The organism is Abyssicoccus albus (genome assembly GCF_003815035.1).
In the GTDB taxonomy this organism is placed as follows: domain Bacteria; phylum Bacillota; class Bacilli; order Staphylococcales; family Abyssicoccaceae; genus Abyssicoccus; species Abyssicoccus albus.
Window position 1 is genome coordinate 1 of sequence record NZ_RKRK01000005.1, and the last position, 57671, is coordinate 57671.

General features: G+C 34.0%; 64 protein-coding genes and 1 pseudogene (1 of these 65 running past the window's edge). 14 read left to right on the plus strand and 51 right to left on the minus strand.

Annotation, left to right across the window (positions count from 1 at the left end):
* Window positions 1–1102: 1102 nt before the first annotated feature.
* From EDD62_RS07740 to EDD62_RS07795, 12 genes are all read right to left on the minus strand, one after another.
* Window positions 1103–1951: a metal ABC transporter permease gene (locus EDD62_RS07740; protein WP_123808367.1), complete on the minus strand. Its 849-nt coding sequence runs from the start codon at window positions 1949–1951 to the stop codon at window positions 1103–1105.
* On the minus strand, window positions 1948–2823 hold the full coding sequence (locus EDD62_RS07745) for a metal ABC transporter permease (protein WP_123808370.1): 876 nt from the start codon (window positions 2821–2823) through the stop codon (window positions 1948–1950). The genes EDD62_RS07740 and EDD62_RS07745 overlap by 4 nt, the downstream gene beginning before the upstream one ends.
* Window positions 2811–3545, minus strand: a complete 735-nt coding sequence (locus EDD62_RS07750; RefSeq protein WP_123808372.1) for a metal ABC transporter ATP-binding protein — start codon at window positions 3543–3545, stop codon at window positions 2811–2813. The genes EDD62_RS07745 and EDD62_RS07750 overlap by 13 nt, the downstream gene beginning before the upstream one ends.
* Before the next feature lie 11 nt (window positions 3546–3556).
* Entirely contained in the window at window positions 3557–4486 is a 930-nt protein-coding gene (locus tag EDD62_RS07755; RefSeq protein ID WP_123808374.1) for a metal ABC transporter solute-binding protein, Zn/Mn family, read from the minus strand.
* A 420-nt stretch (window positions 4487–4906) separates the two neighbouring features.
* Window positions 4907–5584, minus strand: coding sequence for a KinB-signaling pathway activation protein (locus EDD62_RS07760; RefSeq protein ID WP_123808377.1), 678 nt, complete (start codon window positions 5582–5584; stop codon window positions 4907–4909).
* Between the two features lie 2 nt (window positions 5585–5586).
* Complete coding sequence (locus EDD62_RS07765; RefSeq protein WP_123808380.1) at window positions 5587–6657, minus strand: Mrp/NBP35 family ATP-binding protein; 1071 nt, start codon at window positions 6655–6657, stop codon at window positions 5587–5589.
* A gap of 62 nt (window positions 6658–6719) precedes the next feature.
* On the minus strand, window positions 6720–8111 hold the full coding sequence (locus tag EDD62_RS07770; RefSeq protein WP_170152810.1) for an MDR family MFS transporter: 1392 nt from the start codon (window positions 8109–8111) through the stop codon (window positions 6720–6722).
* 119 nt (window positions 8112–8230) lie between these two features.
* On the minus strand, window positions 8231–9136 hold the full coding sequence (ypfJ, locus tag EDD62_RS07775) for a KPN_02809 family neutral zinc metallopeptidase (protein WP_123808383.1): 906 nt from the start codon (window positions 9134–9136) through the stop codon (window positions 8231–8233).
* An 18-nt stretch (window positions 9137–9154) separates the two neighbouring features.
* Window positions 9155–9400 (minus strand): hypothetical protein, encoded by a 246-nt coding sequence (locus EDD62_RS07780; RefSeq protein ID WP_123808386.1) that lies wholly within the window; start codon window positions 9398–9400, stop codon window positions 9155–9157.
* Window positions 9401–9411: 11 nt separating this feature from the next.
* Window positions 9412–10212 (minus strand): pyrroline-5-carboxylate reductase, encoded by an 801-nt coding sequence (proC, locus tag EDD62_RS07785; RefSeq protein WP_123808389.1) that lies wholly within the window; start codon window positions 10210–10212, stop codon window positions 9412–9414.
* Between the two features lie 169 nt (window positions 10213–10381).
* A complete protein-coding gene (gene trhA / locus EDD62_RS07790; RefSeq protein ID WP_123808391.1) occupies window positions 10382–11053 on the minus strand; it encodes a PAQR family membrane homeostasis protein TrhA in 672 nt (223 codons plus the stop codon).
* Between the two features lie 44 nt (window positions 11054–11097).
* Entirely contained in the window at window positions 11098–12285 is a 1188-nt protein-coding gene (locus EDD62_RS07795; RefSeq protein ID WP_249037361.1) for a UTP--glucose-1-phosphate uridylyltransferase, read from the minus strand.
* A 238-nt stretch (window positions 12286–12523) separates the two neighbouring features.
* Here EDD62_RS07795 and EDD62_RS07800 point away from each other — a divergent pair, with 238 nt between their 5' ends.
* Entirely contained in the window at window positions 12524–12703 is a 180-nt protein-coding gene (locus EDD62_RS07800) for a hypothetical protein (protein WP_077140868.1), read from the plus strand.
* A 313-nt stretch (window positions 12704–13016) separates the two neighbouring features.
* Window positions 13017–13406 (plus strand): VOC family protein, encoded by a 390-nt coding sequence (locus tag EDD62_RS07805; RefSeq protein WP_123808396.1) that lies wholly within the window; start codon window positions 13017–13019, stop codon window positions 13404–13406.
* Here the strand turns inward: EDD62_RS07805 and EDD62_RS07810 are convergent.
* The 5 genes from EDD62_RS07810 to EDD62_RS07830 all read right to left on the minus strand — a co-directional run bounded on the left by EDD62_RS07810 (window position 13375) and on the right by EDD62_RS07830 (window position 17767).
* Window positions 13375–13857: an NUDIX hydrolase gene (locus EDD62_RS07810; protein WP_123808399.1), complete on the minus strand. Its 483-nt coding sequence runs from the start codon at window positions 13855–13857 to the stop codon at window positions 13375–13377. The genes EDD62_RS07805 and EDD62_RS07810 overlap by 32 nt on opposite strands.
* Before the next feature lie 43 nt (window positions 13858–13900).
* The gene (locus tag EDD62_RS07815; RefSeq protein WP_123808402.1) at window positions 13901–15067 is read right to left on the minus strand and encodes a glycosyltransferase family 4 protein; all 1167 of its coding nucleotides are present in this window, start codon (window positions 15065–15067) and stop codon (window positions 13901–13903) included.
* The gene (locus tag EDD62_RS07820; protein WP_123808404.1) at window positions 15067–16215 is read right to left on the minus strand and encodes an NAD-dependent epimerase/dehydratase family protein; all 1149 of its coding nucleotides are present in this window, start codon (window positions 16213–16215) and stop codon (window positions 15067–15069) included. The genes EDD62_RS07815 and EDD62_RS07820 overlap by 1 nt, the downstream gene beginning before the upstream one ends.
* A gap of 196 nt (window positions 16216–16411) precedes the next feature.
* Window positions 16412–16561 (minus strand): 50S ribosomal protein L33, encoded by a 150-nt coding sequence (gene rpmG / locus EDD62_RS07825; protein WP_077140873.1) that lies wholly within the window; start codon window positions 16559–16561, stop codon window positions 16412–16414.
* 39 nt (window positions 16562–16600) lie between these two features.
* The gene (locus EDD62_RS07830; protein WP_123808407.1) at window positions 16601–17767 is read right to left on the minus strand and encodes a GTP-binding protein; all 1167 of its coding nucleotides are present in this window, start codon (window positions 17765–17767) and stop codon (window positions 16601–16603) included.
* Window positions 17768–17968: 201 nt separating this feature from the next.
* Here EDD62_RS07830 and EDD62_RS07835 point away from each other — a divergent pair, with 201 nt between their 5' ends.
* The 4 genes from EDD62_RS07835 (at window position 17969) to EDD62_RS07850 (ending at window position 22472) form a co-directional block, all read left to right on the plus strand.
* On the plus strand, window positions 17969–19000 hold the full coding sequence (locus EDD62_RS07835; RefSeq protein WP_123808409.1) for a metal ABC transporter solute-binding protein, Zn/Mn family: 1032 nt from the start codon (window positions 17969–17971) through the stop codon (window positions 18998–19000).
* Between the two features lie 142 nt (window positions 19001–19142).
* Window positions 19143–19832, plus strand: coding sequence for a response regulator transcription factor (locus EDD62_RS07840; protein ID WP_331463357.1), 690 nt, complete (start codon window positions 19143–19145; stop codon window positions 19830–19832).
* The gene (locus EDD62_RS07845) at window positions 19829–21241 is read left to right on the plus strand and encodes a HAMP domain-containing sensor histidine kinase (protein ID WP_123808414.1); all 1413 of its coding nucleotides are present in this window, start codon (window positions 19829–19831) and stop codon (window positions 21239–21241) included. Before EDD62_RS07840 ends, EDD62_RS07845 begins: the two co-directional genes overlap by 4 nt.
* Entirely contained in the window at window positions 21234–22472 is a 1239-nt protein-coding gene (locus tag EDD62_RS07850; RefSeq protein WP_123808417.1) for a S1C family serine protease, read from the plus strand. The genes EDD62_RS07845 and EDD62_RS07850 overlap by 8 nt, the downstream gene beginning before the upstream one ends.
* Window positions 22473–22569: 97 nt before the next feature.
* Here EDD62_RS07850 and EDD62_RS07855 read toward each other — a convergent pair whose 3' ends face one another.
* The 4 genes from EDD62_RS07855 to EDD62_RS07870 all read right to left on the minus strand — a co-directional run bounded on the left by EDD62_RS07855 (window position 22570) and on the right by EDD62_RS07870 (window position 26744).
* A complete protein-coding gene (locus EDD62_RS07855; protein ID WP_211329123.1) occupies window positions 22570–23448 on the minus strand; it encodes a DNA-3-methyladenine glycosylase family protein in 879 nt (292 codons plus the stop codon).
* A gap of 1 nt (window position 23449) precedes the next feature.
* Window positions 23450–24025, minus strand: a complete 576-nt coding sequence (locus EDD62_RS07860; protein ID WP_170152811.1) for a histidine phosphatase family protein — start codon at window positions 24023–24025, stop codon at window positions 23450–23452.
* 73 nt (window positions 24026–24098) lie between these two features.
* A complete protein-coding gene (locus tag EDD62_RS07865) occupies window positions 24099–25172 on the minus strand; it encodes an NAD/NADP-dependent octopine/nopaline dehydrogenase family protein (protein WP_123808422.1) in 1074 nt (357 codons plus the stop codon).
* A 63-nt stretch (window positions 25173–25235) separates the two neighbouring features.
* The gene (locus EDD62_RS07870) at window positions 25236–26744 is read right to left on the minus strand and encodes an amidohydrolase (RefSeq protein WP_123808425.1); all 1509 of its coding nucleotides are present in this window, start codon (window positions 26742–26744) and stop codon (window positions 25236–25238) included.
* 26 nt (window positions 26745–26770) lie between these two features.
* On the opposite strand from EDD62_RS07870, the gene EDD62_RS07875 reads away from it, so the two are divergent.
* Window positions 26771–27226: a methylated-DNA--[protein]-cysteine S-methyltransferase gene (locus EDD62_RS07875; RefSeq protein WP_123808427.1), complete on the plus strand. Its 456-nt coding sequence runs from the start codon at window positions 26771–26773 to the stop codon at window positions 27224–27226.
* A gap of 84 nt (window positions 27227–27310) precedes the next feature.
* Here EDD62_RS07875 and EDD62_RS07880 read toward each other — a convergent pair whose 3' ends face one another.
* The 14 genes and pseudogenes from EDD62_RS07880 to EDD62_RS09360 form a co-directional block, all read right to left on the minus strand.
* Window positions 27311–28834, minus strand: coding sequence for a BCCT family transporter (locus EDD62_RS07880; protein ID WP_123808430.1), 1524 nt, complete (start codon window positions 28832–28834; stop codon window positions 27311–27313).
* Window positions 28835–28942: 108 nt separating this feature from the next.
* A complete protein-coding gene (locus tag EDD62_RS07885) occupies window positions 28943–30445 on the minus strand; it encodes an SLC13 family permease (RefSeq protein ID WP_123808433.1) in 1503 nt (500 codons plus the stop codon).
* Between the two features lie 147 nt (window positions 30446–30592).
* Entirely contained in the window at window positions 30593–30862 is a 270-nt protein-coding gene (locus tag EDD62_RS07890) for a hypothetical protein (protein ID WP_123808436.1), read from the minus strand.
* 11 nt (window positions 30863–30873) lie between these two features.
* On the minus strand, window positions 30874–31824 hold the full coding sequence (locus tag EDD62_RS07895) for a DUF4003 family protein (RefSeq protein ID WP_123808438.1): 951 nt from the start codon (window positions 31822–31824) through the stop codon (window positions 30874–30876).
* 18 nt (window positions 31825–31842) lie between these two features.
* On the minus strand, window positions 31843–32262 hold the full coding sequence (locus tag EDD62_RS07900) for a MarR family winged helix-turn-helix transcriptional regulator (RefSeq protein WP_123808441.1): 420 nt from the start codon (window positions 32260–32262) through the stop codon (window positions 31843–31845).
* Window positions 32263–32331: 69 nt separating this feature from the next.
* Window positions 32332–32559 (minus strand): hypothetical protein, encoded by a 228-nt coding sequence (locus tag EDD62_RS07905; protein ID WP_148086846.1) that lies wholly within the window; start codon window positions 32557–32559, stop codon window positions 32332–32334.
* The gene (locus EDD62_RS09400; protein WP_282957928.1) at window positions 32559–32693 is read right to left on the minus strand and encodes a hypothetical protein; all 135 of its coding nucleotides are present in this window, start codon (window positions 32691–32693) and stop codon (window positions 32559–32561) included. Before EDD62_RS09400 ends, EDD62_RS07905 begins: the two co-directional genes overlap by 1 nt.
* A 158-nt stretch (window positions 32694–32851) precedes the next feature.
* Window positions 32852–34048, minus strand: a complete 1197-nt coding sequence (locus tag EDD62_RS07910) for a Bcr/CflA family efflux MFS transporter (RefSeq protein WP_123808447.1) — start codon at window positions 34046–34048, stop codon at window positions 32852–32854.
* Window positions 34049–34167: 119 nt separating this feature from the next.
* Entirely contained in the window at window positions 34168–34695 is a 528-nt protein-coding gene (locus EDD62_RS07915; RefSeq protein WP_077140889.1) for a YceI family protein, read from the minus strand.
* Window positions 34696–34737: 42 nt separating this feature from the next.
* Complete coding sequence (locus EDD62_RS07920) at window positions 34738–35508, minus strand: VOC family protein (RefSeq protein WP_123808450.1); 771 nt, start codon at window positions 35506–35508, stop codon at window positions 34738–34740.
* Window positions 35509–35660: 152 nt separating this feature from the next.
* The gene (locus EDD62_RS07925; protein WP_077140891.1) at window positions 35661–36131 is read right to left on the minus strand and encodes an S-ribosylhomocysteine lyase; all 471 of its coding nucleotides are present in this window, start codon (window positions 36129–36131) and stop codon (window positions 35661–35663) included.
* Between the two features lie 69 nt (window positions 36132–36200).
* Window positions 36201–37343, minus strand: a complete 1143-nt coding sequence (locus EDD62_RS07930) for a bifunctional cystathionine gamma-lyase/homocysteine desulfhydrase (protein WP_123808452.1) — start codon at window positions 37341–37343, stop codon at window positions 36201–36203.
* A 14-nt stretch (window positions 37344–37357) separates the two neighbouring features.
* The gene (locus EDD62_RS09355; RefSeq protein ID WP_249037362.1) at window positions 37358–38281 is read right to left on the minus strand and encodes a PLP-dependent cysteine synthase family protein; all 924 of its coding nucleotides are present in this window, start codon (window positions 38279–38281) and stop codon (window positions 37358–37360) included.
* 123 nt (window positions 38282–38404) lie between these two features.
* Window positions 38405–38869 (minus strand): annotated as a pseudogene (locus EDD62_RS09360) (class I SAM-dependent methyltransferase); the annotation flags it as partial.
* Between the two features lie 227 nt (window positions 38870–39096).
* Between EDD62_RS09360 and EDD62_RS07940 the strand changes: the two are divergent.
* Complete coding sequence (locus tag EDD62_RS07940; protein WP_123808457.1) at window positions 39097–40389, plus strand: Na+/H+ antiporter NhaC family protein; 1293 nt, start codon at window positions 39097–39099, stop codon at window positions 40387–40389.
* Between the two features lie 103 nt (window positions 40390–40492).
* Here the strand turns inward: EDD62_RS07940 and EDD62_RS07945 are convergent, their stop codons facing one another.
* The 5 genes from EDD62_RS07945 to EDD62_RS07965 all read right to left on the minus strand — a co-directional run bounded on the left by EDD62_RS07945 (window position 40493) and on the right by EDD62_RS07965 (window position 42969).
* Entirely contained in the window at window positions 40493–40894 is a 402-nt protein-coding gene (locus EDD62_RS07945; protein WP_123808460.1) for a hypothetical protein, read from the minus strand.
* Complete coding sequence (locus EDD62_RS07950; protein ID WP_123808463.1) at window positions 40895–41320, minus strand: VanZ family protein; 426 nt, start codon at window positions 41318–41320, stop codon at window positions 40895–40897.
* A gap of 131 nt (window positions 41321–41451) precedes the next feature.
* Complete coding sequence (locus tag EDD62_RS07955) at window positions 41452–41817, minus strand: DUF423 domain-containing protein (protein WP_123808466.1); 366 nt, start codon at window positions 41815–41817, stop codon at window positions 41452–41454.
* A gap of 124 nt (window positions 41818–41941) precedes the next feature.
* On the minus strand, window positions 41942–42319 hold the full coding sequence (locus tag EDD62_RS07960; RefSeq protein WP_123808469.1) for a DUF5327 family protein: 378 nt from the start codon (window positions 42317–42319) through the stop codon (window positions 41942–41944).
* Window positions 42319–42969 carry a uracil-DNA glycosylase gene (locus EDD62_RS07965; RefSeq protein WP_123808471.1) on the minus strand — a complete coding sequence of 217 codons (651 nt, stop codon included), beginning with the start codon at window positions 42967–42969 and terminating at the stop codon, window positions 42319–42321. The genes EDD62_RS07960 and EDD62_RS07965 overlap by 1 nt, the downstream gene beginning before the upstream one ends.
* Before the next feature lie 111 nt (window positions 42970–43080).
* Here EDD62_RS07965 and thiD point away from each other — a divergent pair, with 111 nt between their 5' ends.
* The 4 genes from thiD to folE2 are packed head-to-tail and all read left to right on the plus strand — an operon-like array spanning window position 43081 to window position 45835.
* A complete protein-coding gene (gene thiD, locus EDD62_RS07970; RefSeq protein ID WP_123808474.1) occupies window positions 43081–43911 on the plus strand; it encodes a bifunctional hydroxymethylpyrimidine kinase/phosphomethylpyrimidine kinase in 831 nt (276 codons plus the stop codon).
* A 2-nt stretch (window positions 43912–43913) separates the two neighbouring features.
* Window positions 43914–44267, plus strand: coding sequence for a DUF1806 family protein (locus tag EDD62_RS07975; protein WP_123808561.1), 354 nt, complete (start codon window positions 43914–43916; stop codon window positions 44265–44267).
* 11 nt (window positions 44268–44278) lie between these two features.
* Window positions 44279–44938 carry a bacillithiol biosynthesis deacetylase BshB2 gene (gene bshB2, locus EDD62_RS07980; RefSeq protein WP_123808477.1) on the plus strand — a complete coding sequence of 220 codons (660 nt, stop codon included), beginning with the start codon at window positions 44279–44281 and terminating at the stop codon, window positions 44936–44938.
* Between the two features lie 12 nt (window positions 44939–44950).
* Window positions 44951–45835: a GTP cyclohydrolase FolE2 gene (gene folE2 / locus EDD62_RS07985; RefSeq protein WP_123808479.1), complete on the plus strand. Its 885-nt coding sequence runs from the start codon at window positions 44951–44953 to the stop codon at window positions 45833–45835.
* A gap of 65 nt (window positions 45836–45900) precedes the next feature.
* On the opposite strand, the gene EDD62_RS07990 is transcribed toward folE2, so the two are convergent.
* Both EDD62_RS07990 and tadA read right to left on the minus strand, forming a co-directional pair.
* Window positions 45901–46788 carry a Cof-type HAD-IIB family hydrolase gene (locus EDD62_RS07990; RefSeq protein WP_123808482.1) on the minus strand — a complete coding sequence of 296 codons (888 nt, stop codon included), beginning with the start codon at window positions 46786–46788 and terminating at the stop codon, window positions 45901–45903.
* 109 nt (window positions 46789–46897) lie between these two features.
* Complete coding sequence (gene tadA, locus EDD62_RS07995) at window positions 46898–47377, minus strand: tRNA adenosine(34) deaminase TadA (RefSeq protein WP_123808485.1); 480 nt, start codon at window positions 47375–47377, stop codon at window positions 46898–46900.
* Between the two features lie 69 nt (window positions 47378–47446).
* On the opposite strand from tadA, the gene EDD62_RS08000 reads away from it, so the two are divergent.
* Window positions 47447–48106: a deoxynucleoside kinase gene (locus EDD62_RS08000; protein ID WP_123808488.1), complete on the plus strand. Its 660-nt coding sequence runs from the start codon at window positions 47447–47449 to the stop codon at window positions 48104–48106.
* 20 nt (window positions 48107–48126) lie between these two features.
* On the opposite strand, the gene EDD62_RS08005 is transcribed toward EDD62_RS08000, so the two are convergent.
* Window positions 48127–48816: an HAD family hydrolase gene (locus EDD62_RS08005; protein ID WP_123808491.1), complete on the minus strand. Its 690-nt coding sequence runs from the start codon at window positions 48814–48816 to the stop codon at window positions 48127–48129.
* The gene (locus EDD62_RS08010) at window positions 48816–49880 is read right to left on the minus strand and encodes a branched-chain amino acid aminotransferase (RefSeq protein WP_123808494.1); all 1065 of its coding nucleotides are present in this window, start codon (window positions 49878–49880) and stop codon (window positions 48816–48818) included. The genes EDD62_RS08005 and EDD62_RS08010 overlap by 1 nt, the downstream gene beginning before the upstream one ends.
* Window positions 49881–50015: 135 nt before the next feature.
* Here EDD62_RS08010 and EDD62_RS08015 point away from each other — a divergent pair, with 135 nt between their 5' ends.
* On the plus strand, window positions 50016–50849 hold the full coding sequence (locus EDD62_RS08015) for an alpha/beta fold hydrolase (RefSeq protein WP_123808496.1): 834 nt from the start codon (window positions 50016–50018) through the stop codon (window positions 50847–50849).
* An 11-nt stretch (window positions 50850–50860) separates the two neighbouring features.
* Here EDD62_RS08015 and EDD62_RS08020 read toward each other — a convergent pair whose 3' ends face one another.
* The 7 genes in view from EDD62_RS08020 to EDD62_RS08050 are tightly spaced (at most 59 nt apart) and all read right to left on the minus strand, a layout consistent with a single transcriptional unit that may run on beyond the window.
* The gene (locus EDD62_RS08020; protein WP_123808499.1) at window positions 50861–51850 is read right to left on the minus strand and encodes a PHP domain-containing protein; all 990 of its coding nucleotides are present in this window, start codon (window positions 51848–51850) and stop codon (window positions 50861–50863) included.
* Between the two features lie 4 nt (window positions 51851–51854).
* Window positions 51855–52622, minus strand: a complete 768-nt coding sequence (locus EDD62_RS08025; protein WP_123808501.1) for a DeoR/GlpR family DNA-binding transcription regulator — start codon at window positions 52620–52622, stop codon at window positions 51855–51857.
* Window positions 52623–52639: 17 nt separating this feature from the next.
* Entirely contained in the window at window positions 52640–53974 is a 1335-nt protein-coding gene (locus EDD62_RS08030) for an MATE family efflux transporter (protein ID WP_123808503.1), read from the minus strand.
* Entirely contained in the window at window positions 53958–54797 is an 840-nt protein-coding gene (locus EDD62_RS08035) for a metallophosphoesterase family protein (RefSeq protein WP_123808505.1), read from the minus strand. The genes EDD62_RS08030 and EDD62_RS08035 overlap by 17 nt, the downstream gene beginning before the upstream one ends.
* A gap of 10 nt (window positions 54798–54807) precedes the next feature.
* Window positions 54808–55701, minus strand: a complete 894-nt coding sequence (locus EDD62_RS08040; protein WP_123808507.1) for a carbohydrate ABC transporter permease — start codon at window positions 55699–55701, stop codon at window positions 54808–54810.
* A gap of 59 nt (window positions 55702–55760) precedes the next feature.
* Window positions 55761–57461 (minus strand): extracellular solute-binding protein, encoded by a 1701-nt coding sequence (locus EDD62_RS08045; protein WP_123808509.1) that lies wholly within the window; start codon window positions 57459–57461, stop codon window positions 55761–55763.
* Between the two features lie 11 nt (window positions 57462–57472).
* On the minus strand, window positions 57473–57671 hold the final stretch of the coding sequence (locus EDD62_RS08050) for an ABC transporter permease (RefSeq protein WP_414731070.1). Its footprint extends 743 nt past the window's final position; the window shows 199 of its 942 coding nt (coding positions 744–942); its start codon lies off the right edge, out of view — the gene reads right to left on this strand; the stop codon is at window positions 57473–57475.

The window sequence follows — 57671 nt, forward strand, 5'->3', positions numbered from 1 at the left end:
AACGTTGACTTTCTTGATTTAGTTTTCAATGTTCTATTTTGTCTCACAAGAATTAATTATACAGAAATCAAAATTGTTTTTCAAGTGTTAATTTTAATTTTTTATAATTATTTTTGGTCGTATATTGTATCGTTCATTCTTTTCGACCGCTCTTTTGTGAGTGCATAAATTATTTTACACGATATCGCCATTGTCTTCAAGACCTAATTTACATTTAATTAATATTTTAAAAATGCAATGTCTCGCCTCAAATTTGCGACCTAATTAATATATCAAATCTTAACATTGTGGTCAACACTATTTTATAATTATATTTAAAATCGGCTTGAACATAAACGTTCTGCTCAAACAAAATGAGCAACGATCACTATCAAATATAATCATTACTCATTTTATATTTACAAACTAACTAGATACCTATACATATTCTAACATGTTTAAAATAATGCTACTATTATCAACTGAAGTATTAATACTTGTACATGTTATTGCTCATTTTGTAAATCAAATGTGTGGAGTCTATGCCTGATGCAGAGTTCTTTGAATTCGAAGATTCTCAAGATTCTTCTACTTATCACTTTGAACTAATATTATTTTTTATTAACACCAACGCCAATGGCTTACACTTTTACAAGTACTTCTGTTAAATCTATCGTAGGATTCGCCAATTGTTTAAATTTAACTTAGTCTATTTGATTGCTCACTCTGACAAAAGCGTCCAAGGACCTGAGCGCAGTCTCCTATATTCATATTGACTTCTTTTCATTGACCACCTTTAAAATTACGACGAATGCTCTTTGTTGTACATTCGACAATCGATTAGTTTGTTTTTCCTGCCTATCAATCCCATGGGAGTCGTTTCCATCAGAGACACCCCTCATAACCGATGCTTATGAATAAGCGATTTCACATGCTCTGCATGTTTCCTTTATAGCAGGTGTATTCAACCGAGCCGTTCTGCATCTATTTCGACATTTTTCCTTGCGACCACCAAGGTCGAAAAAGACTTTAACATAATCTTTTTTTAGGACCCATTATATTCCTCGTCTAAATCACACCGAATACATACGTGGCACCCCCTGATATTAGTGATCGCTTTTAATTAAAATATGCTTTTTTTCTTCGTTTTATCATAATAAGTAGTCAAGAATACGAAGAAGAACACCATTGTGGATACTGTGGCCACGCTGCCTGAAATAGAAAGGTTAGCATAGTACCCAATCAGACAACCCACGATACTGTTGAATGCTGAGATGCCTAATGACATGAAAATCATGTGCGAGAGCCGCTTAACCAACAGATAGCTGGTGGCGGCCGGTGCAACGAAGAAACTGATAACGAGGATGGAACCGACCGCATCAAAGGCTGTCACTGCTGTCACTGAGACAAGCGACATCAAGATGTAATAGATCAGTGATGTGCTAAATCCCGCCACTGTTGCATATACCGGATCGAAACTGGTCAGTTTAAGTTCTTTGTAGAAAATAGTGATGAACATTAGATTGATGATTAATGTGATGATGAGTTGTACCAGTGCGTAAGGCAGACTTATACCCAAGATGTCCACCCGATTCAACGGTGCAAACAACACCTGTCCCATCAGGACAACATCAATATCTATATGAGTATCATCCGCGTATCTGGACACCAATATAACAGCCAATGCAAATAAAGCGGTAAATACAACACCGATTGCCGCATCCACCTTCATCAAGCGTGTCGAAATCACTACCTCGATTAGATAGACAGTGACGAGACCTATGACGGTCGCTCCTATGATCAAAAGCGGTGAACGTAAATCCTGGGTGATGAAGAAGGCGACGACGATACCAAGCAAAATCGTATGGCTGATGGCATCGGTCGTCATACTGCTGTTCTTAAGGACGAGGAATACACCGAGCAGACTCGTTGAAAGTGCGGTCACGAGCAAGACCATAAGAACTTCAATCATGTGAGACCTCCTAACTTCTTCATCCTGCTTCGCCGTCTGGCGATACCTTTTGGTGAAAATAGGATGGAAATGATAACAAAAACACTGAGGGATAGTATGATGGCAGGCCCTGTCGCGATGCCGGTAAAGGCGGTCGAAACATAAGTACCGATAAATGCTGAAGCTCCGCCGACTGCGGCGGCAATCGCTAACACAACCCCAAAGCGTTTCGACCATAGCTGCCCGACTACAGCCGGTGCGATGAGGATGTTGACGATGAGTATGGCCCCCACTGCCTTCAACCCTACCGCAATCAGTCCGATGGTCATGAACAGCACTAGCATGTTCATATTTTTAGTGTTGATACCGATGGTTCTTGCATATATGGAATCAAACACGAAAATCTTCAGCTGTTCATAAAAAGCAAAAAATATCATAAGACTGATGACCGACATTATTATGATCAAGTAGATATCACTCTTCAGCATATAAGCCGCTTGGCCAAAGATGAAATCATCAATGCCCTGGGTTCCGCTGAAATTCGGGTTTCCCTGGATATAACTCTTTAGAGCCATACCCAGTCCGAAAAATCCGGACAGCACTATCGCCAAGGCGCTATCCATCGTAATTTTTGTACTGTCCGTCACCTTCTGTATGACCAAGAAAGCAAGGACACCCATGAGTATCGCCCCCGCCACCAATACGTATGTTTCCATAACATTGAACAGCATGAAGGCAAGCACGACGCCAGGGAAAGTCGCATGTCCGATTGCGTCACCAATCAGGCTTTGCCCCTTTATGACGCTCACTGAACCGATGATTGCACTCGCGACGGTCAATACAACCGTACCAAATGCAACGACCAGAAATGTATAACTTGTCAAGACATCCATGGTTCCACACTCTTTTCATAATATGCGTCATCGATATGTGCTTTTGTCCATACCTCATCTATCAGCCCGGCTGCGATGACCTCTTTATTCAAAATGATGACGTTATCGAAATACTCGGGCACGGTATCCAAATTATGGTGGACCACCAGAAATGTCTTACCTTCACTCTGCAACTTTTTCATCGTTTCAATAATCAAGCGTTCTGTAGTGATGTCAATCCCTTGCAACGGTTCATCCATAATATAGATATCGGCATCATGGGCAATCGCCCGGGCAAGAAAAACTCGTTGACGCTGTCCACCGGAGAGCTCTGATATCTGCCGGTCTTTAAAAGGTACCATCTTCATTATTTCCATTGCCTCATGAGCAATCTGTCGATCCGTCTTGGATGGTCGCTTGATCCACCCTTTATGCACATATCTTCCCATCAATACAACATCGAATACCGTTGTAGGGTAGTCCCAGTTGACCTCTCCCTTTTGTGGGACGTAAGCAACGTTTTTCAAGGCGGATTTATGCGTGTTTCCCTCTACAGAAACAGTTCCAGACAGCGGCTTGACCAGCTGCATGATGGATTTGATCAAAGTCGATTTACCTGCCCCATTGGGACCCACCACAGCCGTACGGCTGCCTGCTTTAACACTGAGGTTCAATTTCCATATAACCGGCGCATCATTATATGCAACGCTCAAATCCTGTACTTCTATTACATTTCGACTCATTTCAGTGCCTCCTATTTGAGATGTTCTACGATGATGTCAATATTATGTCGATACATACTGAGGAAAGTATCCCCATTTTCACCTTCTTTTGCAAGGGAGTCTGATAACAGCTCGTTCCCTTCACCGACGAGTTCCACTTCACCTCCTTGAGACGCCACCACTTCCTGAATACGTCTCATTCGGTCCGGATTGGTTGTGGTTTCAACGAATATCGCTTTTACATTATTATCGACAATTATATCTGCCGTTTTCTGTATCTGATTGTTGGACACTTCGCTGTCTGTCGAGATACCTTGTGGTGCATGGACTTCCATGTCATAAGCGGTGGAGAGATAGCCGAACGCATCATGCGGGGTCACTAGGATACGTGATTCTGCCGGGATTTCCTGTATGCGATTTTCTATATATTGATCCAGTTCGTTCAATTCCGCGATATATGCTTCGTAGTTCTTTTCATATTGTTCTTCCCCTTCAGGATTATTTTCTATCAGAGTATCTTTGACACGCTCAAATGCCTGTTTATACAAATCTAGGTTAAACCAGAAATGCGGGTCGACGACTATCTCCTCTTCGTACCCCATCTCTTCAAGCGTGCCTGTATCAAAGTTCTCAGTTACGGAGACACCTTCGTTCAGTACATCTGTCATGCGACCTTCAAAATTCAATCCGTGATAGAGGATCACATCTGCCTCGTTCAACGCGCGCAAATCACTGGCTTTTGGTTCATACACATGCGGGTCCTCCCCGGCCGGGATGATTAGTTCAGTATTAAATGCTTCCACACCTTCTTCCAGTACAGCCACCATGTCGTTCAGGAATGTGGTTGTCACAACGAGTTCTGGCTTATTCTTATCCTTTCCTGCTTCTGTATTGGAACTACAGGCAGCAAATATTAAAGCCATTAAAGCTACTCCAATCGATAAATATATTTTCTTTTTCATAAAAAATTTCCTCCGTAATTTTGTATTTTTCTAACTGCATATTAGAATAACCTAAACACTGTTTTTAGTATACCCTAATTATAACATTTAGTAAACCCTAAAAATTATAATTAGTAAACTTTTATAACCTGATTCAGAAAAGAAATTACGGATATCTAGATGAGAAATCAGTTAAATTTTCCTTAGTTTTGTCGTTCGAATGAATAATTTGAGTTGTTCAACTCGATATGACACATCATCAGATATTTTTCGATCCATAAAAAAATTTTTATCTATTGTAACAATGAATGTGCATGACAAATCCAGAGTAAGGAGAGAGATAGGTCTTGCGTTAATAGCCGTAAATGTAAGGAAACTGGCTACCGCAGTTAGTAAAATCTTTAATACAAATAAAGAAATAGCGATAAAACTTGATAATCATCAAGTTTTATCGCTATTTTTATTATCGGGATTGCTTTTTTTCCGAAACTCTTTTTTTGTTTGAGATCTTGCTTTCAAGCGCTGTTCTGATTTTTTAATATATGATGGTAGAACTAATAACTGAAATGCATTACAAGCCAATATTGCAAAAATTGACCTCATCAACCATCTCGTATCATCAACTTTTAAAAATGGAATCAACGCGACAATTGTCATTACTATCATAAAGAATAAAGCTGGTACAATGACATTCGTCTCAGACTGCTTATTTTTGAAATAAGAAACGATTATCGCTGTGATGATAATTAGTATCGGCACCCAAATAAATGTTGCAATTTGAGTCGTATCCATATCAAACCTTAACAATCTTAAATAAACCATATCTACTATCGCAACAATAATGATAAATATCTGAATGACTTTCCAAAAGCTTTTAAAAATGCTTAACCCAAGCGGGTTGATAAATAAGTATGCAAAAAATACTAATTGGCTAACTGTCGCGATAAGAGCTCCATACGCTATGTACCAAATGAATGATACGAAAAACTCTCCGAGTTCAAAAGAAATGAGGTATTTTGTAAATGTTTCATATTCAAATAATAAACATACAACTAAAGTGACGATAATGCCTATAAGTAAAGTTTTAAAGTAAAATTCAACTAAATATTTCGAACTCATCGCTATTCTCCTGCTTGAGTTTTATCGATGACTTGTCTCGCAATAGCTTTATAAATTTGTCCAATCTCATCACTATCTTGGTAAATGGACGGTGAAAAATCTTCCTCTTTCCATGTCGGTTGACCTAATGGAATTTGACCGATTAAATCCGTTTTTAACTCAGTTGCAAGTTTTGAACCTCCACCTTTTCCAAAGATATACTCTTTTTGGTGAGACTCTGAACTTTGGAAATAGCTCATATTTTCAATAACACCAAGAATATTATGATCGGTATGCATTGCCATTGCCCCTGCACGCGCAGCAACAAATGCTGCTGTTGGATGCGGTGTTGTCACAATAATTTCTTCAGATGTTGGTAACATTTGATGGATATCCAGTGCTACATCTCCTGTACCAGGTGGCAGGTCTAATAGTAAATAATCCAGCTCTCCCCATTCAACTTCAACGAAAAAGTTATTAATCATGTTCCCTAGCATTGGTCCTCTCCAAATGACTGGAGTGTTCTCTTCAACAAAGAAACTCATACTAATAACTTTCACACCATGCCTCTCTACTGGTATGATTTTTTCACCATCTATATCAGGTCGTTCTGAAATCCCCATCATATCAGGAACACTAAATCCATAAATATCAGCATCAATCACACCGACTTTATAACCTAACCTTGCCAGTTGAACAGCTAAGTTAACTGTCACTGTTGATTTACCTACTCCACCTTTACCACTAGCAACAGCGATAAATTTCACATCTTGTTCTCCGTTGTTTGTGATAAGATTTTCAAACTCAGATACAGATCCATTCCCTCTGAACTTTTCGATTGTTTCTGGATCTAACTCTTCAAACCTTAAACCAACTGTTTTGACACCTTGTTCTTTTAATGCTTTTACGATAGCCATTTGCAAATCTAATTGTTCTTGTCCACCAAGTTTACTGATTGCAACTTTAACACTCGCACTTTGCCTTTCTTCATTCACCTTTACTTCTTTAATTCCATCAGTCTCTTTAAGTGGTTGTTGCAAAATAGGATCTTCTATTTCGTTTACAATCTCTTTAATTTCTTCAACGGTTAACATCTACGTTGCCTCCTACTCATTCATTATATTATGTTCTAGCATAACAGTTTCATAACCATTTGTTAATTTAAATTTGGCTTTTCATTTTTGATGAACCAAGATAGAACCAAACCGATAAAGGCAATAATTGCTGCCGTATAAAATGCATAATCAATTCCTACAATCATAGAATGTTTCATATGAGTGCCAGCTTGTTGCTCATTTAATGCTACAAGTGACATAATGGTCACCAATAACGCAGTACCAATTGAACCAGCTACCGTACGAAGCGCATTCGCAACAGCAGTTCCGTGACTAATTAATACTCTAGGTAAACTATTTAGCCCTGCTGTAGCAATTGGCATGTTTACCATAGCAACTGCAAATGCACGGACTGTATACATTACCATGACGTAATAATAACTTGTCGATTCTGATAACATTCCAAGCATAATAGAAGTTAAGACGATCAAAGAAAATCCGATCAACGATAACCACTTTGCACCATATTTATCATATAATCGACCAGTGACGACAGACATTAAGCCCATCAAAATTGCTCCAGGTAATAATACCAATCCCGAATGTAACGCACTATATCCCCGGATATCTTGTATATACATAGGAAGTAAAAGCTGTGGACCGATCATACTCATCATACAGATCATTCCAGCAAGCGTTGTAATAAAGAATAGAGGATACTTTAAAACTCTCACATTTAAAAAGGGATGTTCCAATTTTAATTGTCTAATAAAGAATAACGCCAATACAATAACACCTAATAAAATTGAAATAATTACTGTTACAGATTGTATCCCTAGGGTTCCTGCCATACTAAACCCATAGAGAATACTTCCAAAGCCAATCGTACTCATTATAATACTTAGTATATCAAGATAAACTTCATCTTTATCGCTAACATCTTCGAGCTTCAAGTAACCAAACACTAAGGAGGTTAATGAAATAGGTATAATAATGTAAAACGGAGACCTCCATGTATACTCATCGACCAAAAAGCCAGCCATTGAAGGTCCAATTGCTGGCGCAAAACTAATGACTAGACCAGCAAGCCCCATAGCACTCCCCCTCCTCTCAGGAGGATAGACGCTAAACAATACATACTGCATTAACGGCATAATAATACCCGCACCCATCGCCTGAATAATTCGCGCCAAAAGTAAAACCTCGAAAACTGGAGCAAATGCTGCAATAATCGTTCCAACCGAAAACATACCCATAGCAAAAACAAAAAGAAACCTCGTGGAGAATTTATCCATTAAAAATGCAGTTGTCGGTATCATAATTCCATTTACCAACATAAATCCCGTCATCAACCATTGCGCTTTTGTTGCATTTACACCTAAGCTTTCCATAATCTCAGGTAAAGCTACATTCAGTAATGTTTGATTTAATATCGCTACAAATGCACTGACTAATAATATAGAGACAATTAATCGCCGTCGTTTATCGCTCATCACTAAAACTCCTTATAAGATTATAAGAAACATTCTACTCCTATATATCGCTCTATGCTATGGATATGCTTCATAATAATAAAGCACATACCGCTGAAAACAGCGGTATGTGCTAATATTTATAATTTCAAGTCGTGCGCTTTAAATACATCACCTTGTGATATATCACCTGTTTTATAACCTTTCATAAACCACTTCATACGTTGTTCAGAAGTACCATGTGTAAAACTGTCAGGATCTGCTTCACCCATATGCTTCTCTTGAATCGTATCATCACCAACGGCATGCGCTGCATTCATCGCTTCTTCAATGTCTCCCTCTTCGACAACACCCAATTTTTCATCAGAATAATGTGCGTATATGCCTGCGTAAAAATCTGCTTGAAGTTCCAATGCGACCGAGTACTTATTATACTCTTTTTCAGGCAATGAATTACGTTTACCATGAACCGCATCTGTATAACCCGTTAACCTCTGTATATGGTGCCCTACTTCATGAGCTAATACATAGGCCATAGCAAAATCGCCTTTTGCACCGAATTGGTCACTCAACTGATCCATAAAGGATGTATCAATATATATCTTCTCATCAGCAGGACAATAAAATGGGCCCATTTGACTACTTGCATTACCACAACCTGAGGCAACATTATTTGTGTAAAGAACTAAAGTGGTTGGGTCATATTGTTCATTGTTTTGCTTAAAAATATCACTCCAAATGACTTCTGTATCATTTAATACGACTCTGAGAAATTCTTCACGCTCTTTATCTTGTTCTGAAAGATTCTCAGAATTACTTCCATCATGAGTCACTTGATTATTTCCAGATGAAGACTGTCCACCACCCATCATGTCATCAATCATACTCGTATCTCCAGTAAATAACACATAGGCAATGACTAAAATTAATCCGATTCCTCCTAAACCACCACCAAGCATCGTTTTACCACCCATTGATGGTCTACCCGAACTTGAGCCACGACGGTCTTCAAAGTTCCCACTCTGTTCTCTGCCTTTCCATTCCACTATATGTCACCTCATTTATTATTTTCTATACGGATCACTTAACTTTTTAGCATTTGTTTGTTCATTATATTTATATAGCTTATATAGTATATATAATAGTATAAAGCCTAATAAGCAAGAGATATACCCCATCCATTGAACTCTTCCGAGCTCAACGACGAAATAGTAAGCACTATAAAAATTTACAAGTGCTAATATAGCAATCATCATATAAATAATCATATCATGTTTTTTTGTTATTTTACGTTCTTTAGATTGTACCAACTTTATTCCACCTATTCTTTCGCCAATTCTTCTGAACGGTCATGTGCCGCTTGCAATGTTGCCATTAAATTTTCTTTAATATTTGTTTCATCAAGTGCTAAAAGGCCAGCTTCTGTTGTTCCTTGCTTTGATGTGATTTTACGACGTAATTCACTAAATGATTCATCGCTATCAGATATCATCTTTCCAGTACCAATCACTAAATTACGTGTTAAAAACATTGCTTGTTCCTCAGTAAAACCAAGTTCCATAACACATTCCGCATACTTTTCATAAATGTAATATAAAAATGCAGATCCAGAACCAGTCGCTGCTGTAATGGCATGCATTTCAATTTCTTCAATTTCAACCGCTTTTCCAAATGATTCCATAATTTCAATGAGTTCGTCTTTTGCTGTAAAATTACTTGAATACGTTATCCCATTCACCGAATGTTGAACTTGAGCATTCGTATTCGGCATAATCCTAGCCACCGGATTATCTAATTTTAATTCTCTTGAAATCGTTTTTATTTGTGTACCAGCCATAATCGAAACGATTTTAGTTTTAGGTTCTAAATATGGTCTAATTCGATCAGCGACATCTGGGAAATTTTGAGGTTTTGATGCTAGTACTAAATAATCTGTATCACGACATAGTTCTTCATCGTCATATGAGTAATTAACATTTAACTCATCATGCAATGCTTCTACGCGTTCTTTATTATCCTTACTCGTTAAGTAAATCTCCTCTGGGCTAACAATTTTATTATCAAGCATCCCTCTAAAAATTGCACTTGCCATATTTCCCGAACCATAAAATACGATTTTCATTTTAAAATATACTCTCCTTTATAATCTATAATTCAAACTAACATATGTATAACGATTCAAATCATTGAAAACCGTTATACATAGGTTCATTACAATCATATACAACAACGGCAAAGATTTAAACCGATTGAGACGAAAAATAAATCTTTACCGTTATTTATCTATATAGTTATAAATAAAAAACAATTGCTATAAAATGACAGATTGACGCAAATACAATAAACAAATGCCATATAAAATGGAACCAAGGTTTTTTTTGAGCATAAAAAATCGCTCCGATGGTATAACCTAATCCACCTAACACAATGAATAAAACAAATATAAGCGAAGTATTCATTATAATCATCGGCATTAAAAATATTGCCATCCATCCCATTGTCAAATATATCAACAAGCTTAACTTATGACTACCTTTCGTGACGATTGATTTATATACAATCCCATACACAGCGATAAGCCATTGAACTATCACCGTGATATAACTCCAAGGATCATCTAACGCCATGAAAGCGATCGGTGTATAACTTCCGGCAATCGCCACAAATATCATCGAATGATCAATTTTTCTCATGACAGCTTTGTGTAATGTGTTATGAGCCATAATATGATAAATAGTTGATCCTAAATACATTAAAATTAAGCTCACTACAAATATTGACGCAACCGTTGCATAAGTCGTTCCACCATCTAAATATGTTTTTATACCAACATAAGGGAGTGAAATGATTAAGGCAACAGCTGCAACACCGTGGCTAACTGAATTCCCTAATTCTTCTCCAAATGATAACACAATGACTTCCTTTAAATCTTGTACCCAGTTTATTTCTTCTTTCACTTTCATTGTGTCACCTCATCATTATTTACAATAAGATTTCCATAGAAAATCTATAAAATACCATTATTTTCAAGCATTTTTCTTGCCGTAGCGATACTATCTTTACCTTCCTTATTCTTTAGTGGTGCGAACTCACTATCACGACCTACGCGTAACGCGCTAAATTGAGTTGCTTGACTAAAAATATCAAAATAGAATTTCTCAAATTTCAAAGCTTCTTCCTTAGAAAATTCACCACTTAGTTGCATAAAGTTTAATTTCTTAATTGCCAAATGATATGGTAAATCTGATTTATTTGCACATTTCAAAAATGATAACTTAAATACGTGAATCCCTAAATTCGCGTTCGTATATTCACTTTCCTCACCATCTGGTAATTCAGTGTATTCAACGACTTCATGTTTACCGTCAATCGATACAAGTCGGCCTACACTTTCACCACGTAAAGGTTCAATGGTTTTACTCGTCACATCACTTTCATTCTTTACTGCTAACCCTATTAAATAAGGATCCATAACTTTAACTAGCACATTATCAATATTATTTAGAAAAAGATATTCATATCCTTGTTCGATAAGGCGATCTAATCCACCCGATTTATCAAATGAATGATATATACCGCCATTTCCATTCGGTGTCTCCATAATATGGTAGTCTTCATCAATTAACAATGATCCGTCTTTACTGAGTGATGGTGCCAAATCTTGTTTAAAGAAATAAATTGAACCTTTATCATAGTCGAAGTAATTATTAATCTCAAAAAAATCAATCGTTTCTTCATGGTTAATGTCACTCGTCATAATATACCAAGGAATAATGGTAGCGGTTTCTTTATTCAAAGCTTTTAGCTGATTTGCTTGCATCTCAAATAATGATAACCCATCGAATTCAAATGTTCCTTTTGGACCTGGATGCTGTAATCTAGTCCCTTGACCACCAGCCATCAATAACTGCGCAACTTTACCTTCTTCTATCGCTTTGATACCAATATCATATAATTCATTACGCTCAGGATCCGACAGCTCACTTTTATCGACAAAACTTATGTTTTCATAGTTTGTTTTTTTATTGGCTAAGTATTCATCTCTTTTTACATAAACTTCTTTGTACATCTTATCGACTTTGTCTAAATCAATAGCGTTAATATCATTTAAAACTTGTTTCTGTAGCCCTTCATCTAGACTTTTTATTAAATTGATCAAAGACTCATGTTTTGTTCCTTTAAGATTTTCTAACAAAATTAATCACCTTCACTTTTAAATTTTTATATTCATATTTATACGAACAACTTGTCATCTCATGTTCTTTTTCCAAAAATATCCGATTATTTTATATTTTATGTTTAAAGACTTATTAATCGGTTATATATATAATATCAAAGATATAACCGTTCTTTGAACAATTTTAATTATTTAGTGATAGTTATTTTATAGAACTAAATAATAAATAATAAATATCGAAAGGAGAATTCATAGTATGAATTTTGATAATTTAAAAGACAAAGCAATGGACAAAGGTCGCGACCACTTAAACGAAAACGGTGACAAGTACATGGACCAAGGTAAAAAAATGGTTGACGATAAGTTTGGCACTAATTTAAGTGATGACAACAACAAAAAAGACGAAGACAAAGAAAACAAAAAAGATGAAAAATAAAATTCTTAAACTTATTTAAGTCTAAAGATTATAAATACAAGCGTGTAAACATTTTTATTGTTTACACGCTTGTATTTTAATTTCGACTTGATTTATATAATTTTACATATTCACTTGATGTTCGCTTTTCAATTAGTTGCCTCAATAAATCATAAGGTATTTTTCGCATTTATGTTCTGATACCATCTGGATATACCTTATATAATTCATTCTTTATACTAAATGTTTTAAAAAATATTGTATAATATATATTATTTTAATATATTGTACTACACTTATTAATTATCAATATAAGGAGCATCTATTAAAATCTATGAATATTATGATGAAAGTCATGAATATATTATCTGCATCTAAAATTAAAATGACTTTAAGACACTTATATGCCAAATGGTTTGCAAAGGAATTTATCGTGATAGAAAAATTGATTGATATCGATTATGGCAGAACACTAATCATCACTCAACCTCAATCAATCTATCAATTAAATCAAATTTTAACGAGTCAAAATTATACATTCCATATGCACGATAGTCTCCAAAGAGCATTGTATAAAGTAACAGTTATTAGAAATAAAGATGCTCGTACATACTCTATCTGGGATGATAAAGATGGACTAACAATTTATTTAGAAAACGAAATATTATACACAAAAGTAAATGAAAGTGACACTAAATCGTTACTTCACCTGATTGAATCATAGCATTAAATTGTTCGATATATTTTCGTTGACTTAGAACCATATGATTCGGTAACTCATCTCGATGAAAGAACTTTAAACTTTTCGTTTCATTATGATCGATCGTGAGCTCACCATCGTACTTAGTCGTATAGTAGACTATTGAAACAGGTTGGAAAACATCTTCATTATCAAGTTTAACAACCCAATCCTTACCTGTATGGACATTAATCAAGTTCAGTTCGCTCTCATAGATATGTAAACCCGTCTCTTCTTTTACTTCACGAACAGCAGTCTCTTCAGCAGATTCATACAATTCCATTAGACCACCAGGCAAACCATACTTTTGGTCTCCATCGGCTCTCTCTTGCAACAAAACTTGCCCTTTATTATTTAATATAATGACAATACTTCCAGGTAGCAATAGCGGCATGTGCCCTACTTTTTCACGGATAGTTTGAACATAATTTACCATTTAATCCTCTCCTTAATCGTCATTATATAGATAATGAAGAAAATTATCTATGACACAAGTCGCGTTTGATTTTATAAATCAAATTACTAAGATATTGATTTTCAATTGCCCTTTCATAATATTGTATAAGCTCTAACGAAGCATTTTCCCAACTATATCGCATTGCTTCCTTTCTTGCATTTTGTTTTAAGCACTTCATCACATCATCGTCATCTAAATATGATACCGCTTTAATTAAACTATCTAGATCGTTTCCATCATATATTATCCCTGTCTTCAAATGCTCAATCTGTTCACATGTTGGACCCGATTCTGCAGCGATTACGGGTAAACCAGATGCCATCCCTTCCAATATTACTAAACCTAAAGTCTCAGACACCGAAGGAAAAATAAATGCGTCGGCACTTGCAAACGCTTTAGATAATTGCTCTCCATGCATAAACCCAGTAAACAATGTATGAGTTCCTTCAAAAATAGTACATAATGAGTCTTTCGCTGGTCCATCACCGATAATAGCCAACGCTATATCATCTCGCGCCTCCATTAATGGTTTCAATTTATGAATTTCTTTCTCAGGAGCTAATCGTCCAATGAACACTAGTAATTTCTTATCAGGTTTATTTTGAGTAAGTGTATTGCGCATCGTCTCACTCTTATATCGTGGATGTCTTTCCTCAAGGTCTACACCACGCCTTAATACACTTAAATTATTAATACTTTGCGATGATAATACCTCATACATCGCTTCGGATGTACATAAATTAACATTGGCATCACGATGTTGATAGCGTATAAAGTTCCATAAACCTTTTCGTGTCAATCGATTATCTAAATGATAATGTGATAAATATTTTGGTAAATGTGTGTGATATGAACACACAAGTGAAATATTACGCTGTTTTGCATAATATACTCCACTTGTGGCGAGTAATGTTGGATTTACTGCATGTATAACATCTGGCATAAAGTCATCAATCACTTCTCCGACAATTTTTGACGGTAAAGACCATTTTCTAAATCTGTACAGTGGTAATTTAAAAGACTTTACACCAATCACTTCTGCACCTTTATACGATGTAATCCCTAAATCTGGCGCAATGACTTTCACCGTATGACCAACAGATAACATATATTCAATCGCTTTGCATAGTCTTGTTACAATGCCATCTGTAGACGGTAAGAAAGTTTCTGTAACGATTAATACTTTCATTATTTCCACTTAACTTTCGGTATAACGTTATCTTGAATGATACGTTCTTTATATTGAAGTGCATCAGTTAAAATTTCATCCAATACTTCATCAGTGAGTAAATGAGGTTCTAATCCTAAATCAATTAATTTAGTATTTACTGCGTTATAATAATGATTTTCTTTTTCAACACGTGGATTCTCAATATTTGAAATCGTAGCAGTTAGCCCTTTTTGTTCAGCAACTTTCTTTGTCATTTCAGCAAGTTCTTTCACTGAGAAACTTTCAGTAAATTGATTGAACACTCTAAATTCACCTTGCTCAGCTGGATTATTAGCAGCGATTTCGATACAACGTACTGTATCTTTAATATTTAAGAATGCACGTGTTTGTGAACCAGATCCATATACTGTAATATCATGTCCAATCGCTGCTTGAATTAAAAATCTGTTCAACGCCGTACCAAATACTCCATCATAATCCAATCGGTTCGTTAATACAGGATCCATACGTGTTTCATCTGTATTCAACCCATACACAATACCTTGGTTTAAGTCTGTTGCACGAATCCCCCATATCTTACAAGCAAACATAATATTATGTGTATCATGTACTTTTGTTAAGTGATAAAAACTTCCCGGTTGCTTTGGATAAGGTAACGTATCTTTACGACCTTTATGCTCGATTTCTATATAACCTTCCTCAATATCAATATTAGGTTGACCATATTCTCCCATTGTCCCTAACTTAATTAAGTGACAATCAGGTGCTAATTCTTTGATCGCATACAAAACATTTAAGTTACCTAATACATTGTTAGATTGCGTGTAAACAGCATGTGCTCTATCAATCATTGAATAAGGAGCAGAACGCTGTTCAGCAAAGTGGACAAATGCCTCAGGTCGCTCTTGTTTGAACACTTGTGTCAAGAAGTCATAATGATTTAAATCTCCTATGTATGTACGAATTTCTTTACCTGTTATTTCTTTCCATTTTTCGACACGTTCCTCTAATGGAGCAATCGGTGTCACTGAATTCGAGTGTAATTCATCATCTATATCACGACGAACTAAATTATCAATAATCGAAACATCATGCCCTTGCTTACTTAAATATAATGCCGTTGGCCATCCACAAAAACCGTCTCCACCTGCAACAATAATTCTCATATGATTCACCCTCCATTGATTGTAATTATAAATAAATGTTTTCAGTTTTAATTATATAAATATAAAATATTAATTTCGAATGAATACACTTTAATTTACTGAAAATTTACATTAAATTAACATCATCACAAATTTTACTTATAATTAAAAAATAAAATTAAAAAAGAGCGATTAAAAATCGCTCTTTAACAATTATTTATTTAGTTTCTCTGTGAAGTGTATATTTCTTAAGTCTTGGTGAGTATTTCTTTAATTCAATACGCTCTGGGTTCGTTCTTTTATTCTTCGTTGTAATGTAGTTACGGTCACCACATTCAGTACAAGCTAAAGTAACGTTTACTCTCATTTTATTCGCCTCCTTTAATTCATTAATCCATTATATACTTTATTGGAATTGTGGGAAAGGGTCTTTCAATTGACTATAATCCATATTCATCTCTTCATCTGTTAATAAACACCCATCTAACGCTTCAATCACTTCTTGTTCATCTAGATTAAATCCGATAAACACAAGTTCAGTCATTCGATCTCCGAATGGTGCTTGTAACTTTTCTTTAAGTGTTGGATCTTCTTCAATTAACTCTTGTTGTTCCTCTTTTGAATAAGTTATTGCCCATGGTCCCGCACTCTCTATTGTAGTCGATGGACCGGCTTGTGACAATAGGCCAATTTCATCAAATCGTGTAGCAAGCCAGAAAAAACCTTTAGAACGTGTAATATTTTCAGGCCAATACATCATCCAATTATATAATCTCTCAGGATGGAATGGCTTCTTCGCTCGATATACAAATGAAGAAATACCATACTCTTCAGTTTCAGGCGTATGTTCTTCATTTAATTCTTTAATCCAACCTGCTTGTGTACTCGCTTGTTCAAAATCGAATGAATTAGTATTCAAAATTAAGTCCAAATCAATTTCGCTCTTTGTTGTCTTAACAATTTTAGCTTCAGGATTTAGTTTCATAAGTAATCCTTGGACTTGCTTAATTTCATTATCAGTCATTAAGTCTACTTTATTTAACAAAATGATATTACTAAATTCAATCTGATCAACGAGTAAGTCGACGACATCACGCGTGTCATGATCATCATTCGATAAACTTCTATCGATCAAAGTATCACCAGATTCATAGTCTTTAAAAAACCTAAAGCCATCCACAACAGTTACCATTGTATCGAGTTTTGAAATTTTTGCAAGGTTTATTTCCAATTCTTCATCTTCTAATGTTAAAGTTTGAGCAACAGGTACAGGTTCACTAATACCGGTAGATTCAATGACGATATAATCTAAATCATTGTTCCGAATTAAACGTTCAACTTCGATTAATAAATCTTCTCTTAATGTACAACAAATGCAACCATTCTGCATTTCTACTAATTTTTCATCTGTACGACTCATTTCAACAAGTCCACCATCTATATTAACTTCGCTCATATCGTTGACGATAACACCCACTTTTTTACCATGATTTTCCTTTAATACATAGTTTAATAACGTTGTTTTACCTGCACCTAAAAATCCACTTAACACTGTAATTGGTACTCTTTTCATAATCTTTCCTCCATAGTCATCAAAGCTTTTATTTTTATTAATCGTAATAATTACGTTTTACAATTATACAAAATTACTTATTAAATTGAAAGGGTTGATTTTTAATATTAACCGGTGTATAGTTATAAATCGTAACGATTACGATGTTTGTTATATCGTAAATAGAACCATACATTCCAAATATTTAAGGAGGAAATCATTATGAAGAGAAGTATTATGTATTTATTAATGATTGCAGTGCTTGTTTTAGGCGCATGTCAATCAAATAGTTCATCAGATCGTCAAGATGGAAATAAAGAAAAACCATCAAAAGATCAAATTAAAATCACAACGACAGTATTTCCAATTGCAAGTTTTGCAAAGCAAATCGGTGGAGATCATGTTAGTGTAAATTCAATCTACCCACCAGGTACTGATATTCACACGTTTGAACCAAGTCAAAAAGATATGATTGAATACTCAAAGTCAGACTTATTCTTTTATACAAGTGATGATTTAGATACGATGACAACAAATATTACAAAATCCATTAAAGAAGATGTTGAAGTAGTTGCCGTTGCTAAAGATATATCAAAAGAAAAAATATTAGCCCATAACCATAATCATGAAGATCATGATCAAGTTAATGAGGAAGAGCACAACCATGATCATGAAGGTCATGACCACGCTAATGAAGAAGAGCACAACCACGATCATGAAGGTCATGACCATGGTGAAAATGACCCACATGTTTGGTTAGATCCTATTCATTCGATCACAATGGCTAAAGCGATTAAAGATGAATTAGTTAAGTATGATGAAGCTAATAAAGAGGAATATGAAGAAAACTTCAAAAAATTAAAAGAAGAATTAACTAAAATAGATGAAGAGTTGCACACAGTTACTGAGGGTGCAAAACATAAAGAAGTATTTATTTCACATGAATCAATTGGTTACTTAGCTGACCATTATGGCTTTGAACAGGTTGGAGTTAGTGGTCTAAATAACGAAGAACCAACTCAAAAAGATATTATTAATGTCGTGGAAAAAATCAAAGAAGACGGTGCTAAGCATATCTTAGTAGAGCAAAATGTAAGTAGTAAAACTGTTGACATGATTAAAGAGCAGACAGACGTTGAACCTGTAGAATTCCATAACTTATCTACATTAACAAAAGAAGAATCAGAAGATAATATCACTTACCAAAGCATTATGAAAAAGAACACTGATGCTTTAAAGAAAGCGATGCAATAATTAAATAATCTATAACGAAACTCCTAATCTATTTTTATATAGATTAGGTGTTATTTTTTAAAAATTTGTTCTGACATATTTTGAACATATTAATACTTTAATATAATATACATAAGAATAAGATAGTGATTGGAGGGCTATTATGAATATTCTTATCATTGAAGATGAACAACCAATCAATCATGTTATTAAAGCTTACATGAAGAAGGTTGGTTTTACGACCTTCCAAGCATTTAATGGAAAGGAAGGCTATGATTTATTTAACTCAGAACAAATTGACTTCATTTTACTGGATATTATGATGCCGGAACTTGATGGAATTTCACTTCTCAAAAAAATCCGGACAACATCTAATGTTCCTGTTATAATGCTCACTGCTTTAAACGATCAACAACATATTCTAGAAAGTTTTGAACACGGTGCGGACGACTACATCACAAAACCGTTTACAGGAGAAGAAGTAATCGCACGTACTAAAGCTGTTATTCGTCGAACAACCAGTGGCAAACTTCCGGATGATTCAATTCGATTTGGACAACTAGTAATTAACCCCGCATATCATACAGTTAAAGTTTTAAAAAAAGAGCTCAACTTGGCGCCTCGTGACTTCAGTGTTCTACTTTTCTTAGCTGAACATCCAAACCAAATATTCAGCCGTGATCAGTTGCTAGATCATATTTGGGGATTCGACTATGAAGGAAGTGACCGTGCAGTAGACTTGGCAATTAAACGTTTGAGGAAAGCACTCTCTAGTTGGCCTGAACATGAAGGTCAAATCGAAACGGTCCGTGGTCATGGATATTTGTTGAAAGTTGAGGATCGATTGTTATGAAACGCCAATCAATGCAATCATTATGGATCAAGAGATATATTATTACATTATTAACCGCAATTTTAATTATTGCTTTCATTTATATAGTTTGGAATAAAGAAAACATTAAAGAACACAGATTATCTCTAGTTCAGACGTTAAATGACTCTATCGCTGTTCAAACGATTGGCAATCAAGACAAAATAAAAGACCAAGAAATCCATGAACAGTATAATGATATATTAAAAAGTTTTAACGCAACACCGAAAATTATTATTACTGATCATAAAGGTCAATGGTTAAACTCAAATTTCAATGCAGTCAACGAAACACGAATCAATACGGATATTTTAGAACGTGAAAATGATTATGATATTATTTCTACAAACGACCTTAATATTCCATCGACTGATCATGAATTATACATGCTCAAAACACCAATAAAATCTGATAATGAAACATACGGTTATGTGATTTCATTTGTCGAAAAAAATAAAATTGATGAAGTCCACATACCATTCGTCCCTATTCTTTTAATCGCCATTCCATCAATCATTATCGGTACAATTCTAATTTATTACTTCACTCGTCAAATGACGACACCTATTCATAACATTAGCTCAGCAGCACGTAAGCTCAGTGATGGTGAATTTGTCACGATTGATAGTCATTATAAAGAAAAAGAACTTTATGATTTCGCACTAAGTTTCAATGAGTTAAGCAAACAATTAGAAGCTCACGATCAATTGCGTAATGAATTATTAGCTGGGGTAACACACGAACTAAAAACTCCTGTTGCTTCAATTTCAGGATTATTACAAGCCATTCAAGATGATATCGTTGATGAAACTGATAAAGAGGAATTTATCAAATTAAGCTTACAAGAATCACGAAAGTTGAACCGTCTGATTGAAGATTTGCTTGTATTCAATTCGTTTACAACAGATGCAATCAAAATAAATAGCGATCAAATTAATTTAAAAGAATTTATAGAATCAACTGTGACACATTTTGACTACCAATCTGATAATCAGAATTCAATCATTGAATGTCATAACTTAATCGATGCATCTATTCACACAGATAGAGATCGACTTTCACAAGTTTTGCTTAACTTGTTAAACAATGCAAACCAAGCATCACATAGAGATTCAACGATTGAAATCCATATGAATGAAACACTTGATTCATATAATATATTGATTAAAGACTTTGGCTCAGGGGTACCTAAAGATGACATCGAGCATATATTTGAAAAATTTTATCGAGGTCAGAATAAACGATATGATACCCGTGGCTTTGGCCTAGGACTACCTTTATGTAAATTAATAATGCAAAAGTTAAACGGAAATATACAATTACTTGAAACAAGTAGTGAAGGTACTACATTTATCATTAAGTTAAACAAAAAAGGAGTAAAAAATGGATAAACAAATACCACAATATAGATACGTAACGGATATAGAACATCAAAATGCCAAAAAATCAGGATATTTGAGCAATTTAACAACACTTTTCGCCATATTATTAACGATATTAATTAGCGTATTAACTACGATTTTATTATTAACACAAACACCTTTAAAAAATATGATTACAGACAATTCAATGCATTCATATACACCCCCAGCAGCTGATGATGATCATAAAAACCGAGTAAATCATATCAATAATACTGATAAAAACAAAATGATCGAACAGGCTTCAAAGTCTGTTGTAGGAGTCATTAATAAACAATCAGCAAATAACCCATACGGTGATTTATTCGGAAAGCTACAGAAAGATAATGACTCTGTCGAATCTGGTACTGGATCTGGTGTCATTTATAAAATTAAAGACGGTGATGCGTATATTGTCACCAATCACCACGTTGTTGAAGGCGCATCGAATATAGAAATTAATTTGTCCGATAATCAACGCATCGAGGCTGAATTACTCGGAAGTGACCCTTTAACTGATATAGCAGTTGTAAAAGCCAAATCCGTAAAAGGAATGGAAGCAATCGACTTCGCCAATTCAAGTGATGTAAAAATAGGAGATGACGTCATGGCAATTGGTAATCCACTTGGTTTAGAGTTCTCAAACTCTGTGACAGAAGGTATTATTAGTGGAACAGAACGTGAAATGAATGTAAGAACATCTGAAGGTCATTCAACGATAACGGTAATGCAAACCGATGCTGCCATTAACCCAGGAAATAGTGGAGGAGCGCTCGTGAATCAAAATGGTGATTTAGTTGGAATCAACTCTATGAAAATATCTTCAACAGAAGTAGAAGGTATTGGGTTTGCCATCCCATCTAATGAAGTCGATACATTAATCCAAGAACTAGAAACAAATGGCTCAATTGAGAGACCTTACGTTGGTATCAGTATGATTGACGTTGAAGATTTACCTAAAGAATATATAGATGAATTGAAAATAAAAGATAAAAAAGGAATTGTTGTTGCTCAAAAAGATCCAAAAGCTAATCATAACCTTAAACAAGGTGATGTGATCACGAAAATTAACGATGAACCAGTAAATAACATTGCTGAATTCAGAAAGTATTTGTACGATAAAACATCTGTTGGAGATAGAGTTGAATTTACAATTATCCGTGATGGCAAAACAACTACAGAGACAGCAAAATTGTCTTCTCGAAATGAACAATTACAATAATAGACAAAAGGACATCTCGTTTAGAGATGTCCTTTTGTCGTACAATGCTTTATTCAATCTACAACTCACTCGTTTTGTTGATAGATTTTCAAACATTTCATTTCTTCTTAGCTAATGGATCACTATATCCTTCAATATTTTGCTCAGAAATGACCCAAATATACAATGATGCAAGACTTCCATATGGACTGAATCGACGTCTATACTTTTCAAATCGTTCTCTCGACACTTCTTTATGACGATAAATCATACGTAAACCTCGGATGATTGCTAAATCTTTGTAACTAAATATATCCATACGATTATATGAGAACATTAACATCATTTCTGCAGTCCATTCACCAACACCTTTAAGTTGTGTTAAATATTGAATTGCTTCTTCATCTGTCATATGATGAATTTCTTCAAAATCAATATCGCCATTAATCACTTTTTCAGTGGCTGTTTTTATATATACTACTTTTCTTTCACTTAACCCGAACGATTTCAATTCCTCATCCTTATAATTAATGACTTTCTCTGGCGTAATATGGTGATTCATCGCATTCATTAATCGTGCCATAATCGCATATTGTGCATATACTGAAATTTGTTGACCGACAATTGAACGGACAAAATTATAGTAGATATCAGGTATTATTTCTTCTTCAATTGGTCCAATCATTTCAATCACACGTGCAAGTTTTTTATCTTTATTCTTTAGATACTCGATTGCTTCCATGTCATATTGGAATGTTGGTTGAATATTTTTACGCATTAATCCTGGCTCAACTTCATAAAAACCTAAAAATTTATACTCGTGTGCTGTCAATTGAAGTATATCAAAATTTACTAGAATATAGTCAAGTTGACCTCTAAGGACTCTAAAAAGATTTTTCCATCCATCCACAACAGAACATTTACAATCAAACAGTGTAATATCATGTCCCTCTAACTTATAAAATACTTCGCCTTCATCAGTTTGTATGATCGTCATATTACGCTGACACTTCCACATGTTCTATACATTGAAGCTCAAAGCGTTCACTATCGATGATCACCTTGTAAACATCTGGTTGCTTTAATGATTTCCAAAATTCATAACCATACTCTTCATCAAAATATTTAAGCATTGCGGTAAATAGTGTTCCATGTGTTCCAACAACAATCTTATTATCTGGATATCGTTCAACCAACTCTTTAATAATCGGAACAGCTCTATCTTGAGTTTGTTTAATTGATTCACAGCCATCTAGATTATAACTCGGTTCTTTAAATATTTTCTTCATTAATTGTTGATATTCCAGTACATTTTGAATTGGCTTTTTAGATAATCTTATCTCTTTTAATTCTTCGTATGTTTGAATCGTTTCTTTACGATCAAGTGCTAAATATATTAGCGTATCAATTGCACGTTGATAAGGGCTAGTAATGAGCAAATCAAATTCTATATGTTTAAACACTTCAACAAGTTTTTGGGCTTGAATATATCCTTCTTCAGTAATTGACCGATCCTTATCACTACCCCTAAACGGGTCGCTCTTCGCATGTCTTACGAAGTAAAATGTTGTCATCATAATCAATCCTTAAATATAATAAAATACAAAATGCTATAAGTTTGTACTTATAGCATTTAATTATATCTTTTTATATTAAATTGTTCAAAGTATTAGGTGAAATCGCTCCATCAAACCCTAATTTCGAAAGCGTAAGTCCTTCTTCAAAGAAATTACGATCTAATAAAACACCAGTTAAATGAATAATCGAGTCTATTACTGGTGTATCTACTCCTACTGCATCTCCAATACTTGCCCATAACACTAATCCTTCCTCTACATCTTCCACAATATATCTGTTTTGTAATGTTGTAGGGCCTTTTAAATCTTTTAATATAGGACTTGTGTTGAATTGCTCAAGCAACGTTTTACCTTTCGGAAAATAACTTGATCGTTCTGATCGAGCACTTTTATCGAGTTGTTCGAAATTCAAAGCAGCACAAATTTGTTGCCTTTCTTTATCAATTGCCTCAACAACACGTACAGTATGTTTAGTAATTCCTTGACTGTATAAATAAAATTCATCACCTGCATAATCTATTCTACCCGTATTTAAAATGGCCGGACCTGGATGAGACTCAGGATTACCATTATTTAATGTAGTTTCTAAAATATTTTTAGCAGGGACAAGTGTATCATACAACGGCTTTAATATTTCAATCATATGATCTGTATGCTGGCTTGGATAACTTGCAAATAGATTATGCGTACTAGTTAAGATTAATTCCGCTTCATTCGATGTATGATCATAGCGGCATGCATACGTTAACGACATTGTCTCACCGATATAAACGTTTGGATTATAGCCTTCTGATTTGACAACATTCATAAATTTCATTGAATTCATCGCGCTCGCACCGTTAATATAAATATATTGTCCATCTTTCAAATATGGTGCAACTTCTTTAGCATAATGTGCAATGGCCAAAGTAGGTAAAGTCACCATGATGACTTCAGCATGCTCAATAGCTTCTTCAATATTTTGAGTGAATTTATTTATCTTAACTGTCTCACCTTTAAACTTAATACCATCATTTAACTGGTTACGATCCCAATCCGCATTTGATTCTGGCGTATGGTATAATGTCACATCATGACCTCTTCTCGTTAAGTCAACCGAAGCAACAATCCCACCATTTCCAGCACCTAAAATTGTAATATTCATAGTAACCCCCCCCTATTCTTAAGTACTCTGTAATAATATCATATTCTCAAGTTGAATTGACGTTTATTTTCGAATATAAACAGTCTCTCCATCGATGATTGTCTGTATTACTTCTATATCTTCTATTGGTACTGACTCATCAAAGATATTACTACTTAATATTACAAAGTCCGCTTTAAATCCAGGAAGTATCTTACCTAAACTCTCTGACCTCTGACCAACAACACTAGAATTAACCGTATAAGATTGAACCGCTTCAAATCGATTCCATTTTAAATCTCCACATAAGTATTCAATCGTATTAAGTACATCAACAGAACCTATCGGTGCATCAGAACTACTGGCATATTGAATATTATAATCCTTTATTTTATGATATGCATGAGTATCATTGATACGATCAAAGCCTAATATATTTATTAATTTCTCGTTCTCTTTATGAAATAATGGTTGTATATCACAAATAATCGGTAGTTTCTTTATACGTTGTAGCAACACATCATTTACTAAACTTACATGTATTAACCTATCAAAATGTCCATCCTTTGGAAGATTTTCTTCTAATATAGTTAACACTATATCTAGAGCCTTATCTCCAATGACGTGAAATGCACATGTCTTATGATGCTTTCGAATATCCTTCACCATTTGTTCAAGCGTATTTTTATCGTGAATTAATCGTCCATTGTTAGACGTACCTAAATATGGTTCTATTAAATAAGCTGATTGGTCACCGAATGTTCCATCTATAAATATCTTAATAGCGTCAAAACGTAACCAGTCATCATGTATCGCCTTTTCAACATGCTCTACTTCTTTATACACATTGTGATGGACTAGTAAATTTAACCTAAACTTCGTTCCATGATTTAGCACATCAAAATATGCGTTTAAAGGATTCATATAATGGCCATAATAAGATAAGTCTTCTGTATGAACACAACTAATACCTTTTGAAACACATTCATCAATTGCATCATTAATTAACTCTGTTAAATTTGTCGAAGACTGTTCAATAACATATTGATATAATTCAAAATAATTTTCATCATATATGAATCCATTTTCATCAACATTGTTAAGTAATTGATTTTGTTGTAACTTCTTTAATGTATTAATAGCTTGTTCATTTAACAAAGCAGAATGCTTAGACGCTTTCACTAATAATGTAGGTCCATAAGCCCACTCACTTAACTGCCCATGATTGATCATTGACTTATGAATTTCATCAATATATCCTTCAATGATTAACCATTGCCCTTCATGATGAAAAGTTGTACTTTCATTGTAAATTATTTCCTTTAGATTTTCCTTTGACTGAACAGAAGAGATATTAACTCTCCTAAGTGTTTCACCTAACCCAATCAAATGGATATGACTATCTGTAAAGCTTGGGATTAACGTTTTACCTTTTAGGTCAATACGTTCTATATTCTCAATATCATTATATATAGTAAAATCATTTCCCGTGTACTCTATAACACCGTTATTCACCACGATGTACTCTACTTGTTCATTATAATGATCACGAGCCATAGTGAAAATATTCCCATTATAATATAATTGTTTCATATCTATCACCTTCAAGGAGTTGTATTATGCAATACTCTATTTACTATATTAATTCATCTTTATACATCTACTATATCATTGAAAATGAGTACTGTATTTTTATAAGTGGCTTTAATGAGCCTCTACCAGAATCTAAAGAACCTCTTCACGATCACCCGTATCATGATAATTTCAATCAATATTTTCATGAAAATCAACCACTCGATATTCCATATATTATTACTGGCACTCCTTTTGAACAAAAAGTACTCAATGAACTGCTGAAAATTCCTTATGGTAAAACAGTCACATATCAATATATTGCAAAAATGATTAACCGTCCAAATAGTGCTCGTGCTGTAGCAAATGCAATTGGTAAAAATCAACTACCAATACTAATCCCCTGTCACAGAGTTATTCGTTCTGACGGCTCAATGGGAGGATATAAGTATAGCAGAGATATGAAGGAATGGTTACTCAATCACGAAAACATTATTACATGAAATAATATGTTAAAAATAACATATTGTGCTCACTAGACTTATAAGTCTAGTGAGCACATTTATTTCCATTATATATATAGAAATTTATTTAATCTCTTTCTTCTTAAACAATTCACTTTTCGCAGATTTATAGAAAGATACACTCATTAAGATCATCACAATTGAAAATGGTAATGCTGCAATGATTAATAAATTCTGTAATCCTTGTGTTCCTCCAAAGAACATAATTACAGCTGCAATCGCTGATAATATAATTCCCCAAGAAATCTTAGTCGCTGCATGTGGTGTGTTTGTACCTCCACCAGATAACATTCCAAGGACAAACGTTGCCGAGTCTGCTGAAGTAATAAAGAATATCGCAATCACTACAATCGTAATGAGTGATAGTAAGAATCCAAGCGGATACTGCTCAAGCATCATGAATGTCGCAGTCTCTAATGTTGCTTCTGAAATCTTCGCTAATCCATTCTTTTCTATATGAATGGCACTTGTTCCAAATACAGCAAAGAATAAGAAACATACTAGAGCTGGAACAATTAAAACACCTGCCATAAATTGTCTAATCGTGCGTCCCCTTGAAACGCGTGCTATGAAAATACCAACAAATGGTGCCCAACTGATCCACCATGCCCAATAGAAGATCGTCCAACTATTGATCCATTTCCTAGCCTCATCATCTTCTGGGGCAATACGTAAACTCATTTGGAAAAAGTCAGCAACATAATTTCCCAATGCATTTGTAAATGTATTTAATATATACATACTCGGACCTACAATAAATAATACTAGAAGTAATACAAATGCTAATCCCATATTGCTTGTACTCAGCACCTTGATTCCTTTACCTATTCCAGACCAAGCTGAAATGATAAATAATGCAGTGGCTACAATTAGAATAATCAGTTGTACAGTAAATGATTGAGGAATATCAAATAAATAATTGAGTCCACCATTAATCTGTCCTGTTCCAAATCCTAATGTTGCTGCAACTCCAAATACAGTTGCTAAAACAGCTAAAATATCAACAAGTTGTCCTAGCCATCCTTTCATACGTGCTTCACCAAAAATTGGAATCAGTGTTGAACTCACTAAGTTTGGATAACCTCTATGGAAGCTAAAGTAGGCAAAGACTAATGCAACAATCGCGTATACTGCCCAAGCATGAATACCCCAGTGGAAAAACGCAAATTTCATGGCGTCATTAATTGCTTTCGGAGTACCAACTTCTGCTACTGGTGCATTTAAAAATGCATGTTGTGTTGGTTCAGCAGTTGTCCAAAAAACAAGTCCAATACCCATTCCTGCACTAAATAACATGGCAAACCAAGCCCCTGTTGAGAACTCTGGTTTTTCCCCTTCTTTACCTAAACGAATCTTACCAAACTTTGAGAACATTAAATAAATACAAAAGACTAAAAATAAAAGAACTAATATTAAATAATACCAACCAAAGTATTCAGAAAAGAATGATGTAATTTTAGCAGTTGCTTCTTCCATTTGAGTCGGTTGGATTGATCCCCAAATGACGAAAATCATACAAACTGCCAATGCTACGTAAAAGACACTTGTTACTTTTTTCCCCAATATAATCACCTCAACTATATACATACCTGTCTTCTTAAAATATAAACTCTATTTATTAAATATATATCAAAACTGACGATATTAAAAAAAATAAGACCTAACCTGTTTGGTTAGATCTTATACATACATTTATTATAGTAACCCAGTCCACTGCCAATAAGTAAACGTAAAGAGTAAAATTAATAAGTATCCAATGACTGTAATTGGTATACCAGTTTTCAATAAATCTTTTGCATCAAACGTACCTGTTCCATAGGCTAACATATTTTGAGGTGCTGAAACAGGAAGTAAGAAACCAAAACAAATTAAGTATTGTTGAATCAATACAAACCCTAAAGATTGATCTCCTAAGTTCATACTTTGTGCCAGTGAGATGAACACAGGGATAAGCGCTGAAGCTAAACTCGTTGCACTGGCAAATCCTAAGTGTATCAATATATTAAATATACCAACTAAAGCAATAACAGCAACAATAGGCCATGTCGTAAGCCCTAAAGCTCCAAATGTCATATCACTAAGCCAAGCCGCTCCTCCTGTAGATAACAGTAATGAACCAAGTGATATACCGATAGCAAATACAATAATAGTCCCCCAGTTGATCGTCTTCTCGACTTCCTTCCACTCGAATACTCCGATCTTTGGCGCTAACATTAGAGCTAGTGCTATGAGTGTAACAGATGCTGAATCAAGCGGATGTAAAATTTTCTCCGTAGACCAGAGTAGTAACAACCCAATCGCAATAACGACTAATCGAATTTCTTTACCTTTCATCGGACCAAGTTCTGATAGTTCCTTTTGAATTAACGCTTTACCCCCATCAATTCGATCATATTCTGGTTTGACAAGTGTTGTCATGACAAAATATAACACAACACACATAATGATAGACCAAGGTGCGGCCCATATAAACCATTGAATCCAACTGACTTCTTCATCCATTGCCGAATTAATGAATCCTAAAGCTACAAGGTTTTGAGCTGCTGCTGTTTTAATTCCAATATTCCAAATAGACACTGCATGCACAGCAGTAATGACTAATAGTGCGCTCATACGACTCTTCTTCTCCAATCCAAACGCTGCCACCATTCCGATAAGAATTGGTACAACTGCACCAGCTCTAGCTGTTGCAGACGGTACAAAAAAGGCCAAAATTGTTGCAACAATAATTGCACCAGCAACAACCGCTTTTGTTTTATCACCTACGATTGATAAAACATAAAGTGCTATTCTTTTGTGTAAATTAGTAATCTGCATCGCACTTGCCAAGAACAGTGCCGCTGCAACTAACGCAACCGCAGATGTTGAGAATCCTTTAAAAGCCAAACTCAATGCATTTTTAGACCCAAATAATTCATCACTTGCCATATCAGGTTTCCCTAGCTGCTCACCTAATGTTTCAACCGGTGAAAATCCAATTAATAAGATGATTAAACCAACAATCATAACAGATGATACTGAATAAGAAACTGCTTCAGTCACCCACATAATGATCGCAAATGCAAGAATCGATAAACTTCTTTGTCCCATCACTGTAAGGCCTTCAGGTGTTGGTAAAATATTGATGATAATCATTACTGTTAATGCAACAAAAACCCACACCATTTGAAACTTGTTTTCTTTTTCAACTTTACTCATCTTGATCACCTCTCTATTTGTAATCTTTTTCTCTATACTATTATTATATGTTATTTTATTCACAAAGTCATTAAATTATAAATATCTTCACAAATCCTTAATAAAAAAAGAGAACAACTAGCAATTACGCTAATCATTCTCCTTCATTTATTTGACTTTGTTCATAAAGAACTTTGTACCCATTGTAATAGATAAACCTAATCCTGCATATATGCCGCTAAAAACAAACGTTGTTTGGTCAGATATAGAAAAACCTTGAAATACGGTTAATATTAAAACTGCTGTCCAAAATAATATAATTACTTCAAATGCAATTAATGTAAATATTATTGATTTCATAGTCTTTGACTTTGCAAATAAGAATCCTAACAATATAAACAATATAGGATTTAATAAATATAGATATATTGATTCCATATAGACCTCCTTTAATCTAGAACTCTTGCGATGAGCATAATTTGTTCGTTCAGACTAATTTGATCAATGAGCATTGATATATAATGATTTGTCCCTCTATATTGTTCAACACCATAATTTGTATACATACTTAGTGCAATCTGTGTTCTTAATGAAGACTTCATGAAAAATACCTTCTTATCTTCAAAATAATTCAAAGTATTAAATAAGTAATCTAAATTTTGATGCATATCCATAAAAGTCAAAAATATAACACTTGCATAATGCTCTTTTTCTATGACTATCCCGATGCGATTTAAATGCCTTATAAAATAGTGAACACGCTTTGCAAAATGAGGGTTTCTTTCTTCGGTTAACAGTGTAGAAAATGTTGCCAAAATACACAATCCAGAATTAGATGTATAATGAAGTGTCGTATATTTATTTAAGTAGTATTCATACATATTTACGAGTTCAAATGGGCTATACAATGTCATTTGAGCCAGTATTCCACTCATTATAATGATATAATGGGAACTTTGATTAAATGCATCTTCTTTCATTTTATCATGGATATAAATTAATCTCTTAATAAACTCTTCCACGGTCAAAGAATGATTCGATGTTAAAAAAATCAATGTAACAATGTATGACTGCTCTTTACTCATCCCGCTAATTTTTCTAATCTGTTGCATCGTATTAAAATATTGAGAGACGGTAATGTCAGTCGTACCATGTCTATATAAATAACCACAAATAAGATAAGCTGCATCTTTTGGCAATTTCGAACGTAGTTTATAATAATTGCGATATTCTCGATACTTCCGAAGTAAACACTCGGTATCAATCTCTTGTTCATTCATCAAAATTCTCGCCAAAACAATATGACTCTTAGATTCTATAAAGGGTATTTTCATATTGCGGAGTACGTCAATGTGTGTAGTAATTTGTGTAGCATGAAGTAAAGCTGAATTAGAACTCAACCGTTTTTCCTCCTGGTATTATGATTTCCCCACTTTTTTTAACAGATTTTGCAATTCAACTTGTTCTGTTTCTGTTAAGTTTTCAAAGATTTTATTTACAGCCTTCGCATGCTTTGGGAAAGCTTCACCAATCAAAAGCAGGCCTTTAGTACTTAATTTAATATATGTCACTCTTTTATCATTTTCACATACTGATTTTCTAATATATCCTTCTTTTTCAAGTTTCTGTATCACATACGTCATACTACCACTCGTGAGAAGAATGCTCTGCGCTATTTTTTGGATAGGTTGTTTTCCTTTATGATACAAAAGTTCAAGCACACCAAATTCTGTTGGACTAACGCCATATTGTCGGATATCTTCTGCTGTTTTTTTCTCAACTGCATGGAAAGCTCTACTTAATATGACCCATGATTTTAAAGATTTTTCTTCAGACATAATGACGTCACCTTTTCTTCTATATTAGAATTATTATACTTTAAAGTATAATAATTTACAATTATTCTTCTAATTTGATTGCTTATTAACACTAGATTTGGGACCAATTAACCTAAAGCTATTCAACGTTACGAGTATGGTTGCCCCGACATCACTAATAATTGCGATCCACATCGTCAATAATCCTGGGATAATCAGCAACAATGCGATTATTTTCAAACCTAATGCAATTATAATATTTTGCCAGATAATTCTTTTCGTTCTCATGCTCAACTTAAATATTGTAGGTAGAATCATTAGATCTTCGGTAAGATTCTGGATATCACTAGCCTCAATGGCCGTATCATTTCCTCTTGTTCCCAACCAGCTTCAGCATCGCGAACCAATTTGATTGCTTCAGGATTCATTTGTCTTACCTCACATTTATCCATTGAATACCTCCATGTATACTTTTATTCAAACATCTATTTGAATATGATTTTATCATAAAAAAATATACATTCAAAAATCGCTTTGAATGTTTATTTTAGTATTTTACTATATGATTCTTTATATTATTAATTAATGCATCAATACCTTATAAAGTTTCTTAAACCACGTCTGGATTCGTTGTAAGTTTCAAAAAGAATATACTACCAATCCATGCTGTAATACATATCGTGGCACCCATTGGTATTGCCGATCCTTCAATTAGCCCAGACATTGGTGTTGCAATTGCCCCAAAGATAAGAGGTAATGTCCCTAAATGTGCACTCGCACTGCCTGCATTATGATATTTACCTCTCATACCAAGTGTAAATGTGCCTGTTAAAATACAACCGATACTCATCATATACGTAAAGATACTGATCACCATAATAAATAATGGCCCCATCATAATTGCACTAATGAGTATTGCAAAAGAGGTAAACATTGAAGATATTATAAACCATTTAAGAACACGCCATTCTGAGAAGTAATCGCTTAGTTTTCCAAATAGGAAGCTCCCTAATACAATCGCAACACCATTAATTCCAAATAAAAGACTAAACATTTGTGGTGTTACGCCATAGAGTTCTTGATAAACAAAAGGCGTCCCCGATACATAAGCAAATGATCCACCATGGATGAATCCAACAGCCAGCACATACCCTAGAAATTCACGTTCTTTCAACAACTCTACTAAAGAATTTACCGTCGACTTAAAGTTTGTAGGGATACGGTATTCTTTTGTTAAAGATTCTTTCAATTTCCATGTACTAATTAATGTAATTACTACACCAAGACCTGCTAACGCATAAAAAATCATTCCCCACGTTGAATCTGGAATAGATAATATAAATCCACCAAGTAATGGTGCAATCAAAGGTGCCACACTCGTAATTACCATGAGTATCGTAAAGAATTTAGTTAATGCTCTGCCATCGAATAAATCTCTTGCAATTGCTTTGGATAATACAATCCCACATGATGCAAAAAATCCTTGCATAAATCTAAAAAAGATCAATAAAACAATATTAGGTGAAAATGCACATATAAATGAAAAAATAGTAAATCCAATTAACGATATGATTAAAGGTCTTTTCCGGCCAACAGCATCACTTAACGGTCCAAAAATAAGTTGACCAATACTTAACCCTAATAAGCAAGAGGTCAAACTCATCTGTACATACATTGCATTTGTGGACAGATCATCTTGGATTAATGGAAAACTTGGTAAATACATATCTATATTTAAAGGACCTAGTATACTTAATAAACTCAGCAAAAAGACATAACCAATGACTTGTATCCGACTGTAATTCATATTAAAATCCTCGCCTATTCTTCAAAAGTATCGTCATTGTATCATAATTTCATAGTAAAAATAAACGAAAATAAAGAAGCTTAGAATGTTCTAAGCTTCTTTATCACTCATATAATTAATTATTCACTAATTTGAAATTCTAAAGACCCATGGAATTTAACTTTCTTTCCTAGCATAACTCCACCAGTTTCTAGCGGCGCATTGAAGTTTAATCCATAATCTTCACGATTAATTTCACCTTCAAAGTCAAATCCAGTAATCGTATTACCGGCCATAGGATCTTTTGACTGACCATTGTATTCCACTTCAATCACTTCTTCTTGTGTATGTCCTAATAAAGTGAAATCACCTTTCACTTTAAGTTCATCTCCATCAACTTCTACTTCTTTCGTCGTAAATGTCATCTTTGGATGTTCAGACGTTTTAAAGAAATCCTCATTCTTTAAGTGTGCATCACGGTCAGCATTACTTGTGTTAATAGAATCAACATTCACATCAACGTCAAACTTTAATGTTGATAAATCGTTGATATCACCTTGAACATCAACGTTAAAATCTTCGAATTCTCCTTTTGCTGTTGATACCATTAAATGCTTAATTTTAAAGTTCATGTTTGAATGTGCTTTGTCAAATGTAAATTGTGTTATAATAAATTCCTCCGTTATTTTAAATTTAATTTCTAATGACTTCTAATTAATCTGTATGCAGATATTCGAGGGATCTGTATGTTCCATTGTTTCAAAATCAGAACGATTGAAATAGACTTTTGCAAGACCTAAAGTGTTATCATTGCGCATTTCTTTAGATTGCCATGTATTGACTGCCAAATGATGATGATAGTTCGCATCCGACATAAAAGAAGCTTGACCACCATAAGTTGCAACTTCATTAAAGCCTAGATGCTCATGATAGAACTGATTCATCTCACTTACATTATAAGCTTTCAAATGAATATGACCAATAATTGTGCTTGAAGGTAATCCATCAAATTGGTTACCACTTTGTACAGACAGCAAATCTTCTACATCTAGCGGTAACGTCTCCATCGCAATCGAATCATTATTCCAAATCCATTGAGAGTGGTCACGATCTACATATATTTCAATACCATTCCCTTCTGGATCTGATAAATAAATCGCTTCGCTGACAAGATGATCACTTGCACCAAGTTGAATTCCTTTAGCATGTATATGAACTAGAAAGTCTGCTAAATCTGACCGCTCAGGTAGCAGAATCGCCACATGAAATAAACCAGCTTCATCAAGTGACGGTTTAACTTTCGAATCATCCTCAATCAATCGTATAAAATGGTCACGATCTAAATTAAATACGACTTCGTTCTTCGATTTCTTAAAATGCTTTAGTCCTATAACTTCATTATAAAATCTAGTTAACCTCTCTAAATCAGATACATATAAATCTATACCAACTGCATGCGTCACATCATCTGAATGAAACATTTCACTTCACCTCTTCCTCTATAATCTATTATAGACATTTTTATCTTGAATTCAAGATAAAAATCAAAAAATTTATTCCATCTACAAAACGATTATTTTTTGTAGATGGAATCTTTGTGTTCTAAGCACTTCAACAAAAATAGAACAATTGCTTATTCTTCTTTAAATACAACATTCCATGACGATTTATGTTCAAGCATTTCTTTAGCAATTGCATGTGCACCTTCTAATGAATGGCTTGCTGCCCATCCACATTGAACTTCATTACAAGCAGGAACTTCCTTAGCATTCATAACATCATTTAATGTTTTCTCTAATATTTCTAATACACCGTCATAATTGTCGTAATTAATAAATGAAACGTAAAAACCTGTCTGACATCCCATTGGTGATATATCAACAACACGATCACTATAGTTACGAATATTTTCCGCCATTAAATGCTCAAGAGAGTGAAGGCCAGGCATGTCCATATGTTCAGCATTTGGTTGTTTGAAACGAATATCGTATTTATGAATCACATCTCCATGCTCACCTTCTTTAATTCCCGCTAACCTCACGTATGGTGCATCGACTTTCGTATGGTCAAGATTGAAACTTTCAACATTCATCTTTTTATCCATAATATACACTTCCTTTCATTAATCTATAATTTATTCTTAAATCTATAAGTTCTCCTTATATTATATCTATTATATCGTGTTTAACGCTTGTTCTAAATCATTTAATAAATCTTCTACATCTTCTATTCCCACTGAGATTCGAACTAAACCATCAGTAATTCCAATTTCCAAACGGCGTTCTCTAGGAATAGAGGCATGCGTCATTTCGCTTGGCACACACACTAAACTTTCTACAGCTCCTAGCGACTCGGCCAATGTAAACACTTCAAAGTGCTCAACTAACTTCTTAGCATTTTCACTCGAGCCGACATCAAATGAAATCATTCCTCCGTACCCTGACGCTTGTGCCTCATGAATCGCTTTACTTTCTTGGTCTAACAATGATGGATGATATACTTTTGTTACCTTTTCATGATTGGCTAAGTAATCCACAATTTTCAGAGAACTTTTTTCTGTTTGTTCCATTCGAATCGCTAGCGTTTTAATTCCTCTGACAAGTAAATAACTATCTTGCGGCCCTAACACTCCTCCGGTAGAGTTTTGAGTAAACTCTATACGTTCAGTCAGATCGACTTTATTCGTCACGACTAAACCTGCTACAACATCACTATGACCACCAATATATTTCGTTGCTGAATGGAGAACGATATCCGCACCTAGTTTCAATGGATTTTGGAAATAAGGTGTCATAAACGTATTATCCACAACGCTTATCAAATGATTTTCTTTTGCAATATTAACCATTGCTTTAATATTGGTGACATTTAATAATGGATTTGTAGGTGTCTCTAGGTATAACATCTTCGTATTGTCTTGGATGGCTTGTTTAACAGCATTTTCATCTCTCGTATCAACAAATGTGGAGTGAATTCCTATACGATCTAATACTTGCGTAAAGACCCTAAAAGTGCCCCCATACACATCACTACCAACGACAATATGGTCACCTGAATCAACCAACATTGCAACGGCAGTAACAGCTGCCATTCCAGAACCGAATGCAAACCCTGCTTGGCCTTCTTCAAGATCAGCAATTAATCCTTCTAATGCTGTTCGAGTTGGATTTTTTGAACGTGAGTATTCATATCCATTTCGCAAAACACCCAGTCCATCTTGTTTATAAGTACTCGTTTGATAAATTGGTGGATTCACTGCCCCTGTAAGCTCATCAACTGTTTGCCCACCATGAATCATTTTCGTCATTTTTTTCATTTGTTCCATCTCCTTTAATTAATATTGAAAATATTACTGCTAATATATCGTTCTGCAGCATCAGGGAAAATTACAACAATATTTTTATCAGTTACATGTTGCGCTTGTTTAAGAGCAGCACATAATGCAGCCGCTGATGAACTTCCGACGAGCAAACCTTCATTCTTAGCTAACTCAGTAACCATCTGAAAACCATCTTCATCGCTAATGCTTTCAACCACATCGATATTTGATTTTGAAAGAAATACTGGCCATTGTTCAACGCCGATACCTTCTATTCGATGGTTACCAACCTCACCACATGACAGAATTGAGCCTTCAGGTTCAACGATCACTTTGTGCGCTTCTTTGAAATGTCTTGCAAGCCCTTCAAACGTTCCACCAGACCCAGCACCGGCAACAATCATATCAACTTTTCCAACATCCGCTTGTATTTCTTGTGCTAACTGATCATAGCTTAATGGATTACTTAAATTTTCAAATTGATTCGTGTAATAAGCATTATTATCCTTCGCATATTGTTCAGCTTGCTCTCTTGCATAAGTCATCCCTTTTTCTGTAGGTGTGTGAATTATATTTGCACCAAGTGCTTTCATCAATTGTTGTTTCTCAACACTGAATTTCTCAGGAACAAATACCGTCAGTTGTAAATCGTGTTGCAAACAAGCAAGTGCCAGTCCTATACCGGTGTTGCCTGCTGTCGCTTCAACAACTTCATCTCGTATTTCTCCATGATCTATCGCTGATTGAATTAAATTAAAAGCTAATCGATCTTTAACAGATCCACCAATATTGTATGATTCTAATTTAGCGAATAATCGAACACCTTTATTAAGTTCAAAGTTAGTCAACTCAACTAATGGCGTATTTCCAACTAAGTCTAACGGTTTTAAAAATTTCTTGTGCGTTAACACTTGTAAATGTGCAAATCGATTCATCTGTTGTGAAGTGTAATCATAACCACTGATACGCGCAATATCCTCCATTGTTTCTTTCAACGGATAATATTCACGATTCAGATCTTCAACAAGCGATTTATAACCAAGTAATTCATAATGATTAATCATTTGTTGTTTCTCTTCTTTTGAATTAAAAATCGTATCTAAAATAATTATTTTGCCGTTTTCCGTCAGTATTGATTTATATTTTTTCAATGCAATCAATTTCTCTTCATCTGTTAAATGATGAAAAGCATACGATGTTATTATCGTATCGACTTGATCCACATTGAAATTCAAGAAATCTCCCTTTACAAATTCAACGCCAGTTTTATTTTCTCCGATTGCTCTCATCTCATCACTCGGTTCAACCGGAATTACGTCTAGACCTTTAGCAAGTAATAAGTTGGTTAGATTACCAGTACCAGGACCGAATTCTAACACTTTACCCTCAGCTTTTTTAGCCGCTTCACGTAACATAAAATCATAATTTACAAATACATCATAATATTCAGGATTTTGACCAAACACTGCGTTATCATAATCACTTGCCCATTCTTTAAAAATCTCCATAAAAGGTAACGTCATTCTTCACACATCTTTTCTTATCTTTTTAGTCGGAATTAATTATAACATAGTCATATGATTAATCAAATGAGTTGTATAGTATCAATTTATTTACAAAAAAATACATTAGATTGCATTTATCATAGAACGTGATACAATATTCAATACTTATAGCTAATCAATTAATAAACAAAATATGAAGAGCTCAACCACTTTTACTTGGTTGAGCTCTTTTAGGAGTAATTCAGATGGATCATAATAAATATACAAAATTTTCATTATTACCACTACTATTTTTCATTTTAATCTTCATCGGTAGTGGGATTATTACACAAGATTTTTATCAATTACCAATTAATGTTGCATTAATTGCAACACTCGTTGTCGCAATGGTTATGTTTCCAAAGATTAAGCTCTCTACCAAAATTCATCACGCAATAAACGGTGCTCGTGATGAGAATATCATTCTCATGGTATTCATTTTTTTACTTGCTGGTGCATTTGGTATGATCACAAAAGAAACAGGTGCTGTTGAGTCGACTGTAAACCTAGGGCTTACATTCATTCCAAGTCAATTATTACTTGTCGGTGTTTTCGTTATTGCCTGCCTTATTTCATTAACAATGGGTACTTCAACTGGAACTGTGGTTGCTCTAGGTCCTATCGCGTTAGGCATTGCGAATGGGACTGAAATCTCATTACCGTTGAGTATGGCGACCGTCGTTGGTGGTGCTATGTTTGGTGATAACTTATCGTTCATATCAGATACAACTATCGTTGCTACGAAAACTCAAGAAGTCAAAATGATTGATAAATTCAAGGTGAATTTCTTAATCGTGTTACCCGGAGCTGTTGTAACATGTATTATTCTATTTTTATTATCTATGAATATTGAACTAGATCAATCAATGGATCATCCTTTCAACATGATAAACACGATCCCATACTTCATTGTGTTAATATTCGCTTTGATAGGACTCAATGTTCTAGTCGTACTTACGATAGGCATAGTGACTGCAATTGTAACAGGTCTCATTACACAATCCATTCAACTTAATAATATAGGATCAACACTCGCTGAAGGGATATCATCAATGCAAGACATAGCAATTATTGCTTTACTGATCGGCGCTCTACTCGGATTGATTCAATATTACGGTGGCATCAATTGGCTACTGACGACGATTAAAAACAAGGTGAGAACAGTCATTGGAGCAAAATTTGGAATGGGTATTCTTGTTAGTGCGATTAACATTGCAACTGCTAATAATACAATTGCTCTCATTATCGCCGGACCACTGGCGAAAGATATCGCAGATACTTACACCATTGACAGAAGAAAGTCAGCAAGTATTATTGATATTTTTGCGAGTAGTACTCAAGGACTCCTTCCATACGGTGCTCAAATACTCGCTGCAAGTGGCGTTGCATCCATTTCACCTGTGATGATGTTACAATATTCATATTATCCAATGTTATTATTAATTTGTGCTTCGTGTGCGATAATTTTTAACTATCCTAAGCTAAAATCATCCAATTAAGCATTTCGATAATAAATCAAAAGATATTTTTTAACAAAAAAAGAACCAAAGACGATACATCTAGCGTCTTTGGTTCTTTTACGATCATACCGATTTATACTGATTATCCTTTAAACCATCCGCGAATCAACTTCTCAATCTGTTCGCTTTCCTCTACTAAATCTTTCATTAACTTACGATCAGATTCATCATCAATTAATGCTTTAGCAGTATCTCCATCTAGTGCTTCTTTAATCGCTTGACTAATCGATTGTTCCGATTGCGGTTGTTCAGCCTTCGTAAATGGTTCTTCTACATGTGGTTCTTCTTGGCGTTTGTTTGTTTCTTCACGAAATGCTTCAATAATCGATAACAAGATAGACTTCAATTGATCAAATTCTTGTTTGTTTTGATATGACTTCAATACATTTTGAATGTATTGATTTTTACGTGCAAATTTTGCCGCTTGTGTCGTTGCAACAATTGCCGTGACTGAAATTAAAGTATATTTCAAAAATTTATTCATTCATGATCTTCCTTTCATTATTAAAGCACCGAGAATAAACCCAATGCTATTTAATATAATATCATCTATATCAACCGCTCTATGGCTATACCCAATTTCTTGAAGTAAATACTGACCAATCTCAATCATCGCCGGAAATAAAATAGCAAGTATCATGACTGAAGATACGTTGATATTTGGCCACATGTAAACAATATAAAGTCCTAATGGAAGAAGTAACATGATGTTCCCTAATAAATTCAGAAACACTGTATATATGTTCAAAGTCCCTTGTTCTAATCCTTTAATATATAAATCAATCGTCTTGAAAGGGGTAGTATTGACCGTGTTATAGCCTAAGTCTTCTGGATTCAAAAACCATACAAAACCTAATAATATCAAAACATAAACTATAAAAATTAAAGTTATAATAACCTTCTTCATCATAAACCTACTTCTCTAAACTTAATATAATCTCTAAATATAATATCATCTGGATATCTTTTAGGAGTTGATTCCAAATATCATTTAGGGGATTATATTGATCAGCATATAATCTCAATACTCTATTTTAAAAATTAAAACTTTATTGCAGCAATCATTAATACAATCCATCCTGCAATAAATGCAACGCCACCTAATGGTGTAATCGCTCCGAGCACTTTAATTTGTGTTAACGCAAGTATATATAATGAACCACTAAATAAAATGATTCCTGCTGTAAGTAAATAACCTGCCCAGTTCACATTTAATGTCGTTGTACCTTGAATTACACCGATAATCAATAACCCTAACGCATGGACTAAATGATAATGTACTGCTTTCTCCCAAATACCCATATATTTTTCACTTAGCTTATCTTCAAGACCATGTGCACCAAAGGCTCCAAGCGCAACACCTAATGCCATAAATACTGAACCTAATATTAGAAATAACTTCATCATGTATCCCTCTTTTATACTTAGTTTGTTTATATATCTATCCTTATTTTCTTATCAACTCTACCTATTATTTATAATATATTCTATCGTTTTAATATACTCTATATCTCATCATACTGAATACGATTTAAAAATCAAATAATGAACCACCATTTCCTACACCATCTTCAGTTTGCATAATATTATCCATAGATGATGTTACATTTGAATGACTAGATGGTTGACTCGTCGTGTTCATTGACGCACCCATTCGCTTCAGTGTTTCTTCTTTAGATAATATTTGTTCTTGTTGATTGTGTTCATTATGGGTAAGTTGTTTTGATGATAAATCTGATTTGATTTTGTCATGCTTTGTTGCCGACTTAAATGATTCATTAAGCCCGTTATCTAAATCACTCAATATGTGAATTGCATACATATATTTTTTGAATTCTTCATTTGTAGATGCTTCATACGCTTTATTTAATTCATGTTCAATTTTGAATAGCAATTGTTCTTTATCCATTATTTATTATCACACCATTCAATAGGAATTTGTCCGTGGATAATTAACGCGTTATTGATTTGGCTATATGGCTTAGATCCAAAGAACCCTCGATATGCAGAGAGAGGACTTGGATGTACAGATTCAATGATTGTATGTCTTGCGTGAATCATTGTTTTCTTCTTACGAGCATCATTTCCCCACAACACGAATGCAACATGCTCATGATGATCAGATATTCCCTTGACAACCGCTTCTGTTAGTCGTTGCCATCCGATAAAATGATGACTCCTTGCTTCATGTGCTCTAACAGTTAGTACATTATTTAACAATAATATACCTTGCTCTGCCCAGTCCGTTAAATCTGTCGATAATCTTGAACACCCTATGTCATCTTCTAATTCTTTTAACATATTGCGAAGTGATGGTGGCATTTTAACACCATCTTTTACAGAGAATGCTAAGCCATGAGCCTGATTAATATCATGATATGGATCTTGTCCTAATATAACAACTTTAACCTGATCAAACGGAGTTAATTCAAACGCATTATATATTTTATTCCGTGGTGGAAATACATCATATTCTAAATATTCTTTGTCAATCTGCTTATTAATTTGCTCAATTCCAATGTCATCACCAATCAGATTAAATAAAGTCTCCCAATCCATCAGACTCACCTCAAATGGCATTATAGCATAATTAAAGCTCATTAGCTTAATATATACCATTAATCATGGTATTATAATGTTACGACATTTTTTTAGAAAAGAGGATTTCTTATGACATTAAAGAAAACATTAACAATCGCAGGATCAGATACAAGTGCTGGTGCAGGGATGCAAGCTGACTTAAAAACATTCCAAGAACACTACACTTATGGAATGGTCGCACTGACGACAATCGTATCGATGGATCCTAAAACATGGTCGCACAGAGTTGATCCACTTCCATTAGAAGTATTAGATAAACAAATTGAAACAGCTTTATCAATAAATCCTGATGCGATTAAAACTGGTATGTTAGGTGTTCGTGAAATTATAGAACGTGCTGGAAAAGCATATCTCGACTCATCTGCAAAACATTTTGTAGTTGACCCAGTCATGGTATGTAAAGGTGAAGATGAAGTTTTAAACCCTGATTCAGTGGATGCAATGAATGAGTTATTATTACCACATGCAACAGTTGTTACACCAAATTTATTTGAAGCTGGACAACTTGCAAATATGTCACCATTAAAAACAATCGATGACATGAAAGTTGCTGCCCAAAAAATCTATGATCACGGTGCTAAACATGTTGTGATCAAAGGGGGTAAAGCATTCGAAGACTCACATGCAATTGACTTATATTACGATGGCAATACATTCTACAAATTAATGACACCAAAATTTGAAACGTCATACAATCATGGTGCAGGGTGTACTTTTGCCGCAAGTGTAACAGCAAACCTTGCCAATGGTAAGCAACCGATGGAAGCGATTAAAGATGCTAAAGCATTTGTAGCCAGCGCAATTAAAAATGGGTGGAAAATGAATGACTTTGTCGGACCAGTTAATCATGGCGCATATCACAATATTGAAAAAATTAAAGTTGAAGTTGAAGAAGTATAATGATGCAACCGATTATTAAAGAAGAACTGCAACCATTATTACAGCGTTATGAAGGTCAAGATGTATACATTCACGTTGAGACAACGAATGGTATGTATGCATCTCACTTCAATGAAATTGGCTTAAATACTGGCACATTCCTACGAAACATTGTCATTCGCTTCGAGCATGCTAATATTATGGGTGATTCAAAGGAAGGCTATCGAATTGGTTTGAAATTAGCTCAAGGATGGGTATATGTCCAAGGACTAACACATTATTTGGATGATCAGGAAATGCTAATTATACACGGAATTAATGCTCAAGGACAATTAGCAAGTAGTCTTCAGCTCAGTATGACACCGTTCAATGAATAGGAGATTTAATCATGACTAACAATATATTAATCGTATTCCCACATCCAGATGATGAAGCATTTGGAGTATCTGGAACCATTATGCAACATATTGAAGATGGGGATCACGTCACATATGCATGCCTTACATTAGGTGAAATGGGACGAAACTTAGGCAATCCACCAATCGCTACAAGGGAATCATTACGAAATATACGAAAAGAAGAATTGATCAATGCGAGTAAAGTGATGGGGATTCAAGATTTAAGAATGCTTGGATATCGCGATAAAACAGTTGAATTCGAACCTTTCGACCAACTGACTGCACACATTAAATCAATCATCGATGAACTGAATCCAACGAAAATCATCTCTTTCTATCCAGGATTTTGTGTACATCCTGATCACGAAGCAACAGCAAGTGCAGTTATCGAAGCAGTTAAACAATTAGAACCTTCGGTTAGACCAATGTTGCACCTCGTTGCTTTTAGTAACGATACTGAAGAAAAACTTGGTGCACCTGATGTCGAGTACAACATTAGCCAATTCACTGAAAGAAAATTAAAAACATTAGAACAACACGCATCACAAACCGGGCCAATGTTAGAGAAATTAGCTAATGATTCACAAGTATCCGATGAAGAACGTGATCGTTGGTTGAAATATGAACGCTTTTATACGTACAAAGTTTAAGGAGTTACTGTTATGACAGAAGAAAAATACGATTTAACAACACGAGTCGGTCGCTTTAAGCACTTTGGCTCAGTTGACCCAATTGAAGGAACAAAGCCGACTCAAAAAGAAGATATGAAAGATTTGCAACAGACGAAAAAAGACTTTCTATTTGCAATTGATCATGTCGGTATTAATCAAGTAAAATATCCGGTCATTATCGATCATATGCAAAGCGTCGGAAATTTCTCATTATCGACTTCTTTAACACGTGATGAAAAAGGAATCAATATGTCACGTCTCATCGAATCTTTAGAGTTACATTATCATAATGGTATTGAACTATCATTTGAATCGTTATCATCTTTAACAGAATCTATTCGCACGAAAATGAAACAAAACTCTGCTCAAGTAGAGGTCAAATCAACTTGGTTCTATGACAAAGCATCACCGGTCACACAATTGACCGGACGCGCACATGCTCAAATAGGTTATACAATCAATAAAGATGAAAACAATGAAGATAGAAAGTTCTACATGCAATCTGATGTGACGACATTATGTCCATGCTCAAAAGAAATCAGTGAATATTCCGCTCACAATCAACGTGGTACCGTCACAGTTTCATTAGACCTTTATGACCATAAAGATATCCCAAAAAATCATAAAGAAATCGTATTAGAGATTATGGAAGCCAATGCAAGTAGTCAACTTTATCCAATTCTTAAACGAACAGACGAGAAGAAAGTTACCGAGCGTGCTTATGAAAATCCACGATTTGTTGAAGATATTCTAAGGTTAATTGCTTACGACCTCGTTGAATTAGATTGGGTTAAAGGATTTACATTAATATGTGAGAATAAAGAGTCGATTCATCAACATGATGCATATAGTCAATTAACATACAATAAGGAGTAAAGCGATAATCGCTTTACTCCTTATTGTTGTATAGAGTACTATTACATTGTTAATGTGTCACAATACTAATCATTGTATTGTAACTTAGAAAAGTCTTCATTTAGGGCACTTTCTATTGCGAGTGCAACACCATCTTCTTCATTACTAACGGTAATATAATCTGCCAATGCACTGACAACCGTTGGAGAATTTTCCATAGCAACACTTGTTCCAACTACTTTAAGCATTGACACATCATTTAAATTATCACCAATTGCCATACAATCTGCCAGATCTATATTCAACTCATCTGCAATCGCTTTAATCGCAACACCTTTTTGAGCTTTAACATTTGTAATCTCGATATTATTTTGACTCGATGACGATACAGCTAAATCTTCAGATTTAGAAAGTTCATTTTTCACTCGATCTAATTTCGCTGAATTATGAGAAGTCGCTAATATTTTCATTACTCTTTCATTATCTTTTTTGTAGATTTCTTTATAATTATCTACTTCTACAAGCGTTCCTTTATCGATTCTTTTTTGGATTTTTTGTCTGATTTTTTCAACCTCTGGTTTTTGTCCCATTTTTTCAGCGATATCAATATATATTTGCAACTCTCTCTCTTTATCTAGTATATATATCTTTTGATCTGTATAAACTTGATAATAGATATCTTCACTTTGTAATATTTCACTAATTAATTTAATCTGTTCATCTTCTAGATTTTGTTGAACAGTGATTTCATGCTTTTTATTACGCATTTCTGCACCATTCAAACAAATTAATGGGAGTTCCAACGATTCACCTTTGATTGCATCCAAAGCCTCTTGATATGCACGACCTGTAGCAATGGTTACATATACACCTTGCTCAAGTGCTCCATTAATAGCATCTACATTTCTTTTGGATACTTCATGACTTGTATTCAACAACGTGCCATCCATATCGATTGCGATTAACTTTACCATCTTATAAACTCCTTCGTATAAACAATCTATTCAATTTATAAAATTTGTGAATTTATACTTAAATTCATTAAACATTAATACAACTATTATTTTATCAATATCACTACTTTTATTCTATTGATTTACTCTTTGATTTCTTTTTTAATCTCTTCTTCCGAAAAAAATCCGTTAACATTTGACCGCATTCTTCTGACAGCACACCGTGAGTAACTTCACAGCGATGATTAAAGTTAGGTTCATTCAATAAATTCATAAGACTATGAACACACCCGCCTTTAGGATCTTGAGCACCATAGACAACTCTTGGAATGCGACTCATTACGATCGCTCCACTACACATCACACATGGTTCAAGTGTTACATATAAAGTACAATCCTCTAAACGAAAACTATTGAAATATTCGTTCGCTCTTTGTATCGCTAATACTTCAGCATGATGAGTACTTTGTTGGTTACTTTCACGCATATTATGACCAGTTGCAATGACTTGTCCTTCATATACAATGATCGCGCCAATAGGCACCTCATCCATTGCTTCAGCACGTTTCGCCTCTTCAATTGCATGTCTCATAAATACTTCATCTGCCATACATAACACCTCTTCAATATGTTAAAATGAGTAAGTTAATCTGAATAAATAGTAAAGGAATGCATCTAAATGTCTTCATTACCCAATCATACTACAATAACAATTGCCGGCACAGTCGGCATTGGAAAGAGTACGTTAACTAAAGCACTCGCAAATAAATTAAACTTTAAAACATCTTTCGAAAATGTAGATCACAATCCATATCTTGAAAAATTCTACTCAGATTTCGAAAGGTGGAGCTTTCATTTACAAATTTTCTTCCTTGCCGAACGGTTCAAAGAACAAAAAAGAATATTCGAATATGGTGGCGGGTTCGTCCAAGATCGGTCAATATATGAGGATGTTGATATTTTTGCAAAAATGCATTATGACGGTGGGACAATGACCGCCGAAGACTACTCGACATATTATAACCTATATGAAGCAATGGTACTGTCACCCTACTTCCCTAAGCCAGATGTACTACTTTATTTAGATGCAAGCTTAGAGGATGTTCTAAATCGATTAGTTGAACGAGGACGTCAAATGGAAATAGAGACTGATAAATCATATTGGCAAGCATTGCATAATCGATACACTGAATGGATTGAACATTTTACTGAAGTACCTGTTGTAAGAATTAATATTAATGACTATGATGTCGATGACGAGGAGTCTTTAGATCAAATCATCGAAAAAATAGCACATGTTCTGTCCGTAAGGTCAAAACATACACTATCTTCTAATTAAATCAATACATCAGTTTGAATTTATTCTGTAAATATCGATAATTTCATAATCTGACCTATGCGGTCAACATAATAATCTGCAGCCTCTTGTAAATGGACATTATCCCCAATAATAATTGACCTTACATTAGAATTTTGAGCTAATTCTATATCTTTCATACTATCACCAACTATTATTATACGATCTGAATGATATAATGACGTGATCGGCTCTATAAATTGTTTATCTGATTTATTAGAGCCTTTTTCGTCTGAGCATATAATGTAGTCAAAATATTTACTTAAGTTAAATTTATCAACAAACATTTGCGTACTATACTGCTGATCATTTGTAACAAGCCCAAGGACAAAACCCGCATTCTTCATTTTATTTAATACATTTTTTGCATCATCTACAACAGTCATCGAATGGTATAAGTCCTCTTTATGGTCTGTATTATATGTGTTAAACCAATGTGCTACATCCGCTTTCGCATAACGGTTTAACACTCGAATTACATCAGATGTCGAACCACTCATCGATACACCATTCAAATCAATATCCTGTTCATGAATACCTAATTCAAATAGTAATTCATCGATTTGATCGATTCCATATGCTTCACTGAAATCTTGAATAAGCGCTCTAATATATGGTACCCATGTTTTGTTCATATCAAGTAATGTGCCATCTTTATCGAATAAGACTACGTCAATGTTAGACTGATTCATTATATTTTTTCAATCCAATGATGACATCGTTCGTCATTTATATCCCCGAATTGAATACCTGTCAATGTATCATAAATATCTTGAGTTAATTCACCCGTTTGTTTGTCATTCACGATAATCTCTTTATCATCTTCAAAAACTAATTTACCAACCGATGCAATGACGACTGCTGTTCCCGTTCCAAAAATTTCTTCCAACGTACCTTTTTCATGTGCTTCGATGACTTCGTCAATACTAATCGGACGCTCTTCCACTGTATAACCTTGCTTTTGTAATATTTCAATCACCGACTTGCGCGTAATACCAGGCAGAACACTTCCATTTAACTTCGGTGTGATGATTTTTCCGTCAATTTTGAAGAAAATATTCATACTGCCGACCTCTTCAATATACTTTCTCTCAACACCATCTAACCACATTGCTTGGCTACATCCTTTGTCTGCTGCTTTTTGTTGACCAATTAAGCTTCCAGCATAATTTCCTGCTACTTTAGCAAAACCTGTTCCACCTCTAACTGCTCTCACATATTGTTGTTCGACATATATATCAATTGGTTTTAATCCACCGCGGAAATACGATTTAACCGGTGATGTAATGATAATCATTTGATATTCATGACTTACATCTAACCCAACTTGAGGTTCAGTTGCAATCATGAACGGTCTAATATACAATGCTTGTCCTTCTTCAGTTGGTACAAACGCTCGATCAATATCAACCAATTGTTTTAACGCATCCACCATGAAATCAACATCAACTGTTGGCATTGCGATTCGTTTTGCAGAACGATTTAATCTTTCAAAATTCTCATTTGGTCTGAATAGCTGAATTTCACCGTTATTCTCATATGCTTTCATCCCTTCAAAAATCGCTTGCCCATAATGTAAGATCTGAGCAGCAGGTGATAATGAAAGATTTTCATAAGGCTTAATCTCAGCATCATGCCACCCTATTCCATCTTTATAATGCATAACAAACATGTGATCACCCATGACTGTTCCAAAATGATCTGGTGCTTCAACATGTTGAGTAGAGTTATCTAGGCGTGTAATTTTTAATTCCATAAATCATTCTCCTTTTTAATTCCTTACTTTGTATAGTATATTAATGGTATATGACTAAATGACATAAGTTGTCATCATTATATACAAATACATATTATCATCTTTACTATTCATCATATCATTGAGGTGACATACATGTACATTGGATCGAATGACGTAAAATTGTACTATGAAGACATCAGCGAAGGGTATCCTATAATTTTTATTCACGGTTTAACTGTCGATCATCGTGTATTAAAACATAGTATTGAACCTATCTTCGAACAACATCACGATTTAGACCAAAAATTTAGAAGAATATATTTTGACTTACCCGCCATGGGACGTACAAAAAATGATCGCCACATAAAATCAACGGACGATATAGTCAATGTACTCATTACTGCAATTAAAGAAGTCATCGGGGATCAAAAATTTATTATCGTTGGGCAATCATATGGGGGATATTTATCTAGGGCAATCATAAAACGAATGCACTCACAAGTTACAAATGCTGGATTTATTTGTCCTGTAATCATTGCTGATCATTCGATGAGAGAACTCCCAAAAAAGCAAGTGTTAGAGCGTTCTGAGAGTGTGTACGATGACACAGTCAATGAAGAAGATAAGCAACAATTCGAATCAGAAGGGGTAATCATTACACCAAGAACTTTAAGACGGGTTGCAAAGGATATATGGCCCGGTTATAGATTAAGAAGAAAAGCACATATCCAAGAAATTCAACAAAATTATATCTTTTCACAACCGCTAAATGATTTTATCTTTGAAGGTGTATCTTTATTTTTACTCGGTAAAGAAGACCATATCGTTGGATATCAAGATGCAATCAATATCGCAGATCAATTTGTCTATGCTAGTTACGCGATTCTACATCGAGCAGGACACAACTTACAAATCGAACAAGTACAAGCCTTTAACATGCACATTCAACAATGGTTTAATCAGATTATCAAAGAGCAAAAATTATAACGCTATCAAACTTATAAATTGATAGCGTGCTCCTTTTTACGAACCATATAGTACACTTCATTTACACCTAATTTCTTTAAATAATTCTCTTTAAGTTCTACATCATAACCAATGTCATCATACAAATGACTATCTGAGCTTAATGTAATCTTATTTTTTATAAAATATTCCATATCTTTTTGACTAGGACAAGATTGCTGAACTGGATACCTATATTTCAATCCTGAATTCCATTCGATAATTGTATCTGTGTCATTTAACGCTAGACTAATCTGTTTAAAATATTTATCCTTTATCATATTTGAAGGTTCGAACTGAAAAACTTTTAAATTATCTACATGCGCTATAATATCAACAATATTTGCTCGTATCATTTCAAGAATCGTTTCAAAGTGTGTAGTGTAAGCTGCATCCAAATCTAGCTGATTAAAATAATGTTTCAATGTTGGATTATCAAATCCAAATCCTTTATAAAAGTGAACGGAACCAATTGTATAATCTAAATCTAAACACTCGATGGTCTGTTTTAAAAAGTCAGCTTCTCCACTAAAAAAATCAACTTCTAAACCATACAATAATTCAATACCATGGTCTTTCCATTTTTGCTTTTCAGACTGTATAAATTCTTTAAACTGATCAAATGAAGTGACACAAACTCTATCTAACCATTCCGATTGTATGTCGCTTAATGCTTTATCATAATCATAAACATCATCTACAATATGCTTTTGGAAATAGTGTTTAAATTCCTTAAATCGATACATGTGATCGACAATTCCTACTACTTTTAAGTTTTTCTCGACTGCTTTTTCTAAGTAAAGATCAAACCATGTTTTATCATAACCATTATTCTCTATAATATTTTTAAATTCATTAAGTTTAATATTAACATCTAACGTTTTTGAACTATATTTCTTTTCAAGAAAATAATGAAATATTTTTTTTAGATACTCATTATTATATGGTCCTTCATCAAGATGTATATGTATATCTATCGTCATTTCTTTATCTCCTTACACAATACCAGTTTAGTTGATCATTTGTCTCTATTATGCGATTCATATTTGTGATCACATCATCAAATTCATTTAAGTCACTTATTTTGTAATAACATTCTTTATTTAGTTTGCTTTCATCTGTTAGTAAAATATTTCGATTAGATCGTGTCATCGCTTGTCTTGAGCACACTGTTTCGTCTAAATCAAAATCAAGTACCTCATATCGGTTAAAAGAACCACAGGAAATGAACGAAATGTCAAACTTAAAATTTTGTATTGCCTCAATAGTCATTGCACCCTTAACAGAATGCTGTTCTGGATTAGTAATGCCAGGTAACATAACAACTTGTCCGGATATTCTTTCTTCTTCAACCGCTTTATTAAATTGCATACATGAGCTGATTGAACTTGTCACAACCGTAAGGTTTGAAATATCATGTAAATATTCTGATAAATAATATGTTGTAGTACCTACATCAACAAAAATGATTTGATTGTTAGAAATGAATTTTGAAGCTCTTTTTGCAATTAGTTTTTTTTCTTTTTTACACTTATTTATTTTTTTGTTAAAAACTAATTCTTGATTCGTTTTTTGATATTTTGTTGCTCCACCATGAGTACGTAGTAATTTTTGATCATTTTCTAAAGTTGTTAAATCTTTTCTAATTGTTTCTTTCGATACATTTAAAATACTTGCCAATTCATTAACAGTGACTCTTCCTTTTAACTCTAATCGGTCCAAAATAAATTTAAATCGTTCTTCCTGAGTAAACATTCTCTATTTCCTTTCTATTATTCCGTATTAAAATGAAGCTTAGAGTATTCTTTTGAAGTCATTCTGCGATTCATAAGCAAATACCTAATAAATTCATCAATAATTAAAACAATCCATATTGCATAAATCCCCCCATCTAATGCTATACCAAAGATATAGCTCAATGGTATTGTTAACAACCACGTTACGATTACATTTACTGAAACTGGATAATAAACATCGCCATATACATTCAAAACATCAACAAGCAAGACATTCATCGCTCTTAAAGGCTCAAGTGCAATAGATAGGAATAATAATACGAAAATAATATTAAATACAACATGTTCAGTATTAATGATTTTCATGAGTAATATCGAGCCTATAATTACAATAAAATGTATCCCAATAGTTTGATAGAATATTACTTTTTTAGAGGTATTGAATATTTTTTTAAATATTTTTATATGATGTTTTGCTATGAATTTACCAAAATAAATTTGAGCAGCTATTGCAAATGCTACACTAAATGTAAATGTTATAGAATTAAAAGTTTGAACCATTAATTTCCCACTAATAACAGATACTCCGTACAAACTAATCATTGACGTTAATACAAACTGAGAGATATTATACGAAATATTTTCTCCAGCACTGGGTAGCCCCAATTTAACAATCATTTTACTTCTAGTGATTAATCTTTTAATCGTTAATCTCACTGGTTTAACGTTCACTTGTTTACTTAATATGTAGATAGCAATTACACACCCGATTATTTTACTTATGTTCGTCATATGAGCAACTGCTATGACAGGATCTGAAATATTATGAACTAATATAAACAGTACAATAGCATTCAGACAAACATTAGTAATATTCATAATAATTGATACCCATGTTGCATATTTCGCTAATTGCATCGTTCTTAATAATGTTGAAATGAGCATTGTTGTAGAATGAAATATAATACCTACTAGCAATACTGTCGTAAACTGTCGTGTTGCTGATTCTATTTCCTTAGGTACATTCAAAAATAAAATCATCCAATCCATCGTCAACAACACTATGAAAATCATAAAAGTCGTAAAAATTAAGTTAATAATAAAAACTTCTAATATAATTAACCAAATATCATCTTTCTTTCTATTGATTGTATAAATGAAATTTATTGAAGTTCCTACGTGAATAATTGTCGTTGTTAACATTAATATTAAAATGACTTGTTGACTAATACCCGATATTGCTATTGCTTTACTTGAATAGCTAGAAAGCATTAACATATCAACTTGAGCCATTAACATAAAAAAGAATTGCTCGATTAATATCGGTGTGTACAGTCTTTTAAAAGTTGGCTTATTATAGGGTACTATCATATTCTATAATCCTTGTCTCGACCAATCCGTTATCATTTAAAACAATTTCACGGGCTCCTCGGCATAAATCTCCATAACAATTAAATCCACTCACTCTACCATAATGAAGTGACACACCGTTCAAGTTGAATGAAAAGTCATTATCATGGTCATGTCCAGCAAAAACATTTTTGATATCACCATTTAAAAGAATATGTGCAAATGTACCTGTATTTAATAACGGTGACCCAATCGTTTCATTTTTTCCCCCTTTTATTTGTCTTGCTTCACTCACCGCATTGTATTCAGGTAAGGGAATATGTGTAAAGAGTAAGTTATTATTATACTCTTTATATTTTTGTTGAACATCAGATAACCATACATTGTGACCTGGTTCAACGAAATCATATAAGCCATAATGAGTTCTATCTGTTGATCCAGTATCAATTACATATAGTAAATATTTTGCATTTTCCATGTCTACAGGGATTACATAAGCTTCTTTATCATTAATGATTTTAGATTCAAATTTTTCTGTTAAAAATTCAGTTTGTTTTTCAATAGAACGTAATAAATTTCTATCATAATTAGACTCACTATCATGGTTTCCATATGTGAATGCTAGACGAGTATTGAATTGATTTAAAAAAACTACCAAGCGTTCATATGTTTCATATGCATCTACAATACCTTCAGACCATATTTGGTCACCAGTAAATATCAACAAGTCTGGATTATAGGTTTCGGTAATTTGTTTGATTAATTCAAAAGTTTGTTGATCTTTATCATCATGATGTGGTCCCAAATGCAAGTCTGTAAATTGAATGATTTTGAACTGCTCCACCATATCCCCCCTAATCTTTCATTGAACCAATATTAACACCTTTATTAAAATGCTTTTGAATAAATGGATAAATAAATAATACAGGTATTACAACGATAATAATTGTTGCCATCTTTAACGAGTCACCTGTAATGGTTACACGCTCTAACATCTCATATGACACACTATTTTGCTTTAATGCATCACTCAATGCCTTCTGTGTTGTAAGCATCTCTTGTAGCAGTGTTGCTAAAGGTCTTAGTTCACTATCACGAACAAAAAATGATCCTGTAAACCAGTCATTCCAATGTGAGACCGCATTGAACAATGCTATAGTAGCAATAACAGGGCGACTCATTGGTATTATAATGCGAGTGAATAACTGGAATTCATTACAACCATCAATTATCGCTGCTTCTTCTATATTTTCTGGAATCGTCAAAAAGAAGGTTCTCATTATTAATAAATTCCATACACTATAGAGGCTTGGTATAATATATACCCAGATTGTATTTGTTAAATTTAAATCATTTAGCACTAAATAGTATGGGATAACTCCTCCACTGAATAGCATCGTAAAGAAAATAAAAAATGTAATTGTTTTTCTATAAGGTAACGTTTTAGATTTTAAAGCATAAGCAGCCATTGCTGTTAGGAACACACTTATTACTGTTCCAACAATTGTTCTAAATAGGCTAATTCCTAATGCATTCAATATTGTACTTTGTTTAAATACTTCAATGTAATTATCTAACGTAAAATCTCGAGGCACAAAGTAAATACCACCTTTTTGAGCATCTCCTCCGTCATTGAATGATAGTGCAATGATATTTAAAAATGGTAATATGATACTCAAACATAGTCCGATTATACACAGCCACGTAATGATCATAATTATTTTATGTACTTTATCATTATATTTCATGAAAACAACTCCAAATTGAGGCAATCAATAATCAACGTTATTGATTGCCAAGTATTATGTTAATAGCGAATTGTTGTTCCGTCCGATTTCTTCTGTTCTAATAATTTGATATATTCCTCTAGCCCAGCATTTTTTAACTTCTTCTTCGCATCGTCGATGATTTTTTGAGCTTCATCCTCAGACTTTGCATAATATGCTTTAATTAAACTTTCATCATAAGCTGTCAAAGCTAATTCAAGCTCTTCTCCTTTTTCAAACTCAGGAATAAACGATTTCGGAGACAAACCGTCTACGATTTCAGCATCCTTCATTTTTTCATCATATCCCCACATCTCAATAATTTTCTGTGGTGTTGAATCATCTTCTTTTTTGGCGTTATCTCCATATTCCGCTTCTCCAAAATCCGCTTCTCTATCAATATCTGTATATCCTAAATGTTCAGCCCAATAGCTTCCAGCTCCACGGAAACCTCTTTTCGCAGCTTCATCGGGATTTTTTTCAATTTCTTCAAGCACTTCTTTAGTAGGTACAGGATTACCTTCATTATTCAATTCATAATCGCGTCCTTCTATACCGTACCAACTCAATAATTTTCCTTCCTTGCTAGCTAAAAAGTCTGCAAACTTAACAATTTCTTCAGGATTTTCTGTCGTTGAAGGAATTGACCACCCAGCATATCCGGATTTATATGGTAAAACCATTTTATATTCACCTTGAACATTATTTATTGGTCCGAGTGGAACGTATTTCATATCACTATTTTCAGCTTTAAAATTGTGTAAATCCGATACGATACCAAACGATTTATTTACCAAACCTTCCACAGCTCTATTTTCTTCCATTGTATAAAACTCAGGATGCATCAATCCTTCGTCAATCAATTTTTGTACATGTTTAACACGTTTCATTGGATAATCTGTTTGTGTTTCGAATTTTATTTTTCCTTCTTTATCTTCAAAAAACTTCTCACCTGTAGAACCAGTCCATACTAAGTCATTATAAAACGGATGTCGATCAGAACCACCCCAAGCAGTTGGTCCAATAGGTGTAACTTCTTTGCCATTAACATCTTTAAAGCCATGTTCTTTAATCTTTTTGGCTAATTCATGCACCTTCTCAGAACTATCAATTGAAGCTGGATCAATCCCCAACTCATCAACAATATCTTTTTGAATGTACGGTCCACCAATATATTTTCTATTTTCTTTACCTGCTTCTCTTGGAATTGACATATGTACTAAATATGTTCCATCTTGATCTTCTTGGAACATAATGTTTTCTTTTGTGTCTGTCGGCAAATATCCTTCTTCAAAATATTTACTATATACTTTTGTATCTTTCAACATATCAGTTAAATCATGAAACATCCCTTGTTCCGAAGCTTTATTTAACATTTTCATTTCTGGTCTTCCACTATTGTTAAGATAATACGCTATAAAGTCTGGTAAATCACCTGCTGCTAAACCTGACGCTAAGGCTTCTGTAGATGAATCTCCAGAAATACCTTGAAGTTCTAACTCAATCCCTGTTTTCTTTTTGATTTCTGCAGCAATCTCTTCATTCATATGTGGACTAACATCACCTTCACTCATGAATACTAAACCTTTGATTTTTCGATCAGCAATCCATGTATCCGGCTTTCCATTTTCATTTTTTTTATTATTTGTTGCATTCTCTTTTTCACTTTTATTATCACCACATCCTGATAACAACAATAATGCCACACAACATAATATAAGAACCTTTTTAATATATTTCATTAATTTTCCTCCTACCATAATGATGTCCCATACTTCTTGTGAGTGATAAAGTTAACAATGAGTACAATAATTAAACCGATGACCCCTTGGATTAATCCAATTGCTGTTGCGTAGCCAAAATCACCTCCTTTAAGACCTGTTTTAATAACATAAGTATCGATGATTTCAGATACAGATAAGTTGCCAGGAGTTTGGAGTAAATAAATTTGA

Coding starts and splice junctions, on each gene's coding strand:
- EDD62_RS07740 (WP_123808367.1), bottom strand. CDS start 1,951: ATGATTGAAGTTCTTATGGTCTTGCTCGTGACCGCACTTTCAACGAGT.
- EDD62_RS07745 (WP_123808370.1), bottom strand. CDS start 2,823: ATGGATGTCTTGACAAGTTATACATTTCTGGTCGTTGCATTTGGTACG.
- EDD62_RS07750 (WP_123808372.1), bottom strand. CDS start 3,545: ATGAGTCGAAATGTAATAGAAGTACAGGATTTGAGCGTTGCATATAAT.
- EDD62_RS07755 (WP_123808374.1), bottom strand. CDS start 4,486: ATGAAAAAGAAAATATATTTATCGATTGGAGTAGCTTTAATGGCTTTA.
- EDD62_RS07760 (WP_123808377.1), bottom strand. CDS start 5,584: ATGAGTTCGAAATATTTAGTTGAATTTTACTTTAAAACTTTACTTATA.
- EDD62_RS07765 (WP_123808380.1), bottom strand. CDS start 6,657: ATGTTAACCGTTGAAGAAATTAAAGAGATTGTAAACGAAATAGAAGAT.
- EDD62_RS07770 (WP_170152810.1), bottom strand. CDS start 8,111: ATGAGCGATAAACGACGGCGATTAATTGTCTCTATATTATTAGTCAGT.
- proC (WP_123808389.1), bottom strand. CDS start 10,212: ATGAAAATCGTATTTTATGGTTCGGGAAATATGGCAAGTGCAATTTTT.
- trhA (WP_123808391.1), bottom strand. CDS start 11,053: ATGAAAGTGAAAGAAGAAATAAACTGGGTACAAGATTTAAAGGAAGTC.
- EDD62_RS07800 (WP_077140868.1), top strand. CDS start 12,524: ATGAATTTTGATAATTTAAAAGACAAAGCAATGGACAAAGGTCGCGAC.
- EDD62_RS07805 (WP_123808396.1), top strand. CDS start 13,017: ATGAATATTATGATGAAAGTCATGAATATATTATCTGCATCTAAAATT.
- EDD62_RS07810 (WP_123808399.1), bottom strand. CDS start 13,857: ATGGTAAATTATGTTCAAACTATCCGTGAAAAAGTAGGGCACATGCCG.
- EDD62_RS07815 (WP_123808402.1), bottom strand. CDS start 15,067: ATGAAAGTATTAATCGTTACAGAAACTTTCTTACCGTCTACAGATGGC.
- EDD62_RS07820 (WP_123808404.1), bottom strand. CDS start 16,215: ATGAGAATTATTGTTGCAGGTGGAGACGGTTTTTGTGGATGGCCAACG.
- rpmG (WP_077140873.1), bottom strand. CDS start 16,561: ATGAGAGTAAACGTTACTTTAGCTTGTACTGAATGTGGTGACCGTAAC.
- EDD62_RS07830 (WP_123808407.1), bottom strand. CDS start 17,767: ATGAAAAGAGTACCAATTACAGTGTTAAGTGGATTTTTAGGTGCAGGT.
- EDD62_RS07835 (WP_123808409.1), top strand. CDS start 17,969: ATGAAGAGAAGTATTATGTATTTATTAATGATTGCAGTGCTTGTTTTA.
- EDD62_RS07840 (WP_331463357.1), top strand. CDS start 19,143: ATGAATATTCTTATCATTGAAGATGAACAACCAATCAATCATGTTATT.
- EDD62_RS07845 (WP_123808414.1), top strand. CDS start 19,829: ATGAAACGCCAATCAATGCAATCATTATGGATCAAGAGATATATTATT.
- EDD62_RS07850 (WP_123808417.1), top strand. CDS start 21,234: ATGGATAAACAAATACCACAATATAGATACGTAACGGATATAGAACAT.
- EDD62_RS07855 (WP_211329123.1), bottom strand. CDS start 23,448: ATGACGATCATACAAACTGATGAAGGCGAAGTATTTTATAAGTTAGAG.
- EDD62_RS07860 (WP_170152811.1), bottom strand. CDS start 24,025: ATGACAACATTTTACTTCGTAAGACATGCGAAGAGCGACCCGTTTAGG.
- EDD62_RS07865 (WP_123808422.1), bottom strand. CDS start 25,172: ATGAATATTACAATTTTAGGTGCTGGAAATGGTGGGATTGTTGCTTCG.
- EDD62_RS07870 (WP_123808425.1), bottom strand. CDS start 26,744: ATGAAACAATTATATTATAATGGGAATATTTTCACTATGGCTCGTGAT.
- EDD62_RS07875 (WP_123808427.1), top strand. CDS start 26,771: ATGCAATACTCTATTTACTATATTAATTCATCTTTATACATCTACTAT.
- EDD62_RS07880 (WP_123808430.1), bottom strand. CDS start 28,834: ATGTATATAGTTGAGGTGATTATATTGGGGAAAAAAGTAACAAGTGTC.
- EDD62_RS07885 (WP_123808433.1), bottom strand. CDS start 30,445: ATGAGTAAAGTTGAAAAAGAAAACAAGTTTCAAATGGTGTGGGTTTTT.
- EDD62_RS07890 (WP_123808436.1), bottom strand. CDS start 30,862: ATGGAATCAATATATCTATATTTATTAAATCCTATATTGTTTATATTG.
- EDD62_RS07900 (WP_123808441.1), bottom strand. CDS start 32,262: ATGTCTGAAGAAAAATCTTTAAAATCATGGGTCATATTAAGTAGAGCT.
- EDD62_RS07905 (WP_148086846.1), bottom strand. CDS start 32,559: ATGATTCTACCTACAATATTTAAGTTGAGCATGAGAACGAAAAGAATT.
- EDD62_RS09400 (WP_282957928.1), bottom strand. CDS start 32,693: ATGGATAAATGTGAGGTAAGACAAATGAATCCTGAAGCAATCAAATTG.
- EDD62_RS07910 (WP_123808447.1), bottom strand. CDS start 34,048: ATGAATTACAGTCGGATACAAGTCATTGGTTATGTCTTTTTGCTGAGT.
- EDD62_RS07920 (WP_123808450.1), bottom strand. CDS start 35,508: ATGTTTCATTCAGATGATGTGACGCATGCAGTTGGTATAGATTTATAT.
- EDD62_RS07925 (WP_077140891.1), bottom strand. CDS start 36,131: ATGGATAAAAAGATGAATGTTGAAAGTTTCAATCTTGACCATACGAAA.
- EDD62_RS07930 (WP_123808452.1), bottom strand. CDS start 37,343: ATGAAAAAAATGACGAAAATGATTCATGGTGGGCAAACAGTTGATGAG.
- EDD62_RS09355 (WP_249037362.1), bottom strand. CDS start 38,281: ATGAATCGATTTGCACATTTACAAGTGTTAACGCACAAGAAATTTTTA.
- EDD62_RS07940 (WP_123808457.1), top strand. CDS start 39,097: ATGGATCATAATAAATATACAAAATTTTCATTATTACCACTACTATTT.
- EDD62_RS07945 (WP_123808460.1), bottom strand. CDS start 40,894: ATGAATAAATTTTTGAAATATACTTTAATTTCAGTCACGGCAATTGTT.
- EDD62_RS07950 (WP_123808463.1), bottom strand. CDS start 41,320: ATGATGAAGAAGGTTATTATAACTTTAATTTTTATAGTTTATGTTTTG.
- EDD62_RS07955 (WP_123808466.1), bottom strand. CDS start 41,817: ATGATGAAGTTATTTCTAATATTAGGTTCAGTATTTATGGCATTAGGT.
- EDD62_RS07960 (WP_123808469.1), bottom strand. CDS start 42,319: ATGGATAAAGAACAATTGCTATTCAAAATTGAACATGAATTAAATAAA.
- EDD62_RS07965 (WP_123808471.1), bottom strand. CDS start 42,969: ATGGATTGGGAGACTTTATTTAATCTGATTGGTGATGACATTGGAATT.
- thiD (WP_123808474.1), top strand. CDS start 43,081: ATGACATTAAAGAAAACATTAACAATCGCAGGATCAGATACAAGTGCT.
- EDD62_RS07975 (WP_123808561.1), top strand. CDS start 43,914: ATGCAACCGATTATTAAAGAAGAACTGCAACCATTATTACAGCGTTAT.
- bshB2 (WP_123808477.1), top strand. CDS start 44,279: ATGACTAACAATATATTAATCGTATTCCCACATCCAGATGATGAAGCA.
- folE2 (WP_123808479.1), top strand. CDS start 44,951: ATGACAGAAGAAAAATACGATTTAACAACACGAGTCGGTCGCTTTAAG.
- EDD62_RS07990 (WP_123808482.1), bottom strand. CDS start 46,788: ATGGTAAAGTTAATCGCAATCGATATGGATGGCACGTTGTTGAATACA.
- tadA (WP_123808485.1), bottom strand. CDS start 47,377: ATGGCAGATGAAGTATTTATGAGACATGCAATTGAAGAGGCGAAACGT.
- EDD62_RS08000 (WP_123808488.1), top strand. CDS start 47,447: ATGTCTTCATTACCCAATCATACTACAATAACAATTGCCGGCACAGTC.
- EDD62_RS08005 (WP_123808491.1), bottom strand. CDS start 48,816: ATGAATCAGTCTAACATTGACGTAGTCTTATTCGATAAAGATGGCACA.
- EDD62_RS08010 (WP_123808494.1), bottom strand. CDS start 49,880: ATGGAATTAAAAATTACACGCCTAGATAACTCTACTCAACATGTTGAA.
- EDD62_RS08015 (WP_123808496.1), top strand. CDS start 50,016: ATGTACATTGGATCGAATGACGTAAAATTGTACTATGAAGACATCAGC.
- EDD62_RS08020 (WP_123808499.1), bottom strand. CDS start 51,850: ATGACGATAGATATACATATACATCTTGATGAAGGACCATATAATAAT.
- EDD62_RS08025 (WP_123808501.1), bottom strand. CDS start 52,622: ATGTTTACTCAGGAAGAACGATTTAAATTTATTTTGGACCGATTAGAG.
- EDD62_RS08030 (WP_123808503.1), bottom strand. CDS start 53,974: ATGATAGTACCCTATAATAAGCCAACTTTTAAAAGACTGTACACACCG.
- EDD62_RS08040 (WP_123808507.1), bottom strand. CDS start 55,701: ATGAAATATAATGATAAAGTACATAAAATAATTATGATCATTACGTGG.
- EDD62_RS08045 (WP_123808509.1), bottom strand. CDS start 57,461: ATGAAATATATTAAAAAGGTTCTTATATTATGTTGTGTGGCATTATTG.